General features: G+C 45.6%; 59 protein-coding genes (2 of these 59 cut by a window edge). 2 read left to right on the top strand and 57 right to left on the bottom strand.

Annotated elements, in window-relative coordinates; all coding sequences use genetic code 11:
- The 35 genes from MHI38_RS27350 to MHI38_RS27180 all read right to left on the bottom strand — a co-directional run.
- Positions 1–976 carry the 5' portion of a protein-glutamate methylesterase/protein-glutamine glutaminase gene (locus MHI38_RS27350; protein ID WP_154886358.1) on the bottom strand. Its footprint begins 476 nt before the window's first position, so 976 of the gene's 1452 nt are visible here — the first part of the coding sequence; its start codon is at positions 974–976; its stop codon lies beyond the left edge, outside the window.
- A gap of 32 nt (positions 977–1008) precedes the next feature.
- Positions 1009–1896 (bottom strand): MinD/ParA family protein, encoded by an 888-nt coding sequence (locus MHI38_RS27345; RefSeq protein ID WP_090923855.1) that lies wholly within the window; start codon positions 1894–1896, stop codon positions 1009–1011.
- Positions 1893–3257 carry a flagellar biosynthesis protein FlhF gene (gene flhF / locus MHI38_RS27340; RefSeq protein WP_253495435.1) on the bottom strand — a complete coding sequence of 455 codons (1365 nt, stop codon included), beginning with the start codon at positions 3255–3257 and terminating at the stop codon, positions 1893–1895. The genes MHI38_RS27345 and flhF overlap by 4 nt, the downstream gene beginning before the upstream one ends.
- Complete coding sequence (gene flhA / locus MHI38_RS27335; protein WP_253495437.1) at positions 3254–5287, bottom strand: flagellar biosynthesis protein FlhA; 2034 nt, start codon at positions 5285–5287, stop codon at positions 3254–3256. Before flhA ends, flhF begins: the two co-directional genes overlap by 4 nt.
- Before the next feature lie 24 nt (positions 5288–5311).
- Positions 5312–6394: a flagellar biosynthesis protein FlhB gene (flhB, locus tag MHI38_RS27330; protein ID WP_154886360.1), complete on the bottom strand. Its 1083-nt coding sequence runs from the start codon at positions 6392–6394 to the stop codon at positions 5312–5314.
- Positions 6395–6416: 22 nt separating this feature from the next.
- A complete protein-coding gene (fliR, locus tag MHI38_RS27325) occupies positions 6417–7205 on the bottom strand; it encodes a flagellar biosynthetic protein FliR (RefSeq protein WP_154886361.1) in 789 nt (262 codons plus the stop codon).
- A 10-nt stretch (positions 7206–7215) separates the two neighbouring features.
- Positions 7216–7485: a flagellar biosynthesis protein FliQ gene (fliQ, locus tag MHI38_RS27320; RefSeq protein ID WP_154886362.1), complete on the bottom strand. Its 270-nt coding sequence runs from the start codon at positions 7483–7485 to the stop codon at positions 7216–7218.
- 25 nt (positions 7486–7510) lie between these two features.
- Positions 7511–8266 carry a flagellar type III secretion system pore protein FliP gene (fliP, locus tag MHI38_RS27315; protein ID WP_090923861.1) on the bottom strand — a complete coding sequence of 252 codons (756 nt, stop codon included), beginning with the start codon at positions 8264–8266 and terminating at the stop codon, positions 7511–7513.
- On the bottom strand, positions 8263–8799 hold the full coding sequence (locus tag MHI38_RS27310; RefSeq protein WP_090923949.1) for a flagellar biosynthetic protein FliO: 537 nt from the start codon (positions 8797–8799) through the stop codon (positions 8263–8265). Before MHI38_RS27310 ends, fliP begins: the two co-directional genes overlap by 4 nt.
- Positions 8800–8810: 11 nt before the next feature.
- Positions 8811–9176 (bottom strand): response regulator, encoded by a 366-nt coding sequence (locus tag MHI38_RS27305; protein ID WP_090923862.1) that lies wholly within the window; start codon positions 9174–9176, stop codon positions 8811–8813.
- Positions 9177–9204: 28 nt separating this feature from the next.
- Complete coding sequence (gene fliY, locus MHI38_RS27300) at positions 9205–10506, bottom strand: flagellar motor switch phosphatase FliY (RefSeq protein ID WP_154886364.1); 1302 nt, start codon at positions 10504–10506, stop codon at positions 9205–9207.
- The gene (fliM, locus tag MHI38_RS27295; protein WP_090923864.1) at positions 10496–11494 is read right to left on the bottom strand and encodes a flagellar motor switch protein FliM; all 999 of its coding nucleotides are present in this window, start codon (positions 11492–11494) and stop codon (positions 10496–10498) included. Before fliM ends, fliY begins: the two co-directional genes overlap by 11 nt.
- Positions 11495–11533: 39 nt before the next feature.
- Positions 11534–11992 (bottom strand): flagellar basal body-associated FliL family protein, encoded by a 459-nt coding sequence (locus tag MHI38_RS27290; protein ID WP_090923865.1) that lies wholly within the window; start codon positions 11990–11992, stop codon positions 11534–11536.
- On the bottom strand, positions 11992–12213 hold the full coding sequence (locus MHI38_RS27285; RefSeq protein ID WP_056700597.1) for a flagellar FlbD family protein: 222 nt from the start codon (positions 12211–12213) through the stop codon (positions 11992–11994). The genes MHI38_RS27290 and MHI38_RS27285 overlap by 1 nt, the downstream gene beginning before the upstream one ends.
- A gap of 66 nt (positions 12214–12279) precedes the next feature.
- The gene (gene flgG, locus MHI38_RS27280) at positions 12280–13098 is read right to left on the bottom strand and encodes a flagellar basal body rod protein FlgG (protein ID WP_090923866.1); all 819 of its coding nucleotides are present in this window, start codon (positions 13096–13098) and stop codon (positions 12280–12282) included.
- A gap of 81 nt (positions 13099–13179) precedes the next feature.
- The gene (locus MHI38_RS27275; protein ID WP_373323208.1) at positions 13180–13509 is read right to left on the bottom strand and encodes a TIGR02530 family flagellar biosynthesis protein; all 330 of its coding nucleotides are present in this window, start codon (positions 13507–13509) and stop codon (positions 13180–13182) included.
- 50 nt (positions 13510–13559) lie between these two features.
- Positions 13560–14117 carry a flagellar hook capping FlgD N-terminal domain-containing protein gene (locus tag MHI38_RS27270; RefSeq protein WP_154886368.1) on the bottom strand — a complete coding sequence of 186 codons (558 nt, stop codon included), beginning with the start codon at positions 14115–14117 and terminating at the stop codon, positions 13560–13562.
- A gap of 19 nt (positions 14118–14136) precedes the next feature.
- Positions 14137–15600 (bottom strand): flagellar hook-length control protein FliK, encoded by a 1464-nt coding sequence (locus MHI38_RS27265; protein ID WP_154886370.1) that lies wholly within the window; start codon positions 15598–15600, stop codon positions 14137–14139.
- A gap of 37 nt (positions 15601–15637) precedes the next feature.
- On the bottom strand, positions 15638–16576 hold the full coding sequence (locus MHI38_RS27260; RefSeq protein WP_154886372.1) for a MotE family protein: 939 nt from the start codon (positions 16574–16576) through the stop codon (positions 15638–15640).
- Positions 16577–16619: 43 nt separating this feature from the next.
- Entirely contained in the window at positions 16620–17069 is a 450-nt protein-coding gene (gene fliJ / locus MHI38_RS27255; protein WP_154886374.1) for a flagellar export protein FliJ, read from the bottom strand.
- A 10-nt stretch (positions 17070–17079) separates the two neighbouring features.
- Positions 17080–18399, bottom strand: a complete 1320-nt coding sequence (gene fliI / locus MHI38_RS27250; RefSeq protein ID WP_145329755.1) for a flagellar protein export ATPase FliI — start codon at positions 18397–18399, stop codon at positions 17080–17082.
- Positions 18386–19243, bottom strand: a complete 858-nt coding sequence (locus MHI38_RS27245) for a FliH/SctL family protein (protein WP_154886376.1) — start codon at positions 19241–19243, stop codon at positions 18386–18388. Before MHI38_RS27245 ends, fliI begins: the two co-directional genes overlap by 14 nt.
- Positions 19236–20252: a flagellar motor switch protein FliG gene (gene fliG / locus MHI38_RS27240; RefSeq protein WP_090923874.1), complete on the bottom strand. Its 1017-nt coding sequence runs from the start codon at positions 20250–20252 to the stop codon at positions 19236–19238. The genes MHI38_RS27245 and fliG overlap by 8 nt, the downstream gene beginning before the upstream one ends.
- Positions 20253–20263: 11 nt before the next feature.
- A complete protein-coding gene (fliF, locus tag MHI38_RS27235) occupies positions 20264–21850 on the bottom strand; it encodes a flagellar basal-body MS-ring/collar protein FliF (RefSeq protein WP_154886378.1) in 1587 nt (528 codons plus the stop codon).
- A gap of 131 nt (positions 21851–21981) precedes the next feature.
- Complete coding sequence (gene fliE, locus MHI38_RS27230) at positions 21982–22296, bottom strand: flagellar hook-basal body complex protein FliE (protein WP_090923875.1); 315 nt, start codon at positions 22294–22296, stop codon at positions 21982–21984.
- 55 nt (positions 22297–22351) lie between these two features.
- Positions 22352–22804, bottom strand: a complete 453-nt coding sequence (flgC, locus tag MHI38_RS27225; RefSeq protein WP_090923876.1) for a flagellar basal body rod protein FlgC — start codon at positions 22802–22804, stop codon at positions 22352–22354.
- Positions 22805–22809: 5 nt separating this feature from the next.
- Positions 22810–23217, bottom strand: a complete 408-nt coding sequence (gene flgB / locus MHI38_RS27220) for a flagellar basal body rod protein FlgB (protein ID WP_090923877.1) — start codon at positions 23215–23217, stop codon at positions 22810–22812.
- Between the two features lie 1001 nt (positions 23218–24218).
- Positions 24219–25625, bottom strand: a complete 1407-nt coding sequence (gene hslU, locus MHI38_RS27215) for an ATP-dependent protease ATPase subunit HslU (RefSeq protein WP_090923878.1) — start codon at positions 25623–25625, stop codon at positions 24219–24221.
- 116 nt (positions 25626–25741) lie between these two features.
- Positions 25742–26284, bottom strand: a complete 543-nt coding sequence (gene hslV / locus MHI38_RS27210) for an ATP-dependent protease subunit HslV (protein ID WP_090923879.1) — start codon at positions 26282–26284, stop codon at positions 25742–25744.
- 24 nt (positions 26285–26308) lie between these two features.
- Positions 26309–27652 (bottom strand): FADH(2)-oxidizing methylenetetrahydrofolate--tRNA-(uracil(54)-C(5))-methyltransferase TrmFO, encoded by a 1344-nt coding sequence (trmFO, locus tag MHI38_RS27205; RefSeq protein ID WP_373323193.1) that lies wholly within the window; start codon positions 27650–27652, stop codon positions 26309–26311.
- Positions 27653–27668: 16 nt separating this feature from the next.
- Entirely contained in the window at positions 27669–29768 is a 2100-nt protein-coding gene (gene topA / locus MHI38_RS27200) for a type I DNA topoisomerase (RefSeq protein ID WP_154886380.1), read from the bottom strand.
- A 94-nt stretch (positions 29769–29862) separates the two neighbouring features.
- The gene (gene dprA, locus MHI38_RS27195) at positions 29863–30993 is read right to left on the bottom strand and encodes a DNA-processing protein DprA (RefSeq protein ID WP_154886382.1); all 1131 of its coding nucleotides are present in this window, start codon (positions 30991–30993) and stop codon (positions 29863–29865) included.
- A gap of 241 nt (positions 30994–31234) precedes the next feature.
- Positions 31235–32164 (bottom strand): succinate--CoA ligase subunit alpha, encoded by a 930-nt coding sequence (gene sucD, locus MHI38_RS27190; RefSeq protein WP_090923883.1) that lies wholly within the window; start codon positions 32162–32164, stop codon positions 31235–31237.
- Positions 32165–32227: 63 nt separating this feature from the next.
- Positions 32228–33388, bottom strand: a complete 1161-nt coding sequence (gene sucC / locus MHI38_RS27185) for an ADP-forming succinate--CoA ligase subunit beta (RefSeq protein ID WP_090923884.1) — start codon at positions 33386–33388, stop codon at positions 32228–32230.
- 249 nt (positions 33389–33637) lie between these two features.
- Positions 33638–34093 (bottom strand): MarR family winged helix-turn-helix transcriptional regulator, encoded by a 456-nt coding sequence (locus MHI38_RS27180; RefSeq protein WP_154886384.1) that lies wholly within the window; start codon positions 34091–34093, stop codon positions 33638–33640.
- 419 nt (positions 34094–34512) lie between these two features.
- Between MHI38_RS27180 and MHI38_RS27175 the strand changes: the two genes are divergently transcribed.
- The gene (locus MHI38_RS27175; protein ID WP_154886386.1) at positions 34513–36123 is read left to right on the top strand and encodes a YifB family Mg chelatase-like AAA ATPase; all 1611 of its coding nucleotides are present in this window, start codon (positions 34513–34515) and stop codon (positions 36121–36123) included.
- A 283-nt stretch (positions 36124–36406) separates the two neighbouring features.
- Here MHI38_RS27175 and MHI38_RS27170 read toward each other — a convergent pair whose 3' ends face one another.
- The 9 genes from MHI38_RS27170 to rplS all read right to left on the bottom strand — a co-directional run bounded on the left by MHI38_RS27170 (position 36407) and on the right by rplS (position 43228).
- On the bottom strand, positions 36407–36958 hold the full coding sequence (locus MHI38_RS27170) for a nitroreductase family protein (protein WP_154958967.1): 552 nt from the start codon (positions 36956–36958) through the stop codon (positions 36407–36409).
- 175 nt (positions 36959–37133) lie between these two features.
- Complete coding sequence (locus tag MHI38_RS27165; RefSeq protein WP_154886390.1) at positions 37134–37532, bottom strand: YraN family protein; 399 nt, start codon at positions 37530–37532, stop codon at positions 37134–37136.
- Complete coding sequence (locus tag MHI38_RS27160; RefSeq protein ID WP_090923889.1) at positions 37526–37837, bottom strand: EscU/YscU/HrcU family type III secretion system export apparatus switch protein; 312 nt, start codon at positions 37835–37837, stop codon at positions 37526–37528. Before MHI38_RS27160 ends, MHI38_RS27165 begins: the two co-directional genes overlap by 7 nt.
- Positions 37834–38475, bottom strand: coding sequence for a hypothetical protein (locus MHI38_RS27155; RefSeq protein ID WP_341181882.1), 642 nt, complete (start codon positions 38473–38475; stop codon positions 37834–37836). The genes MHI38_RS27160 and MHI38_RS27155 overlap by 4 nt, the downstream gene beginning before the upstream one ends.
- Positions 38460–39911 carry a hypothetical protein gene (locus MHI38_RS27150; RefSeq protein WP_341181881.1) on the bottom strand — a complete coding sequence of 484 codons (1452 nt, stop codon included), beginning with the start codon at positions 39909–39911 and terminating at the stop codon, positions 38460–38462. The genes MHI38_RS27155 and MHI38_RS27150 overlap by 16 nt, the downstream gene beginning before the upstream one ends.
- Positions 39912–39942: 31 nt before the next feature.
- Positions 39943–40647 (bottom strand): ribonuclease HII, encoded by a 705-nt coding sequence (locus MHI38_RS27145; RefSeq protein ID WP_308722042.1) that lies wholly within the window; start codon positions 40645–40647, stop codon positions 39943–39945.
- A gap of 413 nt (positions 40648–41060) precedes the next feature.
- A complete protein-coding gene (gene ylqF, locus MHI38_RS27140) occupies positions 41061–41924 on the bottom strand; it encodes a ribosome biogenesis GTPase YlqF (protein ID WP_090923891.1) in 864 nt (287 codons plus the stop codon).
- Between the two features lie 37 nt (positions 41925–41961).
- Positions 41962–42582: a signal peptidase I gene (gene lepB, locus MHI38_RS27135; protein ID WP_090923892.1), complete on the bottom strand. Its 621-nt coding sequence runs from the start codon at positions 42580–42582 to the stop codon at positions 41962–41964.
- A gap of 304 nt (positions 42583–42886) precedes the next feature.
- On the bottom strand, positions 42887–43228 hold the full coding sequence (rplS, locus tag MHI38_RS27130) for a 50S ribosomal protein L19 (protein ID WP_024630190.1): 342 nt from the start codon (positions 43226–43228) through the stop codon (positions 42887–42889).
- Positions 43229–43633: 405 nt separating this feature from the next.
- Here rplS and MHI38_RS27125 point away from each other — a divergent pair, with 405 nt between their 5' ends.
- The gene (locus MHI38_RS27125) at positions 43634–44581 is read left to right on the top strand and encodes a polysaccharide deacetylase family protein (protein ID WP_186809551.1); all 948 of its coding nucleotides are present in this window, start codon (positions 43634–43636) and stop codon (positions 44579–44581) included.
- A 98-nt stretch (positions 44582–44679) separates the two neighbouring features.
- Here the strand turns inward: MHI38_RS27125 and trmD are convergent, their stop codons facing one another.
- The 13 genes from trmD to fabG all read right to left on the bottom strand — a co-directional run.
- Positions 44680–45441 carry a tRNA (guanosine(37)-N1)-methyltransferase TrmD gene (gene trmD, locus MHI38_RS27120; protein WP_154886394.1) on the bottom strand — a complete coding sequence of 254 codons (762 nt, stop codon included), beginning with the start codon at positions 45439–45441 and terminating at the stop codon, positions 44680–44682.
- A gap of 1 nt (position 45442) precedes the next feature.
- Positions 45443–45955, bottom strand: a complete 513-nt coding sequence (rimM, locus tag MHI38_RS27115; RefSeq protein WP_154886396.1) for a ribosome maturation factor RimM — start codon at positions 45953–45955, stop codon at positions 45443–45445.
- Between the two features lie 291 nt (positions 45956–46246).
- The gene (locus MHI38_RS27110) at positions 46247–46477 is read right to left on the bottom strand and encodes a KH domain-containing protein (RefSeq protein ID WP_090923895.1); all 231 of its coding nucleotides are present in this window, start codon (positions 46475–46477) and stop codon (positions 46247–46249) included.
- Positions 46478–46500: 23 nt separating this feature from the next.
- Positions 46501–46773: a 30S ribosomal protein S16 gene (rpsP, locus tag MHI38_RS27105; RefSeq protein WP_056700527.1), complete on the bottom strand. Its 273-nt coding sequence runs from the start codon at positions 46771–46773 to the stop codon at positions 46501–46503.
- Between the two features lie 53 nt (positions 46774–46826).
- Complete coding sequence (gene ffh / locus MHI38_RS27100) at positions 46827–48203, bottom strand: signal recognition particle protein (protein ID WP_090923896.1); 1377 nt, start codon at positions 48201–48203, stop codon at positions 46827–46829.
- A gap of 67 nt (positions 48204–48270) precedes the next feature.
- Positions 48271–48621 carry a putative DNA-binding protein gene (locus MHI38_RS27095; RefSeq protein WP_123064424.1) on the bottom strand — a complete coding sequence of 117 codons (351 nt, stop codon included), beginning with the start codon at positions 48619–48621 and terminating at the stop codon, positions 48271–48273.
- Positions 48622–48890: 269 nt separating this feature from the next.
- Complete coding sequence (gene trhA / locus MHI38_RS27090) at positions 48891–49538, bottom strand: PAQR family membrane homeostasis protein TrhA (RefSeq protein WP_090923898.1); 648 nt, start codon at positions 49536–49538, stop codon at positions 48891–48893.
- A 135-nt stretch (positions 49539–49673) separates the two neighbouring features.
- The gene (gene ftsY, locus MHI38_RS27085) at positions 49674–50687 is read right to left on the bottom strand and encodes a signal recognition particle-docking protein FtsY (RefSeq protein WP_154886398.1); all 1014 of its coding nucleotides are present in this window, start codon (positions 50685–50687) and stop codon (positions 49674–49676) included.
- Positions 50688–50783: 96 nt separating this feature from the next.
- Positions 50784–54353 (bottom strand): chromosome segregation protein SMC, encoded by a 3570-nt coding sequence (smc, locus tag MHI38_RS27080; RefSeq protein ID WP_154886400.1) that lies wholly within the window; start codon positions 54351–54353, stop codon positions 50784–50786.
- A gap of 189 nt (positions 54354–54542) precedes the next feature.
- Positions 54543–55241 carry a ribonuclease III gene (gene rnc / locus MHI38_RS27075; protein ID WP_090923901.1) on the bottom strand — a complete coding sequence of 233 codons (699 nt, stop codon included), beginning with the start codon at positions 55239–55241 and terminating at the stop codon, positions 54543–54545.
- Positions 55242–55254: 13 nt separating this feature from the next.
- Complete coding sequence (gene fabF / locus MHI38_RS27070) at positions 55255–56493, bottom strand: beta-ketoacyl-ACP synthase II (RefSeq protein WP_090923902.1); 1239 nt, start codon at positions 56491–56493, stop codon at positions 55255–55257.
- 174 nt (positions 56494–56667) lie between these two features.
- Positions 56668–56901, bottom strand: a complete 234-nt coding sequence (gene acpP / locus MHI38_RS27065; protein ID WP_024630176.1) for an acyl carrier protein — start codon at positions 56899–56901, stop codon at positions 56668–56670.
- Between the two features lie 151 nt (positions 56902–57052).
- Positions 57053–57671, bottom strand: the 3' portion of a protein-coding gene (fabG, locus tag MHI38_RS27060) for a 3-oxoacyl-[acyl-carrier-protein] reductase (protein WP_090923903.1). The gene runs 131 nt beyond the window's last position; 619 of the gene's 750 nt are visible here — the last part of the coding sequence; its start codon lies beyond the right edge, outside the window — the gene reads right to left on this strand; the stop codon is at positions 57053–57055.

The raw sequence follows: 57671 nt of genomic DNA, 5'->3' as shown, positions 1-57671 counted from the left end.
TAATAACTGGCGCCGGCAAATCCGATGGCAACTGCTCCAATAAAGTCTTGAGAGCTCTTGGTCCACCGGTTGAAGAACCGATCGCAACAAGTTTGTTGAACGATCCTTCCGATCCCGCTGAAGTTTTAAAAGCCGTATTAAGTTTAGTTGGCTCCTTCGCAGGAACAGGTGCAGACGCAGAACTGGTTGCTGGCTGTTTCGTCTGGAGTCGAGGAACCTCTGGCGATCTAACCTCTTTACGAGCTTGCAGTGAACTCACAGGCGGCTTACTTGGTATATCCGTTTTCGTACGAGGAGATTGATCAGGCTTACCTAAGCCATCCTTTTTCGTGATCGTACGCTCCGATTTCGGAGGAGAAAGCGGGACACTCGGTTGCTTTTTAGCCTGTAAGACTCCAGTACGCTCTTCAAATGAATTCTCTCTTTTTGGAAGTATCGGCGGAACTGTTTTTTGAAGCGGTTCAACAACTTCCTTCGACGTTTCTTCCTTCTTTACCGGTTGTGCTGGAGGAATTACAGTATTGCGGGAAGCCTCCATTTTTTTGATCGATTCTTTACGCTCAGCTTTTCGCTTCACTTCATGCATGGCAGCACGCATTCGTTCAACCAATGCTTTACCAACCTGAGCAATATCCTGATCATGCACAACAGACGGCTTACGAATAAAGTCAAATGCACCAGCTTCGAGAGCCATAATTGTCTCTTTCATACCTTGTTCATTAATACCAGAGAGCATAATCACAGGAATGAAGGAATCCTCCATTATGGATTTAAGCGCATCCAGCCCATTCATTTCCGGCATTTCAACATCCATTGTGATCATATCAGGTTTCAACTCTAATGCTTTTTGTATGGCTTCTTTGCCGTTTGACGCTGTGGCCGTAACCTTGAACTCTGAGTCCGCTTCAATTAAATCCGTCACAATTTTGCGCATAAAAGCGGAATCATCGACAACCAATACTTGATAGACCGCCATATTGTGTCACCTCTGTTTCCTTTTTTCAGAAATCATGTTGTTCGTTTAAGCCACTTTTTCATAAATCCTCTGATTCCTGACAAGGTTCCGGATTCCGGAGCTGCAGGTACAGCCAGATATCGAAGAGCAAGTTTTTGTATATCTTTAGAAGCCTTGCAATGAGGATAGGCTAATCGATAAGGCATCTGTTTCTTTACTGCTGTCACAACCTGAGCATCCTCTGAAATATACCCTAGAAGCGGGATATCTGTTTGCAAAAACCTTCTCGCCACTCCAGCTATTTTATCTGCTACACGCTCCGCCTCCCTTTCATCTTCAACCCGATTTACGATCATTCGAAAAGGAGTTGCGTGCTCCTCGCCGTGCATGACTTTAACTAAGGCATAAGCATCTGTTATTGAAGTCGGTTCAGGAGTAGTTACAATCAGGCATTCATCAGCAGCGCCGATGAATCTCATATTTTCCCTGGAAAGGCCAGCCCCGGTATCGAAAATGACGTAATCCATCTCTTGCGCAATGTCCTCTACCTCACTGGCAAAAAACTCCAGATCCCGATCAGACAAGGAGAATAATTCCTTCATCCCCGACCCCCCCGCAATATATGGCAGGCCATCAGCACCAAGTTGTATGATTTCCCTTATAGTTTTATGTCGGTATAAAAGATGATACAGATTATAGGAAGAAGAAGTTCCCATTAAAACATCGATATTTGCCATACCGATATCTGCATCAAACACCAGCACTTTTTTACCCATAGAATGAAGAGTCAGTGCAAAGTTTAATGTGAAATTGGACTTGCCTACCCCACCTTTACCACTAGCTACCGTAATAATTTTGGAGGAACGGCTACTCACTTTGCTTGTATCGCTCTCGAGTGGCGTGGAGACCAAACTTCGGAGTGATGCTGCCTGATCCTTCATTGTGTCCCGTCTCCCAATAACGCATGGGACAACCATTCCACATTGGGCTTCAGCAGATCATCAGGAACATTCTGACCATTTGCCACATAAGCAAGTTTGAGCGGGAAACGATGTAGAAGATTAAAGAGCGGACCGCAAGTTCCTGTTTCATCCATTTTGGTAAAGATCACTTTATCCAATCCATATTTACTGAAATGCTCAGTAATCTGTACCATATCCATGCTTTTCGCAGTCATACTCATCACCAGAAAGGTTTCACTGTTCTCAACTGGAGCAAGTAAACTCTGCAGTTCGGAGACAAGCAATTCATTTCTATAGTTTCTGCCTGCCGTATCCATAAAGATCAGATCGCAGTTTTCTAGCCGTGATATGGCACGTTGCGTATCTCCTGGCGACTGCACAACTTCAAGCGGCACGTTCAGAATCGATGCATACGTTCTTAGCTGTTCAACTGCAGAGATACGGTACGTATCTGACGTAATAAAACCAACTTTACGCTGTTTTTTAAACATCTGCTCCGCAGCCAGTTTGGCAATCGTTGTTGTTTTTCCTACTCCTGTAGGTCCAGCCACATATACAATTCGAGTGCTAGGCATGATGCCCTCTTGAATACGGTCTTTCAGAAAAGTCGCTATCTCCAACCGAAGTGCCTCTTCAACATCCGATTCTTGCAATTTACCATCAGCTAACCCCTGCTCAATAGGTTCAAACCAGGATTCCCATACTTCTGGCCAAATTTCTTGATCCGCAAGCCGCTCCTGGCTCTTCATTAATTCTTCAGGAATTGTTGTCGCAACTGTTCCTTGCTTGGAAAGCTTGGTCATCATCTGCTTCAAGTCCTGTAGCTCGTTCAACAGCATATCCTGCTGCTGATCCATACCACGATCTTGGATACTAGGCGTTGAACCCGAAAAATCCGCCCCTTGCGGTCGCGGTTTATGCTCACTGCTCAGAAAATCTGAGCCGTAATCCATTTTTTCATCTATTCCACTTGATTTGGATACAGATGGAACAGCCGCCGTTTTCTCCTGCCCTTTTTGGTCCACCGCCGCTACAGTTTCCCTTGCATCGGAACCCCCCACAAACGAACGAGCGGTCTGAGCATAAGCTTCAGGTACAAAAGAACGAGGCACAGGCGTAAATGAATTTTGCGCCTTCTTGACAGAAGAACCATTCTCCTGATTAGGCTGCTCTTTATCTACTGCTGCAACCACTTCGATACGTTTTTTGCGGAACATCCCGAGCACTCCGCCCACCTTGATTTCTTTGGTGGACAGAATGACGGCGTCACTTCCCAGGTCTTTGCGAATTTGAAGCATAGCTTCGGGCATGGTCTCAACAACGTATTGTTTTACTCTCATAAGTTCACCACCCCGATACTTTGAATTTCAACATTCGGCTCCAACTCGCTATAGGAAAGCACCGGAATATCCTGCATCGTTCTTTCAATCACCTGACGCAGATACATTCGAATGGTTGGAGAAGTTAGCACGATGGGTTGTTGACCCGATTGAATTAATCGATTTACTTGTTCACTCAGCTTTTGGTACACACTTTGAGTAGAGACTGGATCCAGTGCAAGATAGCTACCTTGCTCTGATTGTTGCACACTTTCAGCAATTTTCTTCTCAAGTCCTGGTCCAACCGTGATCACTTGAAGGGTTTCACCTTTTTGCGAGAATTGCTGTGTAATCTGACGAGATAACGATTGTCTAACGTACTCCGTTAACACATCTGGATCCTTCGTATAAGTTCCATAGTCTGCAAGCGTTTCAAAAATGGTAACCATATCTCGAATCGATACTTTTTCACGTAGCAGCTTCGCTAGTACCTTTTGTACATCACCAATCGAGAGAACGGAAGGAATTAACTCATCCACCAGTGCAGCATAATTCTCTCTAAGGTTGTCCACAAGTGCCTTCGTCTCTTGTCTTCCAAGCAATTCGTGCGCATGTTTCTTGATTAGTTCTGTTAGATGAGTCGCAACGACAGAAGGCGGGTCAACTACCGTATATCCAGCGAGCTCTGCCCGATCTTTAGTCACTTCATCAATCCATAGCGCAGGCAAACCAAATGCCGGCTCTGTTGTTTCGATTCCTGTTACGGATTCTTCATCATATCCAGGACTCATCGCGAGATAATGGTTCAGAAGCAGTTCCCCGCCACCAACCGCATTACCCTTAATTTTGATCACATACTCATTAGGTCTTAATTGAATATTGTCACGAATACGGATCACTGGTACCACCAAACCCAATTCAAGCGCACATTGTCTTCGGATCATAATGATCCGATCCAGCAAGTCTCCGCCTTGTTGATTGTCAGCCAGAGGAATCAAACCGTAACCAAACTCAAATTCAATCGGGTCCACCTGAAGCAAGTTAATAACACTTTCAGGACTTCTGACTTCTTCAATCTGTTGTTCTTCTTCCAATTGCTCTTCTGCTTCCTGTTTCAAATTCAGATTATTCTGCATTCTCCAGGCGGCAAAAGCAAGAACACCTGCGAGCGGCAATGTTGTAATTACATGAATTGGCGTAAAGAATCCCAGCATCGCGATGACAAAAGCTACGATATAGATGAGTATCGGATATGTAAACAACTGGCCAGTAATATCATCTGCCAAGTTTCCTTCCGATGAGGCTCTGGTAACAATCAATCCCGCTGCAGTTGAAATAAGCAGTGCGGGAATCTGGCTAACCAATCCGTCCCCGATAGTCAGCACCGAGTACGTGGAAAGTGAAGTTGCAAAATCGTAACCATGCACCGTCATACCGATAATAAATCCACCGATCAGGTTGATTAGGAGGATGATAATACTTGCAATGGCATCCCCTTTTACGAATTTGCTGGCACCATCCATCGCTCCATAAAAGTCGGCTTCGCGTTCAATTTTGGAACGGCGCTCACGCGCCTGCTGTTCATTAATTAAACCAGCATTCAAGTCGGCATCAATACTCATTTGTTTACCAGGCATAGCATCAAGCGTGAACCTTGCTGCTACTTCAGCTACACGTTCGGAACCTTTGGTAATAACGATAAACTGTACGACCACCAGGATCAAAAATACGATAAATCCAATGGCTATTTGCCCGCCAGCTATCCAGCTCCCAAATGTTGCAACTACCGCTCCTGCATCCCCTTTACCAAGGATCAGCTTCGTTGTTGAGATGTTGAGTGCCAATCGGAACAACGTAGTAATGAGCAACAACGCCGGAAATATGGAAAACTGCAGCGCTTCTTTGCTGTTCATGGCAACAAGCAGAATCATCAAGGCAATTGAGATGTTGACAACAAGCAACAAATCGAGCAGCCAGGCCGGGATCGGGAGAATCATCATCAACACAATGCCGATAATACCCGCAAGGATAGCTAAATCTTTTGTTTTCAATGAATGTACGGCCTCCGATCCCTGTTATTTCGTTCTGCCCTTAAGTTTATATACATAAGCCAGCACTTCGGCTACAGCTTGAAACAAATCGGCCGGTATAGCGTCACCAATCTCAGCTCTCTGGAACAATGCCCGTGCCAGTGGTTTGTTTTCCATCGTAATCACACCGTGTTCTTTGGCAATTTCTTTAATGCGCAGAGCGACATAATCCTGCCCTTTAGCAATAATTTGCGGAGCTTCCATCTCAGATCCCTCATACTTCAGTGCTACTGCAAAGTGTGTCGGGTTCGTGATGATGACATCAGCGTTCGGTACTTCCTGCATCATACGCTGCATAGCCATACGACGCTGACGCTCCCGGATTTTGCCTTTGATCAGCGGATCGCCTTCCATTTTCTTATACTCATCCTTGATATCTTGCTTCGACATCCTCAGTTTCTTTTCGTTATCATACTTTTGATAAATGTAATCAAATATGGCCAAAACCATCAGAGCGGCAGCAATCTTAACCCCGAGGCTCAAAGTAATCGAGGCCGCAAAGTGTAAAATTGCGTCAAGCGAGAAATGAGAAAGTGCAGCTATATCTGACTTATATTGAATAATAGTGCTGTATACCAAATACCCGATAATTGTCATTTTTAAGATTGACTTAGCGAATTCAACCAATGATCGTAATGAGAATATATTTTTGAAGCCTTTAATCGGATCTAACTTCTCAAGCTTTGGCTTCAATCCCTCACCGATCAGCAGAAATCCAACCTGCATATAATTCACAAGCAAGGCTACAAGATAAGCTACAATCAATACAGGCGCGAGTAACAACATAACTTCTATTCCATAACGCATCATCAAAGCCATAACATTTTCACTATTCACTTCCATGCTCAGCCTGTTCATGAAGATATCTGTGAACAATCGAACAATTCGCTCTTTGTAAAAATTACTAAAAGTCATGAGGATTAAAAACGTAAACAAGAGGATGGAAGCTCCAGAAATTTCTGCGCTCTTGACAACCTGCCCCTTTTTACGGGCATCACTTCTCTTCTTGGGAGTAGCTTTTTCCGTCTTCTCTCCGGAAAATAACTGGAGGTCGAGTTGAAGTTTCATGCGAGTCTTACCCTCCAATCCCTCATCCAGGTCTTTGCCCAATCGTACCCAGTAATTTCTCCATGGATCTAAATATGGCTTCAAATAATTGACTAAATATAAATCCAAAGCTAGGAACGAGCAAAAGCAAAATGGCCAATCCAACAAGTACTTTAAGCGGCATTCCGACAGCAAAAACGTTAAATTGTGGAGCTGTTTTGGCTAGAAACCCTAAGCCTACATCTGTCAAAAACAATGCTACAACAATTGGTGCTGCCATTTGGAAAGCCAACATAAATGATTGTCCTAAGGTGTTCACCAAAAACTCTGCTATACTTCCATCGGCTAGTCTGATATAAAATTGATTGGATAATGGAATCCAGCGGTAACTATAAACAATTCCATCTAGCAGGTAATGATGACCATTCATTGTCAGGAAGAGTAGCATGGCGAAAGCATATTTCAGGTTACCTGTGAGCGGTGCAGATGCACCAGTCATAGGGTCGTAAACATTAGCCATACCAAAACCAACCTGAAGATCAATAAACGTGCCCGCCGTCTGGACTGCCGTCATGAGAAGATAGGCTGTAAATCCCAGAAGCAGACCGATAAGGATTTCTCTGATAACCAGCAGAATGTAACTTACGTCGGTTGGAACAGTCTGATGAATACCAAAGCTCATGTACACTGTCAGCGTAACAAATGCAGATATTCCCACTTTAAACGAAGTGGGCACATTTCGAGCTGAAAATACAGGTGCAGTTACAAAAAATGAGGCAATTCGACAAAACATAAGCAGAGCGACAGGGAAACTTTGCAGCAATGTCTCCATCGGCTAAAGCCTACCCTATGTATCTGTATAAATTATCGAGTATGTTGAATGTGAAATCCATTAATATATTCAAGATCCAGGGCCCAAACAAAAGTACCGCCAGTAGTACTGCGACAATTTTAGGTACAAAAGCGAGCGTCTGCTCTTGAATCTGAGTCGTTGCTTGGAAAATACTAATCATAAGTCCTACAACCAGAGCTAGTATGAGCATAGGTGCACTGGCCAGCAATGACGTGTATACTGCTTTTCCGGCCAGACCGATAATAAACTCCGAAGTCATGACCGTCCTCCTTTAACTCTCCGGTTCAAGTATTAAAACTCAGCAACAGTGACTTGACTACCAGATACCACCCGTCCACCAGAACAAAGAGCAGTATTTTGAAAGGTAATGAGATCATGACCGGGGGAAGCATCATCATACCCATGGCCATGAGTGTACTCGCCACAACGATGTCGATCACCAGGAAAGGAATAAATATCATAAATCCCATCTGGAAAGCTGTTTTGAGCTCACTGATTGCATATGCCGGTACCATTACCGTGATTGGAATATCCTGATACGATTTCGGCTGTTCCGCCTGATTATATTTCATGAACAGCAAGATATCCTTCTCACGCGTATGAGTAAACATAAATTTCTTAATCGGATCTGCTGCCTTTTCCAGCGCCTCCGTTTGTGTCAAATCTCCTTTAAGATAAGGCTGTAATGCAACCTGATTAATAGAAGATAAAGTAGGAGACATGATGAAAAGTGTAAGAAAAAGGGCCAGACCGACCAATACCTGATTCGGAGGCATCTGCTGGGTTCCGAGTGAAGTTCGGACAAACCCAAGCACAATCACAATCCGAGTAAAACTGGTCATCAGTACCAGCAATGCCGGGGCTATGCTAAGCACCGTAATTAATAGAATAATAGATAATGAACTAGTACTTGGCGTGCTGCCATCACCGTTCCCAATCTGTATATCAATATTAGGAATCGGCTCGGCAAAAGCCACCGTAACGGATGCCAGGCTGATAAGTCCTACGAAACAACACGCTAACCAAATCTTTTTCTTCATGAATCCCTCGACCGATCTGTAGTATTGTCTTGATCCAGGAGCTTCTCCATCTTCTCTTTACGGTTTGGCATCTGCCGAAGTTTGGATTCAAACATCTCATGAAAAGAAGCAGTGTCCTCAATTTCCATTTCCCGAGGCGGTTCTTCTTTACGAAGACGTTTAGCGAGCTTGGCTATGATGGGTGGGAGGTTTCCTTGCTGTGAAACAGCATCCCGTTCAAAGGAATCCACAATTCTCTGTGCTTCTTCCAAATCCGAAACCTTATCCAGCAGCTGTATATTCTCGCCCACACCGATCAAATAAACGTTTCCGCCAATCTCTAAAATTTGCAGTGACTTGTTTTGTCCTAGTCCGACCCCGCCCAAAATGCGAATGGTTCCGCTTCGAAACCATTGCTGATTTCGTTTGTTCAAGAATCGAATCAGGTAGACAATAAGAACCAGGATGACGGCCAGGACAACAATCACCCATACTAGCTGTAGATAATAATTGATTCCTGCGCCAGCTGGTTCTGGAGTACCCCCCTGAGCCATCAACATGCTTCTTAAGCTCCCAGTGTTTTGCTGATTGCTTCGATAACCCGATCAGATTGGAAAGGTTTAACGATAAAATCTTTGGCTCCAGCTTGAATGGCATCAATAACCATCGCTTGTTGGCCCATTGCAGAACACATAATTACTTTTGCATTTGCATCAATTTTTTTAATTTCTTTCAGAGCAGCAATACCATCCATCTCAGGCATTGTAATATCCATTGTAATCAGATCCGGACGAAGTTCCTTGAACTTCTCAACGGCTTGTGCACCATCTGGTGCTTCTCCTACGACTTCGTACCCATTTTTGGACAAAATGTCCCGGATCATCATTCTCATAAATGCAGCGTCGTCTACGACTAAAATTCGATTTGCCATGTTGGTTCAAATCCTCCCTGAATTGTGCTTATTGTAATTTCTGAATACGGTCCCATTGGCTTAGAATATCTATAACACGAACACCAAAGTTTTCGTCAATGACAACAACTTCACCCTTGGCGATCAGTTTGTTATTGACCAAAATATCGACAGGTTCACCAGCCAACTTATCTAGTTCGACAATCGAACCTTGTGATAATTCCAATATATCTTTAATTTGCTTTTGGGTCCTTCCTAATTCTACGGTGACCTTAAGGGGAATGTCCATCAATAAATTCAAATTGTTCTCGTCTACATTAGCAAAAGCGCCATTTTGCAAATTGGCGAATTGAACAGGCTGTACATTCACATTCCTATTTGGCGCAGCACCATAGTGTTGAGGCTCACCATAAGCTGGCTGTGGTGGCATATGATGTGGTTGTTGCGGTGGCATACCATATGGTTGCTGCGGTGGCATACCTTGAGGCATTCCCATCGGAGCTTGGCCATATCCACTATAGTCCTGAACAGGCTGCTGTGGAACCTGTGGAGGCATCTGTTGCTGAGCCGGCGGCTGTTCCATAACCGGTGGTGGCGTTGGTGGTGCCACTGGCGTCGGAGCAGGCTCGGGTGTTGAAGCTACAGGAGCACTGGAGGTCGACTCTTGAGCACCTCCAATTAACATATCCACCATGTTTTTCGCAAAATGTACAGGAAGCAACTGCATCAAATTCGAATCAATCAGATCCCCTACTAACAGACGGAACGAAACTTGAATGAGTGTTTCATCGGGTGGTAGATTGGTCACACCCTCGCCGCTTTCCAAGTTGAGAATATCAATCCCTGGAGGAGAAATATTAACAAACCGGTTGAAGATGGTCGACATAGATGTGGCAGAAGACCCCATCATTTGGTTCATCGCTTCCTGTACCGCGCTAATGTGAATTTCGTTCAATTCTTCGTCGGCCGGATTTCCCTCACCGCCCAGCATTAAATCAGCGATAATTTGCGCATCTCTCTTTTTGATAACCAGTGAGTTAATGCCCTCGAATCCATCCACATAGTTCACATGAACGGCAACATGTGGTTTAGGAAATGCTTCTTCGAACTGTGTTCGGCTAATAATTGATACTTTAGGTGTTGTAATATCCACTTTAAGGCCTAATAGTGTGGACAACGCAGTCGCAGCACTGCCAAAAGTGATGTTACCAATCTCCCCCAAGGCATCCTGTTCCAGCTCCGTCAGAAAATCATCAACCGTTTTCTCAGCGGGTTCAGAACTCGAGATGGATTCCGATTGCCGAAGCAAAGCGTCGATCTCTTCCTGGGATAAATAATCCTTACTCGTCAAATTCTTCAACTCCTTCGGTGACAATTTGATCTATTTGCACAGCCACACGGTCCTTAATCGTTCCCGGACTGCCAATATACTTCAGTCTGTCACCAACTTTAATGGAAAGCCCCTCTTCCACCGGTTTATTCAGCGTAATGACATCGCCAACCGATAATCCTAAAAACTCGGCTATCGAAATTCTGGATTCACCAAGTTCGGCTACAACAGGTAATTTGGCTTTGTTTACACGTGATCTCAGCGCTTCGTATTCTTCCGGAGCTCTCGTTTTCTTCTCTGAAACAAACCACTGATGTGTTGATAACCGGGACATAATAGGCTCAAGAACGACATGCGGTATACACAAATTGATCATGCCTGTGGTATCGCCGATTTTGGTACTTAGCGAGATCAAGGCAATGGTCTCATTGGGAGATACAATCTGCATAAACTGAGGATTCGTCTCCAGCGCTTCCATTCTAGGCGAGATATCCAGTACCGTCTTCCAGGCTTCCTGCAAACTTTCGAAGGCTCGGCTGAATATCCGTTCCATAATCGTCGTTTCAATTTCTGTCATGCTTGCAATTTTGGTCGGAGCACTGCCTGTACCACCTAGCAGACGATCCAGCATCGCATATCCCACATTCGGGTGAACCTCCATGACCATTCGTCCCTGTAATGGCTCTGCTTCGAAAATGTTCAAAATTGTCATCTTGGGAATAGAACGGATAAACTCGTCATAAGGCAACTGTTCTACCTGCACAACATTGATCTGAACGAACGTCCGCAGCTGAGCCGAAAAATAAGTGGTGAGAAAACGAGCAAAGTTTTCATGAATACGCGTCAGACTTCGAATGTGATCCTTGGAGAAACGCACTGCCCGTTTAAAATCGTAAGACCTGATTTTCTTCTGAGTTTCTTCCTTTTTCAATTCCTCGGCGTCCATTTCGCCTGAAGAAAGGGCTGCTAATAGGGCGTCAATCTCGTTTTGTGATAATACATCCACCATGTTCTCACCCCCTTACAGGTCTACAGCTTGTTCTATTCATTACATTGGCGCTATAACAATGTCTGAAACACTTGTGCTTTTCAAGTTCGGCTCAGGCAATGCCTCATTAATTAGCCCCGTTAGTTTCTCATTGAATTGTTTCATACCTTTTGCCGAACTCAGTGCCTCAGCCTTGGTATCCGCAAGCGTCTCAATAATGATTGGCTTAACCGTAATACTTTTAATTTTCTCAAAGTCTTCTTTAGCTTTCTTATCCGACAACTTGAAAGAGAAACTAACCATAATAATACGATCTGCATCAGCCAAATTGGTCTTAATCTGTCCCAGCTCGGATGAAACCTCTACAATTTCATCTGCTGTCAGCTTTTTTTCTTCAGCAGCTGCCGCTGTATGTGTATTGTCGTTCTTGTTTTGACTTTGCATAAATACAAAAACTACGACCACAATGAGTGTGATTGCAAGCAACGTTGTTGCAATCCAGGGCATCATCTTTTTCATCAGGACTCCTCCGTTTGCTGCACTTTAATCGTGGCTGCCTGAACTCCAATTTCACGGTTGTATTCTTTGATTTTGGAAATCACTTCATCGGCCTTTTCAAGCACGATTAATCTTTTTCCCGTTACCAGAGTAATATACGTGTCCGGCGTCTCTTCCACGATTTCGACCATCAGCGCATTTAACCACATGGGAGAACCATTTAACCGCGTAACTGAAATCATGTCAAGCCCCCTCAATCATAGTGGAGGAGCAAGCTCCCCCACCATTTCAAAATCACTAATCAGTTATTATCGTTTCAGGTTAACGACCTCTTGAAGAATTTCGTCTGATGTTGTAATGATCCGGGAGTTCGCTTGGAAGCCACGCTGTGACACAATCATCTCGGTAAACTCATTCGTCAAATCAACATTGGACATTTCGAGCTGACCAGCAATGATAGCCCCTGTACCGTCTTCTGCACTATTTGCTGTAACTGGATCAAGTACCCCATCCGGATTGGCATTCGCCGTCATACGATACAAGTTGCCCCCAATTTTCTCTAGACCTGAAGGGTTAACAACTTTACCAATCCCCAGCTGCGCTCCGGCTTGAACCGTTCCATCAGCCATCGTCTGATTGATGAAACCATCCTGACCGATTGTGAATGAAACTACATCATCCTCAAGAGTAATGTTGGCACCACCATTATCCAATACGAACAAGCCATCAGAAGTTACCAGGTTCCGGGCAGCATCAACATGGAAATCACCCGCACGAGTCAAGTAAGGTACCGTTTGCGCATCACTCAAGCGTACCAGAAAAAATCCATCTCCATTAATTCGAAGGTCAGTAGGATTATTGGTGGTCATCGGGCTACCAGCCAAATGCATTGTGTCAATCGACCCTACTGAAACACCTAGACCTATTTGCTGTGCATTGACACCACCAGAAGGTGCATCCGTTGGAGCCGTTACCCCTTTAGTCGTTTGGCTCATAATGTCTTTGAACATCACTCGGCTTCCTTTAAATCCAACCGTGTTTACGTTCGCGATATTGTTACCAATGACATCGAGTTTGGTTTGAAAACCCCTCATCCCGGAAACGCCTGAGTACATCGATTTCAACATTTTACAAAATCCTCCCAGCCTTAAATTGGTTGCCGCATCAGTCGGTCAGCGGCATTCCGGCTCCCGAGAAGGGCCAGCCGGCTATGAAATAATTACAGCACTATCGATTTGAGTAAAGACATTGTCTTTCATACTTTCACTATCCATTGCTGTAACGACAGTACGATTTTTGACATTGACGATAAAAGCCATATCCTGCATCAAAATGAGTGACTCTTTTGCCCCTTTGGCAGCAGCCTTGTCCAGTGCAGAACCAATTTGTTTCATTTGTTCGGTTTTCAACTCGATACCACGTTGTTCTAATCGTTTAGCTGCATGATTGCTGAGTTTTAAAAGGTTATCTTCCAGTACTTGAGCAAAGGGTTTAGACGGTGCACCAGATGCGTCTCCCGTTTGAGGTTTGCGAAGCATATTTGGAGTAACAGGACCCGTATATAACTGTCCAACGGTTATACGGTCACTCATATGCTCTGCTCTCGATCTTCAGGTTCACTCGTCCCGGCATTCACATCAGACGGGTTACTACCATTAGTATTTGTAGCATCACTTTGAACGTTCTGGGAAGCTGACTTCGTTTCCTCAGCTTGCTTGGCACGATTCACCTGAATGATTTCATCCAGTTTAATTTCGTCGTTGCCCACCTTCGCATACTGAACGCCGTCTCGCACAATGATTGAATCTACAGTACCCTGACGAAGCGTACCACTGTCTGTTTTATCAGAAGAAAGCCAACTGATTTCCATACCGATCATACCCGATACCGCTCCAAGTGACTGATTTAACGTTTTAAGCTGCGTAGAGATGTTAACCAGTTGCTCCACTGAGCTAAATTGCGCCATTTGAGCGATAAACTCTTTATCTTCCATCGGCTGCATCGGATCCTGATTCTGCAACTGCGTGATCAAAATTTTCAGAAATTGATCCTTACCAAGTTCTTTCGTTGCAGCACTTGTTGTGGCTCTATTTGCAGCCGCGTAATTAGGCCAAGTATTATTAGTAGAAACAATTTCATTTGCCATATATTCACCTCATCCCTGTTTAAGCCTCTGCAGTAAATGACTCTCTCTGAATTTCGCTACCTTCCACCTGCTCGCTACGCCAGTTGCGCAACTCTTCCTGCAGCCCCGCGGCTGTCACAGCTTCATCGGTATGCTCCCCACGCTCACGGGAACGTTTTTGTTGCTGAGATTGATTTCCTTGTTGACGTCCGCCATCCTGATACATTTCAGATCCGAGCGAACTGTTCTGAGTGACCTCGAGCCGTTCCACCTGAATGCCCTGAGACTGTAACGAGGAACGTAACTGCATCATCTGTTGTTCAAGCATGTCTTTCGCCATGACATGTTCAGTCATGAACCTGGCAACCAATTGTCCGTTTTGCAACGTAATCTGTACATCCAATTTTCCCAAATGTTCAGGGCGGAGAGAGATTGTGGCTTCAGAAAATCCTTTTTGATTCACGATATCCAGCTTGCTAACCACGAATTGCGTCATTTCTTTGGCAAAATTCGTTGCTTGCATGACAGGCTCAGCGGGTTTGCTCACGACTGTACCTGAGCTTCGCAAGGATAACTCGCCAGCTGTTACAATGTTTGAATGATGGATTGCAGGTTGCGCATCGGCAACGGGTGTTGAGTCATTTTTAACCGTCACTGTTGTTGCTTTAGATTCTGTTTGAACTGTTGCTGATGCAGTCGTCTGAGGTGTTATCCCATCTGTTTTGGATGCTGTAGTCGGAGCACCGTTAGGTGTTTGAACAGCTGCATCCTTTATTGCTGAGAATGTATTCAGTATCGATTTGAGTTCAGACCAACCCTTTTTCCCATCCGTTTCGACTCCAGCTTCCTTCAACTGACTCTGCAACTGCTGAAGTAAGTGTTGGAATTCGGGAGCACTCTTGACTACATTAGGACCTGGTTTAAGAACTTCCGTTGCCAATTGTGTCAGCACATCCTGTAATACAAAACGGACTGCAGCTGGATGCTGAGACAGTTCAACAGCAGATGCAGATGTAGGAGCTTGATCTAAATTAGAACCAACCTCACTTAGTGAAGCTTGCTGATTTCCATCTGAATTTTTATTTAATAATGCGTACAATTGCTGGATCAACGATTGAAGACCTGCAAGCAAGGCCGGATCATTTTCCAGAGCTTTGTCTAACGTATCCAGATCACCAAATAATTTTTCAAGCATTTCCATCAAACCTGACGAATCCGTACCAACTAATAGTGAACTTAACGCGTCCGTTACAGATGTGTTATTTTCTTCATTTTCTGAGGCAAAAGTAAACATCAACGGAGCAGACGTCTTTGTTGTTACTGCACCATTCGTTCCATCAGTACCCTCACCAGTTCCGCTTCCCCCAGCCAATGACTGTGCCAGCGTCTGCAAGAACTCAGCTCCAGTTCCTGTAACCGAACCTTTAGACTGCGCTGTTGATGACTGTGTTGAACCAGAAGTTTTGGAAGAAGCCCCAGCGTTCATTTGATATACGAGTGACATTTTTTCACCTCCCCTCCATGCATTAAGAATAGAGTTGTTACTTATTGCCCATTAGCCGATTCAACACTTTGGCTGTCTCAACCGAATCTTCTTTAGACATGTTCTCAAGCAACTGGGATCGTGTTGCATCATTAACTGAATTGAGTATGGTCAGTGTTTTATCCGGACTAATTTTATAGGTTTCGAGCAATAGTTTGGCTCCGCTTGACGCAGACATCGAAGCAAAGGTCTGGCTTAACTGATTTTTATCCAAATTTTTACTATTAGTTCCTGTTGTCGTGGTCGTTGCTGCTGTTTCCTTTTTCAATCGGGACTGCAGGGCATCCAAGGCAAGATCGCCTGAAGGCTTCGCATCCTTCATCAGCATGGTCACATCCGCTGCAGTCTTCGGATCCATCTTTTCCAGCACCTTCGTCCGGGCAGTCGACTGCATCGCGCTCAACATAAGCACCATTTCTTCATTCGTCATATTTTGCAAAATCGGAGCGGCTTTACTTGGGCTCATATCAGCGTACATTTTAGCCAGACTTTTAATCTGCTTCTGATAATCACTTTCGGTTTCCGGTTCAGAAGCTGCAGCTGTTTCAGTAGCCTTATTTGCATCATCCAATTTCTTTTGCAAATCAGCTGTTTTCTGCGTCTCCGCAGTAGCCGCATCTTTGGCCGCTTTCAGTTCTGCTTCTTTCGCTGTGACCTGAGATTTTAGCTTTTCAATCGTTGCTTCCGCACTTTCAACCTGCTTTTCGCTCTTTTCCAACTTCTCCTTCTCCGGATCAAGCACCGGATCAGGTACCCAATTCTTGACTACAGGAATTTTTTTGGCAAGTTCGAGCGCGTTATTTCGAATATCTACATTAAATAGAGTAAGTAGTACACCTAAGAGTACAACCGTGAATACAATCGGGATCGAAATCATGAGAAACTTTTCCCATCCACTCCCGGACTCTTTTTCGATATCAGTGTCTTTTACAGCCACCGTTCATTCCTCCTTCACGAGACAACTTCGCATCCGGCTCACATCAGTTCGCGCGGGCTTTGGCGGCGAAGCGTACAGTAGCCATCTCGTCCAGATCGTTCTGTTCCCGGAGGAGCATCTCCTGCTGAAATCTGCCTTTAGCCTTATCTCTCGCTCCAAGCCACACTTTTTCGTCAACTACTTTACCATTCAGAAAGCTCTGATTCCGCTGCACATTGACCTGAGCATTCTCCACATCACTGTTCTTACGCGATATACATTCGTCAAGGTGATATGCATATCGCTGCATTTCCTGCAAACTGGATACGGAAGCACAATTTTCAGTTGCCGCTTGAATAATGTTCATCAGATTATTTCGATCATTAATCAATTGCAACAAATGCTCTTCTTCCGTCTGAAGTTTACCGATCGCTGTGGATAACATCCATTCTGCCTGTGTCTTCTCATTGCTTTTCAGGTCAACAACCTTCTGGAAATGATATCGAAATTTCATCGTTTACCCTTCATCTCCTTGCGAATTCAAGAATCAAACGCTCCTGTACTTCACTTAACGTTACCTTTTCATCAACTTTTTGCTTCGTAAAATCCCAGATATGATCAATCTGATCCATCGCTTCATCTATAGCTGCATTTGATCCCCGTTGATACGCACCGATGTTAATCAAATCTTCGGACTCTTTGTACACTGCCATCAGACGTTTCATATTGTTAACCGCATCAATCTGCTCTTCAGGAGCGATGTCCTTCATGACACGGCTGATACTTGCAAGCACATCAATCGCGGGAAAATGACCTTTATTCGCTATCGCACGGTTCAACACGATGTGACCATCCAATATTCCTCGGACTGCGTCTGCAATTGGTTCATTCATGTCATCCCCATCGACGAGAACTGTATAGAAGGCTGTTATCGAGCCAGTGGGACCTGTTCCTGCACGTTCCAACAGTTTCGGTAGACTTGCAAAAACGGAAGGTGTATAACCTCTCATCGCCGGCGGTTCTCCTACTGCCAAACCGACTTCCCTTTGCGCCATGGCGTAACGGGTCACCGAATCCATCATTAACATCACGTTCATGCCTCGATCTCTGAAATACTCCGCAATCGTCGTTGCTATGACAGCACCCTTGATTCGGATCAGAGCAGGTTGATCTGATGTTGCCACGATGACGACAGACCGTTCCAGGCCTTCCGGACCAAGATCCCGTTCGATAAAGTCACGAACCTCCCGTCCACGCTCACCTACCAGTGCAATCACGTTCACATCCGCAGCGGTATTCCTAGCGATCATGCCCATCAATGTACTTTTTCCGACACCTGAACCGGCAAATATACCCACACGCTGTCCTTTGCCTACAGTGAGCAAGCCATCAATTGCCCTCACGCCTACACTCATCGTTTCAAGAACACGCGGTCTATCCATAGGGTTAACAGGGGTATTGGAAGTAGAGTACATCGGCATTCGGGATGGTAACAATGAACCGTCAAGCGGCTGTCCCAGTCCGTCCAACACTTTACCAAGCAATTCAGAGCCTACTTGTACTCCTAAAGGTTTACCGGTTCCGACCACGTCACAACCCGGACCAATGGATTGAAGTTCTCCAAGCGGCATAAGCAACACCTTGTTATCCCGAAACCCCACAACTTCAGCCTGTAGCGGCTTAGCTGATTTACCAGGATAGATGTAACATACGTCGCCAATGCTGGCATCCGGTCCTTCTGATTCCACCATAAGCCCAATGACCTGGGTTACTTTTCCATTTATACGCACAGGATCAAACTGCCGCAGATGCTCCATATAACGCTGTGAACTAAGAACCTTCATGTTGATTTCTTCGCTCCTCATCCTCAAGTGCTATGCGGATCAGTTCCTTTTTGATCTCGGCAAGCTGTGTATCAATTCTTGCATCAACACTTCCAAATGAAGAACGGATAACACAGCCCTTATCTTTAACCGTAGCATCAGGCAAAATCTGTAACTCTGCCTGCGAATCAATGGAAAGAGCAAGTTCCTCCCTTGAAGCTTGTACAAAAGAAAACTGCTCAGGCGCCACGCAGAGCGCGATCTGTCCTTGCTCCCTTTTTCTGGACAAACTCTGACGTATCAGCTCAATTGTTTGTTCAGGCTCTACCGTAAGTTGCTTATCTATCACTTTCTCCGCAATGCCACAAGCAAGTTCAACAAGAAACGGCTCGGCTTCCTGAATAATCTGTTCTTTGGCAACATACGCTTCCTGAAGCACCCCTTGTGCTTCTTTCATCATCTCTTCGATCTTCACCTGGAGATCCAGTTCAGCTTGTGCTCGTCCCTCTTCAAACCCTTGCTGAAAACCTTGAGCGCGGAGAGCTTCTGTCAGATGTTCATCCTGCTCTCGTTGCTCCTGCCACCAGCGTTCAATCTGTTCCTGGGCTTCCTGAAGCATTCGCTCCGCCTCTTCCGAAGCATCACGCACCTGCTTTTCCGCAAACTCCTTGGCATCTTCCAGCATCTCAGCAGTAAGACGTTCTGTCTCTTCATCGACTCGTGCCTGAAGCACTTCCGATTCAGAAACTGCTGCACCGTCCTCTTCCAATCCAGTCTCATCTTCACCGCCATAATAGTGATGATTTTCGAGCCTTTTATGGTCTTCTAACGGTACATACTGGAAAGATTTAATCAAATTAGACAATGATATCATCTCCTCCACCACGTGCGATAATGATCTCGCCAGCTTCTTCCAGTCTGCGGATCGTACCTACGATACGTGTCTGAGCTTCCTCCACATCACGTAGCCGCACAGGGCCCATGAACTCCATCTCTTCCTTGAATGTTTCGGACATCCGTTTCGACATATTACGGAATACAGCTTCACGCACTTCTTCGCTTGCGACTTTGAGTGCAAGTTGCAGGTCGGCATTGTCGATATCCCGAATAATACGTTGAATGGAGCGATCGTCCACATTGACAATGTCTTCGAAAACAAACATCCGTTTTTTGATCTCTTCTGCAAGTTCCGGATCCTGAATCTCAAGGGAGTCCAAAATCGTACGTTCCGTCCCCCGATCGACACCATTCAAAATCTGAACGATGGATTCGATACCGCCTGCATTTGTGTAATCCTGCGTCACTGTAGAAGACAACTTTTGTTCCAGCACACGTTCCACCTGTGAAATAACTTCTGGTGAAGTGCTGTCCATCACAGCTACTCGACGAGCAACATCTGCTTGCTTCTCCTGAGGGAGAGAGGACAGAATGGCCGCCGCTTGCTCAAATTGCAGATAAGAAAGTACAAGCGCAATCGTTTGCGGACTTTCATTCTGAATAAAGTTCAGAATCTGATTCGGATCAGCTTTACGTGCGAAGTCAAAAGGTCTGACTTGTAGCGTAGCTGTCAAACGATTAATAACTTCAAGCGCTTTGGAGGAGCCGAGTGCTTTCTCCAAAATTTCCTTTGCATAGGTAATACCGCCCTGAGAGATATACTCCTGTGCCAAACAAATCTGATGAAACTCGGACATAATCATGTCCTTTTCGGATGCATCAACCTTACGTACGTTGGCAATTTCCAACGTAAGCTGCTCAATCTCCTCATCACGGAGATGTTTAAAAATCTGAGCAGACACTTCCGGACCTAATGTAATTAATAATATTGCTGCTTTTTGTCTGCCAGTTAATCCGGCATTGCCTGCCTTTGCCAATGCGTTCACCTCTATTCGTCAGCCAGCCACGTACGCAGCAGATTGACGAATTCGTCCGGCTTTTTCTTGGCCAAACTCTCCAATTGTTTGCGCACCTGACTTTCGTTCGTCACACTGTCCAATGTTATGGACGGGAACTCTGTTGCTACTGGAAGCGGGATTTCTTCCTCTTCTTGGATCTCATTTTGTTTACGACGACGACGTACTAACAAGATCACTACCGCAGCGATCAGGACCGCAATAAGTGCTCCGCCACCCCACATCATTGCAGGTGTCAACTGGAAGCCCGTATTGGCATCTGCAGCTGTTGCAAAGCCCTGTGACATGACTGATACTTTTTTCGTCAGGTCTGCGTCAGTTATTGTTGTGCCTGAGTCTGCCAATGACGCGCGAACGATATTAACTAGAATATTTTCGATCGCATCTCGAACAGGCTGTTGCAATTCGTTTTGCCCTGCGGGTGGTTCAACCGCCACGTTGATGGTTAAATCTTTTACAGTATATGGGCTTGAAATGATATCTTTGGCAATTCGATTCACTTCATAATTTATCGTGCTTGATGATTCTTCCGAATTCGCATTGCTATTGGAATCAGAAGAAGGATACCCTGGAACGTCCTGTTGGCCGGTTCCTGCTACACCACCTGTCGGAGTTCCCCCACCAGTGTAGCTCTTCTGAATTTGCTGTACACTGATCTCGATCCCCTTCATGTTCTCTTGATCAACAGGTGTAACGAGATTTTCTTTGCTTGTCACTTTATCGAAATTCAGTTTGGAGGCCACCAAAACGTTGACCTTATCCTCACCTACAATTTGAGAGAGGAATTGCTTCACGTTGTTTCGCACGTCACTCTCAAACTTTTTCTGTAACGCCATGTTCTCCTGCACTTCAGATGACAAGCCACCACTGCCACCGCGAGCGGTTGGAACGAGTTCAGCCTCATCCGTGTTCGTGATGGTGATGTTCTCGATGGGCAGGTTCGGAACAGCTGTTTTAACCAAATTAAAGTATCCATCTACAGCTGCCTGATTCGGGTGATACCCCGGTTTAAATTGCAATGCTACGGAAGCCGAAGCTTTGTCCTGTTCTTCCAAACCTGCAAAGATATTATCTTTTGGCATGTTAACAAGGACTTTGGCATCCTGAATGCCCTGCATACGCTGGAGTAGCTTTTCAACTTCTCCGTTTAATGCATTGTTGTATTTCACATCAAACTCTTTATCTGTCATACCGATTGGTGATGATGAGCTTTCAAACGCTTTATAACCAAGGGAACCATTTTGTATGATGCCTTGAGATCCGATATTCACTTTGGTCAGCGCTACATCTGTACTGGGTACAGAAATACTTTTTCCGTCCGCGCTAAGTTTATATGGGATATTAGATGAGTTCAGATAATTGATGACACCAGCTGAATCACTTGCATTTAAATCTGTGAACGCCACTTCATATTCTGTCTTGGATAACTGCATCGTGAGAACCACTGCTGCCAAAATCAGAAATAAGAAGGTTGAAATAAATAATGTTTTCTGCTTTTTGCTAAAGCTATTCCAGTACTGTGATGCCTTGTCCCTGTACTGGGCAATTCTCTCATTCACTCTGTCACCCCATCCGAAACTTTGCTTAGTCTGTCCTGACAAAAGCTTGAGCGTTCTCCTAGCTTTGATCAGGAGCAGTATCGCAGCTGCTTGTCGTAATGATCAGCGCTACTGTTTGCGCAAATGAACTCTTATAGTTGTGTGCGCATAACCTCTTGATATGCCTCAACCACTTTGTTACGTACTTGAGTGGTAAGTTGCAGACTAAGCAGGGCTTGTTCGGAAGCAATCAACACCTGATCTACATTCGCTTTACCTACCAAAAATTGATTTGACATTTCATGAGCCTGGGTTTCCTGTGCGGCTACAGAGCCCAGTGCATTTTGTAAGTATGTACCGAAGCTCTGAATGCTTTCGGCCGGTGTAGAAGATTTATTTTCAGTTCCTACACTTTTCATTTGCAACGGCTGAACTCCCTGAGCGTTAAACATATTGTTCTGAATCATAAATGTCCCTCCCTTTTATCTCTTCTTTTCAGTTCGTTGTCGAAGAATGCAACAGTTAACCTTTTCCAATTTCTAACGCTTTAGAAATCATCGCTTTGGTTGAATTCAGTGCAGTAACGTTAGCCTCATAAGAACGTGAAGCCGAGATCATATCGACCATTTCTTTTGCAATATCCACATTAGGCATGAACACATACCCTTCTGCGTTTGCATCTGGATGAGTCGGGTCATAAACCGGTTTGAATGGCGACTGATCTTCCCGAATCTCGGTTACCCTTACACCATCACCTGAACCTCCACCACGCATCTGGTTTTGTAACATCGTGCTGAAGGATGTTTTATTCGGTTCAAGCACTACCATTTTCCGCTTATATGGAACTGCGACCCCATTCGACATGCTCGCGCGCGTGGTTTCAGCATTTGCTATATTGGAAGAAATGACGTCCATACGCAAACGTTGAGCTGTAAGAGCCGAAGCACTGATTCCAAAACTGTTGCTAATGTTCAACGCGGTTATCTCCCTTCTACGCCTACTCGCATCATTTTAATTTGTTCGTTCACTTGCTGGATATAAGCGTTGTAACGCAATTGATTATCCGCCAGAAGACTCATCTCTCGATCAATATCCACATTATTCTGGTTGTTATTCATGGAAGTGGACTGGTCCATATTAACTACTGGTGTTGGTACTAAAGAGGAAGGACCTATGACAAAATGCCTTGGATCCGTTACTTTCCCTTTAAGAACAGGTAAATCACCGCTCATCTGATCCTGTAACATTTCTTCAAAAGAAACGTCTGATCGCTTGAAATACGGGGTATCGGCGTTCGCTACGTTATCAGCTATCGTTCGTTGTCGCATGTTCGACGCATCGAGCGCACCTTGTAATCTTTTAAAGCTAATATCGTTTAAAAGATTCACAACATCCCTCCTCTCATTAGTATATATGGAAAAAGATTGAATCTTTTCACGCGAAACTGCTGTTGTTTTTTCGACAAAAACATTCGTGTTTACACGGTTTTCTAGGACTTAAGTAGAATTAACTCTGATGTTGTCGTATAACATAAGTTTCTTCGAGTTTGGGATATATTACAATAAGAAAAAAGCCCTATCTTTTCTTAAAGAGAGGGCTTTTTGTGTATTTTCTGCAAAATATGATTTTTTTCGTAAATATTCAGTCCCAAATCAAAAATGTGTTAACAATCTTGAGGCATGCCCTTAAACATTCTTAAAATAAAACTCATTCTTTCAGCCTGTATTTCAGTCTGAGCACCTTTAAATGTACCTTTCCACAAAAGGATTTCAATTTGTTAAGTTTAGCATTTTTTACCGTCATATTAGGGTTTTAAGCTTATATTACACTGTATTTTTATGTAGCCAACTCTACTTTATTTCACATTTTATGTATGAAAATTCATTGGAACTATCATTTCTGACGCAACACTTTCTTAACAATTGTATAGGTCACTACTATTTTATATTTAGAAAACAATTGATGCCTTCTCCATTTTCCACAAAACGACGTTTTGCACATTTGCGCAAAATATTCCGGTTTATTCGCTTAGCACCAGATAACATTTAAATAATTAAAATTCTTTTAATGGAAATACATGGTTGCATAAAAATAGGAATACCAACTAATCCGCTACCCTTTATACAGTTATCCATGCGGCCCAAGTCCTAGTTTCTAACATAAATGATCGCCACCTCTCTATTATCGGTCCAATCATCAGAAAAGGTTAGACCATAATATAAATAAGGATATGTATCCATAAACACGACATCTAACACAGCATGCTCTGTATAAAAGCACAGAACATCTTGATTAATGTTCACTGTTTATGGTACATACCCCATGTTTTATTCCATACAACCATCTTATCATGTGATACTAGAAGCTACATTCATTACCCTGCTCTTACTTAAAGGATGTATTGACTTAAATCCCGATCCGTCGCAATATCATGTAATTTCTCACGTACATACTCTGGTGTAATCACCATACGTTCCAACGTAAGCTCAGGAGCCTCGAAGGACAAGTCTTCCAGAAGTTTTTCCAATATAGTATGCAGACGGCGAGCCCCAATGTTTTCTGTGTTTTGGTTAACAGCTTCCGCGAGCTTGGCAATCTCGCGTATTGCATCCTCCGAGAACTCAATCTCAATATTCTCTGTGCGGAGCAAATCGACATATTGCTTCGTTAGCGCATTCTGAGGTTCCGTTAGGATAGAAACAAACTCCTCCAGGGTAAGACTGTTTAACTCCACACGAATAGGGAAGCGTCCCTGAAGCTCCGGAATCAGATCTGAAGGTTTAGCCACATGGAAGGCACCAGCCGCCATAAACAGAATATAATCCGTTTTGACAGGCCCATACTTGGTCATGACCGTTGATCCTTCAACAATTGGTAGAATGTCACGCTGAACGCCTTCACGGGAAACATCTGGACCACTTCCACGACCTTGACTGGCTACTTTATCAATCTCATCGATGAAAATAATGCCTGTCTGCTCTGCACGTCTTATGGACTCTTGAGTCACATCATCCATATCAATTAATTTGCCCGCTTCTTCTTGAATAAGCACTTTACGTGCTTCCTTAATAGCCAACTTACGTTTTTTCGTACGGCGCGGCAACAAACTTCCAAACATCTCCTGCATGTTCATGCCCATCTGATCATTACCCTGGCCAGCAAACATATCCATCATGTTCGGCGTATTGTCCTCTACATCGATCTCAATGATGTCATCTTCCAGTTTACCAGACAATAGATCGAATTTGATTTTACGACGACGCTCAGCAACGTTTGCGTCAGGTTCAGGTTCATCCTGATCCTGAGGGGCATTTCCATTCCCGTTGTTCCCAAAGATCATTTCAAACGGATTACGCTGATTTTTAGACTTGGACTGAGAAGGAGCCAAAATATGTACAATGCGCTCGTTAGCCGCTTCTTCCGCTTTGTCCTTCACTTGTTCAGTTCGTTCAAGCTTGACCATACGCAGGGATGTTTCAATCAAATCACGAACCATGGATTCCACATCACGTCCAACATATCCCACTTCGGTAAACTTGGTTGCCTCGACTTTGACAAAAGGTGCCCCTACTAGTTTTGCAAGACGACGCGCAATTTCCGTTTTACCGACGCCTGTAGGCCCAATCATCAGTATATTTTTAGGTACAATATCATCCTGTGTGTGTTCTGGCAAAAGACTACGTCGATAGCGATTACGAAGGGCTACTGCCACTGATTTCTTCGCCTGTTTTTGACCTACGATATATTTATCCAGTTCTGTAACAATCTGTCTTGGCGTTAAAGCTTGAGAATTCATAAGCTTCCCTCCTACAAGTATGTTGACGTCAATTCAGCCACAAGAGCAAAGAATCTCCTTAACGTAAACCGGAGCAGATGTAGCATCTTGTTCCTGTACGGGAGATTTCTTTGTTCCTACAATTCTTCGACGATAATGTTACTATTCGTGTATACACACAGCTCGGAAGCCACCTGAAGAGACTCACGTGCGATATCTTTCGCTTCCATCTGTCCAGCGTGACGTTTCAGCGCCCGCGCAGCGGATAAAGCAAAATTACCACCTGAACCGATCGCAATGATATCATCATCCGGTTCGATTATCTCGCCGCCACCTGAAATAAGCAACATTCCTGTTTTGTCCATCACAATCAACAAAGCTTCGAGCTTCCGCAGTATGCGATCCTGCCGCCAATCTTTTGCAAGTTCAACCGCCGCCCGTTGCAGATTGCCATGGTGCTCTTCCAGTTTACCTTCGAATTTTTCAAACAGTGTAATTGCATCAGCTACAGAACCGGCAAAGCCAGCAACAACCTGTCCACGATATAAACGTCTTACTTTTTTGGCTGTATTCTTCATCACAACGCTCTGGCCCATAGTTACCTGACCATCGCCCGCAATCGCTGCCTTGCCATTATGACGGACAGCACAGATCGTCGTCGCATGAAATGACATATCCATGATATCAGCTCCCCCACGAATAATTTATACGCGTTCCGGAACGGTTAGACCTTCTGAAGCAATAAACTTGGCGATACCATCCAGGGCACGATTTGCAAGTGCTTCATTTTTTTCTTTTTTGTTACGGATTCTAGTTTCCAATTTCGGTAACAAACCGAAGTTAGCATTCATTGGCTGGAAATGCTTGAAATCCGCCGTTGTAATATATTGGGCCATGCTACCTAGTGTCGTTTCTACCGGCAGTACAACAAGTTCTTGTCCTAACGCTGCTTTAGCTGCATTCATGCCGGCAATAAGACCCGATGCGGCAGATTCAACATATCCTTCTACCCCTGTCATCTGACCAGCAAAGAACAAATTAGGGCGCTCTTTGAATTGGTATGTTGGACGAAGCAACTTCGGTGAGTTAATAAATGTATTCCGGTGCATGACACCGTAGCGCACAAACTCAGCATTCTCAAGACCCGGAATCAGAGAGAAGACACGTTTCTGTTCTCCCCACTTCAAGTGCGTTTGGAAACCTACCAAGTTATACAACGTTCCCGCCGCATTGTCCTGTCTAAGCTGTACTACAGCATGAGGCAATTCACCCGTATGCGGATTAACCAAACCTACCGGCTTCATCGGTCCAAACAATGCTGTTTGTTTGCCCCGTTTCATCATGACTTCAATCGGCATGCAACCTTCGAAATAGATTTCTTTTTCGAATTCTTTTAACTGAGCAACCTCTGCAGTAATCAGAGCCTCATAAAAGAGTTCAAACTCTTCTTCTGTCATTGGACAGTTGAGATAAGCCGCTTCTCCTTTATCATAACGAGAGGCAAGGTATACCTTGTTCATATCTATGGAATCTTTTTCAATAATCGGCGCTGCAGCATCATAGAAATAGAAGTACTCCTCACCCATCAATGCTTTAATCTGCTCGGACAATGCTGGCGAAGTCAGTGGTCCGGTCGCTACAACAACAATGCCGTCCTCTGGAAGTGAAGTAAGTTCTTCATTCACCACTTCAATCAGCGGATGCTGATGCAAAGTCGATGTAATCTCACCCGAGAAGCCATCCCGATCCACAGCCAGGGCTCCTCCTGCCGGAACAGCATGTCGATCAGCTGCTCCGAGTACGAGCGAATTCAACATTCTCATTTCTTCTTTCAACACGCCAACTGCATTAGCCAGTCCATTGGCACGAAGAGAGTTACTGCAGACGAGTTCTGCAAATTTATCCGTATGATGAGCCGGCGTTTTGACAACCGGTCTCATCTCATATAACTTCACTCGCACACCGCGACTGGCGATCTGCCACGCTGCTTCTGATCCAGCCAATCCCGCACCGATAACTGTTACTTGTTGTTCACTTGTCAAAATCATTTACCCCCATCATATGCTAATCCGTTGATTCATCATCCAATTCTTCCACCGGCTCCTGATGATCACATGAAGTACACTGCAATCTTGTTCCCTTTTTGTTTCGCTTCTCAATCATTAACGATCCACAGCTCGGACAAGGTTTAGCGGAAGGTTTATCCCAAGATACAAAATCACATTCCGGATATTTGTCACAGCCATAGAAAATACGTCCTTTTTTACTGCGGCGTTCCACCACATGTCCTTCCTTACACTTCGGACAAGTTACACCGATGTCTTTAATAATCGGTTTCGTATTACGGCAGTCAGGGAATCCTGAGCATGCGAGGAACTTTCCGAAACGACCCAGTTTATATACGAGCGGCTTTCCACATTTCTCACAGATCTCGTCCGACACCTCGTCTTCGATCTCGATCTCTTTCATTTCTTCCTCAGCAAACTCTAACCGTTTCTCGAAAGATTCATAGAATTCAGCCAACACTTTAACCCAATCTTCAGAGCCTTCCTCCACATGGTCGAGATCGCCTTCCATATTCGCGGTAAACTCCACATTCAGGATTTCCGGGAAAAACTCTTCCATCTGCTCAATGACCAGCTCTCCCAGCTCAGTCGGCATAAATTTCTTCTCTTCGATCGCAACATATCCACGTTTCTGAATGGTCTCCAGTGTTGGCGCATAAGTACTTGGTCTACCTATGCCGAGCTCTTCCAAGGTTTTAACCAACCGTGCTTCGGTATAACGTGGCGGCGGCTGCGTAAAGTGCTGCTTAGGCTCAATCTCCTGCTTTTTCAGCACATCTCCACTCTTGAGCGGAGGCAACAAACGATCTTCCTCGGTTGTACCATCGTCATTGCCTTCTACATACACTTTCATGAATCCCTGAAAGCGCACCTTGGAACCCGCAGCACGGAAGATCGTATCTCCTGCAGCGATGTCAACCGAAAGTGTATCCAGAATAGCCGAAGACATCTGACTTGCTACAAAACGTTCCCATATCAACTTATATAAACGGAACTGATCACGACTCATAAACGATTTTATCGAATCTGGATCACGCAAAATGGAAGTCGGACGGATCGCTTCGTGCGCGTCCTGAGCGTTGGAAGCCTTTTTGGAATAGTTCCGCGGGCTCTCTGGTGCAAATGTCTCACCATACTTTCCAACGATATATTCTTTGGCTTCTTCCTGTGCGGAAGCAGCGATACGAGTCGAGTCTGTACGCATATACGTAATGAGACCGACTGTGCCTTCTTTTCCAAGGTCTACACCTTCATAAAGCTGTTGCGCAACCGACATCGTCTTGGAAGCCCTGAAATTAAGTTTACGTGCCGCTTCCTGTTGCAGTGAACTTGTCGTAAATGGCGCCGAAGGATTTCGAGTTCTCTCTTTCTCCTTCACTTCCTTGATTGTAAAATCAGCACCTTCGATCTGTTTCAAAATCGCTTGTACTTCAGCTTCACTGCCAAGCTCTGTTTTCGTTCCGTTCAACTTATGAAACTTCGCCTCGAATGGATTACCATCTGCACTCAGTTTGGCTGTAATGCTCCAGTACTCTTCCGGTTCAAATTCGTCAATTTCATTTTCACGATCCAAAATAATTTTGACGGCAACAGACTGAACTCGTCCTGCTGATAATCCTTTTTTTACTTTCTTCCATAATAGTGGACTGATCTTGTAACCCACGAGCCGATCCAGAATGCGTCTAGCTTGCTGTGCATTGACCAGATCCATATTTATTTTACGCGGCGTTTTGAATGCGTCCTTAACCGCTTGTTTGGTGATTTCATTAAATACAACTCGGCAATCAGCCGTGTCATCCAGTTCAAGTGCATGTGCCAAATGCCAGGCAATGGCTTCACCCTCACGATCCGGGTCGGCCGCGAGATACACTTTTTTCACTTTCTTTCGTGCATCCTTAAGTTCCTTTAATACTGAACCTTTGCCGCGGATCGTAATATATTTCGGATTAAAATCATTCTCTACCTCAACGCCGATCTGACTCTTTGGCAAATCGCGTACATGTCCCATCGAAGCTTTCACGATGAACTTGCTGCCTAAATATTTGCCGATCGTCTTCGCCTTTGAGGGCGACTCCACGATTACGAGTGCATCCGCCATAGGTCCATCCTCCTCTCAGTCATGAAACTGTTTCTTGTACTTCACTTCATACTTCGTATTATATACTCCACATACTGCACAGGTTGCAGCATCGTCATACCCTAGCATATTTGGTTCCTGGTAATTGGCTAATCTGCTTTTTTATGATTAAAGATAACAGAACTGAATGTAAATGTCCAAAATCCCAACCCAACCGATCTATCAATTGATCTAAAGACTGCTCTTCCTGCTCAAGTAAAATGATGATACGTCGTTCATCTGTAGAAAGTTCCACCTTTGGAAATAAACCTTGCTCCGCATGTCCTGACATTTCTGCCGAACGTCCTCTATTGTAAGGAAGTTGTTCTGCATTTGGCAAGTCCAAACGATACTCTTCTAATAAATCAGTAGCACAAGTGACCAATTTGGCCCCCTGTCGTATTAAATTATGTGCCCCTCGGCTCTTCGGCGAAGTAATCGGCCCTGGAACTGCAAATACATCTCTGCCTGCCTCGAGTGCTGCATCTGCGGTGATGAGAGAACCACTTCGTACATCCGCTTCTACAACGAGCGTTCCTAATGTTAATCCTGCGATAATCCGGTTTCGCTCGGGAAAAAGGCCCTGACGAGCCCTGGTTCCCAGAGGGTACTCTGACAAGAGTAGACCCGTTTCAGCAATTTGTTCTGCAAGGCTCGTATTTTCAGGTGGGTAAACCATATCTACCCCTGTACCAAAAACAGCAATCGTTTTACCATTTGCTCGTAATACAGCTTCATGACACACACGATCAATACCTCTGGCAAGTCCACTGACAATAGTTAACCCCGCAAGAGATAATTGTTCTGCAAGCTTTTCCCCAACTTTACGCCCATAAACTGTAGGCATCCTTGTTCCTACCATCGCAATCGAAGGTTGATGTAATAACCGAGTGTCTCCTCGAGTGTACATCACCCAGGGAGGCTGAGCGGTTTCCTTCATTAATATAGGATAATTTGAATCCAGATAAGTAATAACCTCGATCCCGCGATCATAAACCTGCTCTCTTCTACTCTCAATCCAGCCGGCATTAAATTCTCTAGCCAAACGAGTCGCCTGATCCTTCCTCAGTCCAGCTTCAATCCAGTCTCCTTCCTCGTAATAAAGCAACTCCCGCAACGAGTGCTGACCTGTCATCAATTTTGCAACACTTTTCTTACCGATGCCTTCCATTTCATAGAGTCCAAGCAAAATCCAACGTTCTTCCATGTTTCTACCTCCTGTGAGAGGGCAAATTGCCCTCTATTTGTGTGATAAACAACGATAAATTGCCACACGTTAACATATTCTGCACACTAAAGTTCGTCCTCATTTTTCTAAAAAAACGCAAAAAAGCAACCCTTCGCCCTGTTTAAAGGACAAAAGGTTGCTTACCTTTACCGTCTCCTGAATCAACGGCTCCGAAAATGAATCATTTCCGTGCCGTTTCTTCTATTATAACGGAATAGGATTAATGTGTCGTGCACAAATTCAAAATACCGCGTTCTTCGAGCACACTTACCAAAGTGGAGCCCATTTCCGCTGGTGTCGGAGCAACTTTAATACCGCATGATTCCAGCTTCGCAATTTTCTCTTTGGCTGTACCCTTACCGCCAGAGATAATCGCACCCGCATGCCCCATACGTTTGCCTGGAGGCGCTGTAACACCACCGATGAATCCTACCACCGGTTTAGTCATGTTAGCCGCTACCCATTCTGCTGCATCCTCTTCCGCAGTGCCACCGATCTCACCAATCATGATGACAGCATGTGTCTGTGGATCTTCATTGAAACGTTTCAAGATATCGATGAACTCGGAACCCTTAACCGGGTCTCCTCCGATACCTACCGCAGAAGATTGGCCAATACCACGAGTTGTGAGCTGATGAACAGCCTCATACGTCAGTGTTCCACTACGTGAAACGACACCAACATGTCCTGGCATATGAATGTATCCAGGCATAATGCCGATCTTACACTCGCCCGGTGTGATCACACCTGGACAGTTAGGCCCAATCAATACTGTATTTTTTCCGTCCATGAAACGGTCTACTTTGACCATATCCAGTACCGGAATACCTTCAGTAATACAGATGACCAAATCCAGTTCCGCATCAACAGCTTCCATAATGGAATCCGCTGCAAATGCTGGAGGAACATAGATGACGCTCGCTGTTGCGCCAGTAGCCTCCTTCGCTTCCTGCACCGTGTTGAATACCGGCAAGCTGACTACTGAACCGTCTTCCAGCGTGATGTCAACATTGGTTCCGCCTTTACCTGGCGTAACACCGCCTACCATTTGGGTTCCGTAGTCCAATGCGCCCTTCGTGTGGAACATTCCCGTTGAACCCGTAATGCCTTGCGTAATGACTTTTGTATTTTTATCGATCAAAATACTCACGTTGCTTCACATCCTTACGGTTATTTTTCAATTCCCGGACAGCTCCGGTACGAAGGAATGAACCTATTTTACGAGGGCAACAATTTTCTGTGCTCCATCGGCCATGGAATCAGCAGGAACGATATTCAGGCCGGATTCACCCAAAATACGTTTGCCCAGTTCCACGTTAGTTCCTTCAAGACGAACAACCAGCGGTTTGGTCAGGCCAAGCTGCTTCGCTGCTTCAACAACACCGTTGGCAATGACATCACAACGCATGATACCACCAAAGATGTTAACAAAGATACCGGCTACTTTGGCATCAGACAGAATGATCTTGAATGCTTCCGTAACTTTCTCTGTTGTTGCACCGCCCCCAACATCAAGGAAGTTGGCCGGGTCTCCACCGTAATATTTGATGATGTCCATCGTAGCCATCGCAAGTCCCGCACCGTTAACCATACAGCCAATGTTGCCGTCAAGCGCTATGTAGCTGAGGTCGTATTTGGAAGCTTCGATTTCTTTTTCATCTTCCTCATCCAAGTCACGAAGTTCTTGAATATCCTTGTGACGGAAGAGAGCGTTGGAGTCAAAGTTCAGCTTTGCATCCAGCGCGATAACGTTTCCATCTCCGGTAACAACCAGCGGGTTGATCTCGGCAATAGAGCAATCTTTTTCGACAAATGCCTTGTACAACGCAAGCATGAACTTCACAGCTTTATTCACGAGTTCATTCGGAATGTTAATGCTGTAAGCCAGTTTACGTGCTTGGAACACTTGCAACCCGATCGCAGGGTCAACTACCTCTTTGAAAATTTTCTCAGGTGTAGCTTCAGCTACTTCTTCGATCTCTGTTCCGCCTTCTTCGGAAGCCATCATGACTACACGTCCTGTAGCACGATCGACAACAACACCCACATAATACTCTTTGCGGATATCGCATCCTTCTTCAATCAAAAGACGTTTTACTTCTTTACCTTCTGGTCCTGTCTGATGGGTTACTAATACTTTGCCCAAAATTTCGGATGCATAGGCACGAACTTCCTCTGTGCTTTTTGCTACTTTCACGCCGCCGGCTTTACCCCGACCCCCTGCGTGAATTTGCGCTTTAACTACAGTCACCGGACTGCCCAGTGCCTCTGCGGCCGCAACCGCTTCATCGACTGTATAAGCAACCTTTCCGTTTGGAACGGTAACTCCATACTGTTTCAGTACTTCTTTTCCTTGATATTCATGGATATTCATTCTCGAATCCTCCTATCAACATGACTGCAACAAGGCGGGCTGGTAGACGAACAAAAGACATATGTTGACTATTTTCACTTAAACCCAATTCATTGTAACATGTTTTTAAAACGCTTTCCTTAAAAAAGTAATGGTTAATAGACAGCATTTTGATATGGATATGATCCCTTTTTGTGAATGCTTGGATATATATGGAAAAAAACCTCAACCGATTAGGCTAAGGTTTTCATCACATCGAGACTTTTATTATTATTTTTTAGCAGCATTTATATTCGATTCATGAACTTTCTCGAGCAAGCCTTTAAATTGCCCAAGCAGTGCTTCAAACTCTGTGCTGTTCAAGCAAGCATCTCCCTGAATGGCTTCAGGTATGGATAATGCCTTATTCTTAAGTTCACGTCCCGCATCGGTTAGTGTAATCAACACTTTACGCTCGTCTTGTGCAGAGCGCTCACGATGGATGAACCCGGCTGACTGTAATCGTTTGAGAAGAGGCGTCAGCGTACCTGAATCGAGGTACAGAGCTTCACCAATTTCCTTAACGGTACATTCCTGCCGCTCCCACAATACCATTAATACCAAATATTGAGAGTACGTCACACCAAGCACTTCCAGATAGGGCTGGTACAATTTTGTAATTTCACGTGAACAAGCGTATATGGCGAAGCATAATTGATTATCCAGCTTTAAACGGTCTGTCTGCATGTTAGCTATCTCACCTGCCTAATGTACTTTAAATTGCATATCTCATGGGTTAATCATCCTGCTTCACCTTTATTAGCGGCGAAATTGAGTTCCCCATTACTATCTTATCACAAAATAGATTAAAAAAAGAATAATTGAGCACAAATTATTTTACATCGTTATTTAATCATGTTAAATTTAGTTGTATAAAATATAATTACAGATGATCAATAGGACGGATAATCTACTTCAGGGAGGATCATCAGAACAATCACCAGAACAATTCAGGATTCAGACAAACTCATTGCAGTTCAATTCACACCGGGTTGACGCTCTGATTCCTTTTATATAAAATGCTAGTAGAAGCTGAGGAAGCACCTTAATTCGAGACTGGCTCGCCCTGCGCGTAGCCCAACATTCGAGTGAGGTGTTTCTTTGTTATGTATGGAAAGTTGTATAGCTCGTGTCTCTATGGAATTGACGGTGTATTAATTGAAGTTGAAACGGATTTATCTAATGGGTTGCCTCTGACTTCAATTATCGGACTACCGGATTCGGCGGTTAGAGAAGCTGTGGAACGCGTTCGGGCGGCGATTAAAAACTGTGGATATCAGTATCCTTTGCAACGAATTACGATTAATCTGGCCCCAGCTGATCTGCGTAAGGAAGGTTCCTCCTTTGATCTTGCTATTGCCATTGCTTTACTTACAACCAGCGGTCAACTTGTTCTTCCCCCGCAGGAACGCACTTTAGTTCTCGGGGAACTGGCACTGGATGGTTCAATCCGGCCCGTTCCCGGAATATTGTCGATGGTTGATCTAGCCAAAAGGCAAGGCTTTACTTCGGTTCTGCTCCCTTATGAGAACGTGGAGGAGGCGCGTTTGATTCGTGGAATCGGGATCTATGGGCTTCAACATCTGAAGGACCTTGCTCCTGGTCATACCCTTACATCCCAAGATTTAAATGGCAACACTTCAGGGGGAACAACGAGTGCGGGGCCAATCATTTTAAAAGACTACAGTCACCTTCATATCTCTGGACCTTCCAGTGCACGGTCCAATCAAGGTAGAGAACTTCTCTCTTATCCACATGAAGACTATAGTGATGTACTTGGACAGCATCATGTCAAGCGTGCACTTATGATTGCCGCTGCGGGGATGCATAATATCATGCTGGTTGGCCCACCTGGTACAGGCAAAACGATGCTGATTAAACGATTACCGACGATTTTACCCCCTTTATCGGAAGAAGAAGCACTCGAAGTAACTAAAGTGTTAAGTGCAGCGGGAACTCTAAAAGAAGCTCCTCAAGGACTGATTGCAGACAGACCCTTCCGGTCACCTCATCATACGATATCCACCTCCGGCTTGATTGGGGGTGGCGGCATTCCAAAGCCAGGCGAGGTCAGTCTAGCCCATCGCGGAATTCTGTTTCTGGATGAATTACCAGAGTTTCAGCGTCAGGTTCTTGAAGTACTAAGACAGCCGCTTGAAGATCAGACGGTTACAATCAGTAGGGCAAGAGCTGCGTTCACATTTCCTGCACAATTCATGCTGGCCTGTTCGATGAATCCCTGTCCCTGCGGATATCTGTCGGCTCAGGCGGAGGATCAGCGTTGCATCTGCAGTCCGGCTCGCGTTGCAGCATACAGGGCAAAAATTTCGGGCCCACTGCTGGATCGTATTGATCTCCAAGTCGAAGTTCCCCCACCAGGAGATTGGCGTATGGCTGGCACTTCTCCTTCATCTGTCGAGATGCAGTCCAAAGTGATGGCTGCCCATGCCATTCAGGCCAAACGGTACACGAACCGTTCAGTGCGCTGGAACAGTCAGCTCTCTGGCACATTTTTACGGAAGACAATCCATCTACCTCGTGAAGCAGAGCATTTATTGGATCAAACGATACAGACGTTGAACCTGAGTATGCGTGCCCATGACCGAATTATGAAAATGGCACAAACTATTGCTGACTTGGATCATGAAGGTGAGATTGTGACTGCCCATGTCGCGGAAGCAATACAATATCGGCAGTTAGACTTGAGTTTATTTTAATACGGATATTCAGTTGCTAAACAAAAGCCGTATTTGAACTCTGCTTACATGTTAATGAAGAGTACCTATACGGCTTGGTTGGCATCATAAGCACATCCAAAAATTGAATTGGCAGTTACACGTAAATCATAAGATAAATGAATGTCTCTTTTCAAAAAAAGCTTATCGGAGGAGATATCGTGGGAACATCAAACAGTGACAGGAATTTGGTTTATGACAAAACACTATTTGAAAATGATCATATAAAAAAGACCACATGTATGTGGTCTCGAATGAAGTTCTTTTATTCAAATAACGTTAGCTTCTCCTTGGCAGGTGTACGCTCTTTCGATGATGGAATGACCTCGGGGTATCCCATATAGATCATTCCAATAATTTTTTCTCCTGCCTTGATACCTAGTGGCTTCCGAAATTTAGGTGCATATAAAAATGGTTTGGTCACCCAAAACGTGCCTATATTTTCGCTCCATGCTGCAAGCATAAAGTTCTGAACCATGGCGCTGACTGCGGCGAAATCCTCATCCCAAATCGCTTGTCTCGGGTCTTCCTCCAGCACAACAAGCAAAATGGCAGGCACCTGTTGCACACTCCCCGAAAACTTGTTATCCTCACCCATCTCGGCTTCAATGGCCTCTGCGAGCTTTTTACGTCCTTTGCCATTGAACAACACAAATCTCCACGGCTCACGCAATTTATGGTTAGGTGCCCAAACGGCTGTATCCAGCAAATCGATGATTTGCTCCGTTGGAACAGGATCTTTCTTGAATTTTTTGACGGTGCGGCGATTCTCGATCGCATGGCGGACTTCGTTGATTGTCTTCGTCGTTTTACTCATGGGTCATGCCTCCCTCTCCAAATGGTACACACCAGGTTGCAATTTCATTATACACCTCTCTGTTAGCCAGATTCAAAGGACAGCAGATAAGAGAGTTCCGGATCAAATAGAAAAAGATGAACTATAGACATTATACTCGTCTAAATGCTCATCCTTTTTATCAACTAACTCCAAGCTAAAATGCATTTTCTAGATGATTTATGGACATGATCTTGCCAAAATGGTTCATCATCACCGCAATAACATCAAATCGAATCTGACGAGTATGTTCTCCGCTCATTTGGATGTAGACTCCAGCCGTTGAACGAACCTGTTGCATTTTGCGCTGATCGACAGACTCTTGTGGAGTTCCGAATCCTGAGTTGGAACTTCGGCTTCGCACCTCAACAAATATTAACAAATCTTCACGTACTGCGATAATATCGACTTCTCCGCTACGACAACGCCAGTTTCGCTGGAGGATAGAATAACCCTGTTTCACTAACCAGCGGCAAGCTTCCTCTTCGCCAATCTTTCCCTTCTGCTGACGGGTCAACTTGCCACTAGGTTTCTGGCCAGATCCCTGTTCTACCATGATTCGTTATCACTTCGGCCTGAGGCAAGCCGATCGGCTCGATAAACATAGGTAAGCACTTCTGCTACCAACTGATACAATTCTGTCGGGATCTGTTCATCCAGATCCAGCTTGGAGAGCACTTCAACTAAAGCTGCGTCTTCCTGTACGGGTACGCCGTTTTCCTTAGCTTTGTCCAGTATGGCTTCAGCCACTTTGCCGCGGCCTTTGGCTACGACAACAGGTGCTTCACTTTCTCCCGGGACATATTTTAATGCAACTGCTTTTTTGGATAAAAGCTCCGGCTGTGGTAATTCCTCTTTCATACCTTGAAATCCACCCCTTTGTATCGCTCAGGGCTATAATCTGCAGCAGTCATCTTCCGCTCCATCCCGAGCTCCTGCCCTGCCGGCCAAGGTTCTGCCCGGAAGGTCAATAACTGATATCCAAGCTTGTCGAGCGATTGATGAATGATTTCACGTCCACTCTCCAACAAAGCTCCCATTTCTTCCCGATCATTAAGTACACGCAAACTGACAATGTTATTGACCACATGTACATCGACAAGGGTATGTCCCAAACTTCTCATATCCAAGTCAAACAGCAGACGGCAATTCGAGGCATCCAATTCCCCGCGCTGACCGCGGCGTGATTGAATCTGCACAGAGGCCGTCTGTTCACCGTCCGGACCTGTGATGGGGATAAACCAATGCATTTGCGCAAACGCTGCACCGCGATCGGTTGTGAGCAATAGTTGCTGACCTGTCAGGTATTGTATGGCTTGATTGGCGGCATCTTTCAGCGCCGCCGGAGCACTGTCGCTGCTGGCCAACTGCAGCAGCAAACCCTTGAGCGAGTCCGTGTTCGCCGGACTCGCTCCCTCGCCCACGCGCGGCTGCATCGCCGCGCCGTGAACGGCCTGCTGCTCGTGCTCTGCACCGAGCAGCTTCAGCACGCGCCCCACCCACGGGTCTCCCCCGTGGGTGACGGGAGCGTGCACTGCCGCCGCACCTGCGGGAGCGGCGGCAACACCGCCAGCCGGCTGCGCATCAGCGCCGGCTGGCAAGGGCTGCGGCGAGCCTGCGGCGCCTGCGCCACTTGGCCGCCCTGCTGCGCAGCAGGGGCGGCTTGTGCTGCCGCACCCGGCTGTGCCGGTGCGGCAGTGGACGCGCCGCGCAGCGCGTCCAGCAGCGCCAGCAGCTTTGGCGCCAGCTGTGCTGGCGTAGGCGCTGATGGCGCGGCCTGCCCTGCTGCGGCAGGTGTCGCCGCAGCAGCAGGCGTGTCTGTGCGGCCGTCTGCACGCACGGCCGCACCTTCCGCCGCCCCAGGTGTACCCGGGCGGCTCGCAACTTGGCCCGCATCCGCAACACGCGGCGGGCCTTCCCCAGGTATTCCGGTACCTGCCGGAATACCTGCATTCCCTTTGCCAGCCGTTTCCTCTTGGCTGGAAACACTCTTCGCAGCAGTCTCAGCTCCTGCTGTCTGTCCACCATTCGCCTGGCCTGCATTCAGCGGCACGTTACCTTTGGCTTGTTGCCCCTGATCTGATGCCGCACCTTCAGCAGCATCTGTAGTCACTCCTGCACCCGCCGCTGGAGTGGTCTGAACCTGATTCGGCTGTGACGCTACAGGAGAGGCTACGGGTATTCCGACTCCTGGCCTGCTCACATTTACCGCTGGCGCTCCCTCTTCTGGCTGAACAGCAACATTAGTAAAAGTTCCAGAAGCTCCCGCCTGTCCTGTGGACGCCCCCGCTTTTAAGCCTGCTGCTGCTTCGCCGCCAGGAAACGGCTTACCTGCCACCGTTTGAGACAAAAACGACTCCAGTTGATCCGCAAGACCACTTAACAACTGATGCAAAGGAGGCCCAAATACGGTCTGATGTAAACCTTTCACCGTTTCGGCCGTAATAGGCAGGCCCCTCTGAAAAGCAATACCCACCGCCTGTACCCATTCCTCCACAGGCACCTGTGCAGGTTTGGCTACCATCATGTTTTGCACCATGGCTACGTTATCCTTGGTCAGCGGAAGCCCACTGCGTTGCATAGCAAGTAACAATTCACGGTTGTCTTTGGTATCCGCCAAACCTACCTCTTGCAACAAATTATTCAGTGAAGCCTGCGGCAGCTCCGCAAGCGAGCCAGCAACAGGTTTCATTACCGTTATGCCGTTTTCACCCGGAGGTTGAACCTGCAGAAGCGTCGTCTCACCCGGACGGAGCGGTGTCTCCAGTTTGGCACGCACCTGCACCCCTTGAATCTGGAGCACTGCCTCTCCACCATCATCCGATACACTGACGACAGATCCACGAACGACCTGACCTTCTTTTAATTCGAGCGGCTTGGCGTTTCCGGGCTTACTGTCTCCCATTAAACCACGAATCATAGAGCTGATATTCAACTCGTTCTCCCTCCTTTCCGTTCCCTTTCAATTAAAACAACGTATGCTGCTCACCTAATAAATTACCGAGAAAGCTCCGCCGATGCATCGGTGTTGCGCCGAGTGCCATAATCTGTTCCCGATGAAATTGAGTTGCATAGCCTTTATGTACGGGCAGACCATATTCCGGGTATAACGTATCCCATTCTTCCTTGCATAGCCGATCTCTCGTTACCTTGGCCACAATAGAAGCCGCTGCGATCGATTGGCTATTTGCATCCCCTTTAATAATAGATAACTGCGGTATATTCAAATCCACCTTTTCCGCGTCCACCAGCATGTAATGAGGTGTTACATCAAGTGCCTCTACCGCACGTTTCATGGCCAGTCTGGCGGCCTGTTTAATATTCAGACGATCAATCGTTTCCGCATCTGCATATCCTACACCTACAGCCAGCGCGTTCTCCATAATGATGTCATATAACGTATCACGTTTCTTTTCTGACAATTTTTTAGAATCATTGACCCCTTCCAAAATAAGCCCTTGAGGCAAGATCACGGCCGCCGCAACCACATCCCCAAACAAACATCCTCGTCCCACTTCATCAATTCCTGCGATATATTCAAACCCGCTACCCCAATACTCCCGCTCATACACCAAAAGATCCCGAGGTTCGCTAGTTTCTTTTTTCTTTTTCTTCGGTTTGCGTTGCAGTTCTGGCAATTCAAGCTCCGGCATTTCATGGTTTGCTGTCATTCTGTTCATCTCCTCACCCATGTTTCATGTAGCTGTGTAATCCCATGTAATGTATATAATTAATTAGACGTAGGCTATCGCATATTTGTTCTGATTAATCGTATTCCTGCACCATGTTTCGTGTTAAAAGTATGATTTAAAAGAATATCCTGATGTCTTCATTTATCGGTTGTTCTAGCGTTAAATTGAATACATACAAACTGATGTTCTGCAAATTTTCAACATCATTTATCATAGCATGATTTCAGGACACCTCCTATACAGAACAAACAATTCCACCAAGCACACTGAAATTCATTTTTTTACCATATTTATGCTAGGTTTATATCCCCTTAGCCTTCAAAACACAAAAAGGCCGTTCCCGGTAATCCGGTAACGGCCGCTTCTTTCGGCTCTTGTAAGGATATTTTCGATCAGTAAGGAGCTTCCATAGAGAAACGCCCCATCTTGCCTGCTCGTAATTCGCGCAGAAACGCTCGTGATGCTTTCTCCAGATCAATCCGTCCACCACTGATGACACAACCGCGAATTCGGCCAACCTGCTCCATAATGGCAATAACACTGTCCGAATCGTCCGCATCTTTGGAGAACTCCTGAAGACCATATCTCTCTTCCAGCGCATCCCAATAATAACGCATCAGATAACTGATTCCGAAAAATGCGATATCTTCTGCATTCAGTATTTCCTCTTTGATCGCACCCGTCACAGCAAGCCGGTAACCCACATTCTGATCTTCAAATTTCGGCCACAGAATACCTGGGGTGTCCAGCAGTTCCATTTCCTTGCCTACTTTAATCCATTGCTGGCCTTTGGTTACACCTGGGCGATCTCCAGTTGCAGCAATGCTCCGTCCAGCCAAACGATTGATCAATGTGGATTTTCCTACGTTAGGAATACCGACAATCAAACCCCGAACAGCTCGGGGATTAATGCCTTTTGCCAGTTGACGATCAATCTTCTCCTTTAGAAGAAGTCTTGCCTGAGCAGGAATATCTTTGACATTGGTACCTGTTGAAGCATCCACAGGGAACGCTGTAATGCCTTCTTTTTTAAAATACTCTATCCACTCTTGCGTCACTTTGGCATCCGCCAAATCCGACTTATTGAGCAAAATCATGCGGGGTTTATCCATCAAAATCTCGTCAATCATCGGATTACGGCTGGAGACAGGCAGACGGGCATCCAATAGTTCGATGACCACGTCAATGAGCTTCAACTTGTCCTGAATCTGGCGTCTGGCTCGGGTCATATGACCTGGAAACCATTGTATCGTCACCTTGTCTTCACCTCATTTAATACATACTTTAAGTTTTTTAGTGGTTAATCCACTTAATTTCTCCAATAGGCCAGAAAATAACATCAGCACGGCCAATAATATCTTTCAGCGATACATAACCGATCATTCGGCTATCTGTACTGTTTGGTCGATTATCCCCCATAACAAACACATGACCCGCTGGCACCTTGCCGTCTGGGAACTGTTCGTTCGGGAAATCCTTCACGTTATACGTTCCACCACTCGCTTCAGCCGCATCAATAGCACCCTGGATGTAGGTCTCATTCACCTTTTGTCCATTTACCGTTACGGTGTCTCCCTGAACCTGAACCGTATCTCCCGCAACTGCGATAACACGTTTGATGAAATCCCGTCCTTCGGAAGGTACATGGAAGACGATCACTTCACCACGTTTTGGCTCGCGGATATCGTACAGTATCTCATTGACAATGACACGTTCTCCTGTCGAGAAATTCGGTTGCATGGATGGCCCGTCCACCACAAACGGTTTAAAAAGTAACCAGCGAATCAGAATAACCAACACGAGTGCAATGACAATGGCCTTCAGCCACTCGACTATTTCATTTTTCGCTTTTTTGGATCGATTATTTTTTTCTTCCGCAGGTAAGCTCTGGTCCTGTTGAACTTCTTGTTCCATTCAAGATCTTCCTCTCTTCACAGTACATGATTATAGCAGTATACATTCAGCTTTTTGCTTCCTCCCTATATAAAACTAGAGAAAACAAATTATTCAACTCAGTTATGTAATTCTTGCAGCCAAGCATTACAACCGTACATTGAACCACAATTCAAATGCCTTGGATAACTGATGTCACAATCCTCCCGGACTTTACGCCGCATATCCGCCATACCATTTTACTCGGAAGTGTACCTCCGGTTCAACTTTTCCCGGACAAAAACGAAAAGGGCTTGTCTCCAAGCCCTTCCCGGTATCCGTTATATTAACGAATTTCTTTAATTCTCGCTGCTTTACCGCGTAGTTCACGAAGATAATAAAGCTTCGCACGACGCACTTTACCACGGCGAGCCACTTCGATTCTATCGATTTTAGGGGAATGAAGCGGGAAAGCTCTTTCCACACCTACACCGTAAGAAATTTTACGAACTGTAAAAGTCTCACTGATTCCACCACCACGGCGTTTAATCACAACACCTTCGAACAATTGGATACGCTCACGAGTTCCCTCGATTACCTTAACGTGCACTTTCAAAGTGTCACCAGGACGAAAACTCGGAATATCTTTGCGAAGTTGTTCTTGTGTAATCGCTTGAACGATATTCATCTATGACTCCCTCCTTCCGTACAGGCGTTCATACTTCTTCCAGAGATCACCTTGTCTCTTTCATTATCCATAGAGGACCGCCGTATTCCACATAACAGAACTATTGTATCACGTGGCACATTAAAACACAAGCTAAATAACCAAATTTATAATAGATCGTCTTACATCCATCTGTGTTTTTTATTAACAATCCATAATTCGCAATTCTCGTATCCATTTCTTCTCTTAATTAGTAAATAGGTGAAAAGTTTTGGTCCGTTTTTAAAAAGTCAACCACTCTCGTGGATAAAATAATGTAACTTTCCGACATAGAAGATCGTCTATCATATACTTAAAAGCTCATTACACGAGCAGCGTAACGAATTTTAAGAAATAGATGAATCCTAAAGGAGAACCAGGAGAGACATGAAACACATCAAAAAATTATTGCTAGCCTCACTTGCCTTGCTCACATGCACCGTTACATTATACGCTTATGCTGTTAATCATCCTACCAACGCGTTATCCCACAAGGCCTGCTCGTCTTGGAATATCGTACAACGTAAATTCTTCACATTAACTCACTCGGACTTTTCGCTGCATTCCAAGCTGGATCGCTCTAACTTTGTTATCAAACAAGGCACGGCTACAAAAGTTCCTGTTCTCATGTATCATTATGTTACACCAAAAGTTGACAATCACGAGCCAAAGAATAAATCCATCATTGACCTGGATGTGTTCGAGCAGAATATGAAATATTTACACGAAAATGGGTACCGAACCGTTACTCTGGCTCAGCTTGAACAATACGTTAACGGTGAAATCTCGCTACCTGAGAAATCATTTGTCATTACCTTTGATGACGGATATCAAAACAATTATACGCTGGCTTATCCCATACTCAAAAAATATCATTTCCATGCTTCCCTTTTTGTCATAGGTAGCCGGATTCAGTCCACACCAGTCGCTTTTAACCCTAGTAAAAAAAGCGATATCTCCAAGCAAGAGATGGCCGCAGGAAGCGATGTATTTGAGTATAATAGCCACACCTTTAACCTGCATCACAAAGGATATATGGTATGTGGAGACGATCTGCCCGTTACGCTGGATACCAGCCTGCTGGATCACGATATTGAGCAGATCAAACATATCGGTATCAATACGCCATATATCGCCTACCCTTATGGATATTTCAGTGAACAAATGATTTACAAACTCCATCAGCATGGATATCGCATGGGATTCACGGTTAGACCCGGATTTGTTCACCCTGGGGATTCACCCATGGTTTTACCTCGCTTAACCGTTACAAATGATACCGATCTCCCTACCCTGCTACAAACGGGTTCCAATATACTCAGTGAGCGGTTCTAGATTAGTAATACTTTCAAACGAATAATTCAATTCTGCCTTGATTAAATCAAAAAAGCCGATGGATGCAGTCTAAGCTGTCCACTCGGCTTTATCTTTACCTATTTCTTATCTTGTTCAGCCCGGTATTGCTCCAGCCATCTCCGTTCCTTTTCCGTCAGATCTGCCGACTCCAACAGTTCAGGTCTGCGCTCCAACGTACGAATCAGCGATTGTTCTCTACGCCAAGCCTCGATATTCAGATGGTGTCCAGACAAGAGCATATCCGGCACTTTCATGCCTCTAAATTCAGGCGGGCGAGTATAGTGAGGATACTCCAGCAACCCCGTACTGAATGAATCCGTCACTGCACTTGTCTCGTTACCGAGCACCCCCGGAATCAGCCGTACAATGCTATCAATGGCCACCATAGCAGGTAGTTCTCCGCCAGTCAGAACATAGTCACCAATAGATAGTTCATCGGTCACCAGAAATTCGCGGATTCGTTCATCATATCCCTCATAATGACCGCAGATAAAGATCAGATGATCTTCTTGAACCAGTTCTTCTGCCTTTTTCTGTGTAAATGTCTCACCTTGCGGACACATCAGAATAATCCGGGGCGCTTTCATTGTGGCGGCAGCTTCTCCGCGCTGTTGCAAAACATCCTCTACGGCAGCAAAAATCGGATCAGGTTTGAGCACCATACCTCCACCGCCGCCATATGGTGCGTCATCCACAGTGTTATGTTTATTCGTTGCGTAATTTCGGAAATTGGTCGCCCCAAGCGAGACAAGCCCCTTGGCCTGCGCTTTACCCAGAATGCTTGTGCCAAACACACCATCGAACATTTCCGGGAATAACGTTAATACATCCACCTTCATGTTACAGCAGTCCTTCCATCAGGTGAATCTTGACCTGCTTCTGCTCTACATCCACATCCAGAACAACATCGTCAATCACCGGAATTAGCACTTCTTTTCCCGCCGGTGTTTTGACTACCCACACATCATTCGCACCTGGGGTCAGAATCTCCGAAATCGTCCCGAGTGACTCTCCCTCTTCCGTAATGACAGCGCATCCTACGATTTGATGGAAGTAATACTCCCCTTCTTCAAGTTCAGCAAGGTTTTCTTTGGATACTTTGGCTATCCCCCCCTTGAACTTCTCCACTTCGTTAATGTTGCCGTATTCTTTCAGACGAACGATATACATATTTTTATGCAGACGCGCAGATTCCACTGTAACTGGCACCGGATGATTATCCGGAGTAAACAAAAACAATTCAGCATTTTTGGCGAAACGTACTTCTGGAAAATCAGTCAAAGGCATGATCTTTAACTCGCCGCGAATTCCATGCGTATTCACAACTTTCCCTACATTCATAAACTCTGCCATACAATCCTCCTACGAAATTCAATCAAAATGATAAGCGATTACCCGCACACTCCACGGTCAGAAACATCTTCCGATCGCTGTTATCCCCGGATATTTTGAATAAGTTATCAAAAGGTTGATATCCGGTGCTAAAGGCGAACACTTCGTTTCTTCAGATTTTTTCTGCCCGCTCTGTTAAAGTGTAATCTCCAAATTAATTTTAATCCTAAATTCCCTTAAACAATTAAATGATAAGTTCAGCATGCACGAAAAGGGGCTAGGACATGCATCCTAACCCCCTTTCGTATATCTTTAAGATATGATATCAACGGTAACCCGTTTATCCATCTTAACTGCTGCTGATGTGACGACCGTACGAAGAGATTTTGCGATTCGTCCCTGTTTTCCGATCACCTTTCCGACATCGTCGGGATGCACCGTCAACTCATAAACGACAAGCCGGTCTTTCTCAATCGTCCGAACCGCCACATCATCCGGATGATCGACCAAAGCCTTAGCAATTATGCTTACTAATTCTTCCATAGATGACCCTCCGAATCAGCACCTTATTTAGATAATTTGGACTCGTGGAATTTCTTCATCACGCCCGCTTTGCTCAGCAAGTTGCGGACAGTGTCGGATGCTTGCGCACCGTTTTGAAGCCATTGCAATGCTTTATCCTCATCGATCTTAACAACAGCCGGTTGTTCAACCGGGTTGTAGTAACCGATCTCCTCGATAAAACGACCGTCACGTGGGGAACGGGAATCCGATACCACTACGCGGTAGAAAGGAGCTTTGTGAGCACCCATACGTTTCAGACGAATACGAACTGCCATTTGAAAATTCACCTCCTTCAATGAAATCTGGTTCTCATATAAACGCTGTTCAATCAACGGAAAGGAAACTTCATTCCTTTACCGAGACCTTTCAACTGTTTCATTGCTTTATTCTTTCCACCCTTAGGACCCATCATATCCGAGAATTGCTTCATCATACGGCGCATCTCATCAAACTGCTTGATCAGACGATTCACCTCTGCGAGTGACGTTCCACTTCCGGTAGCAATCCGCTTCCGGCGGCTATGGTTAATCATATCCGGGTTACGCTTCTCTTCCGTTGTCATTGAATAGACAATCGCTTCGATTCGGCCCATCTGTTTATCATCGACCTTCAGGTCCTTCGCTTGTTTCATCTTGCCCATACCCGGAATCATATCCATGATCTGGTCAATTGGTCCAAGCTTTTTCACCTGATCCATCTGCTCCAGGAAATCCTCGAACGTGAATTCTGCATTCCGCATCTTGCGTTCCATTTCCTTCGCTTTCTCGGTATCGATATTGGACTGTGCCTTTTCAATCAAGGACAACATGTCACCCATACCAAGAATACGTGAAGCCATACGTTCCGGATGGAATGGCTCCAGTGCATCAAGCTTCTCCCCCAGAGAGGCAAACTTGATCGGGCAACCTGTAACTGCTTTAACAGACAGTGCCGCACCACCACGTGTATCGCCATCCAGTTTGGTCAGTACAACCCCGGTCAGAGCAAGTTGCTGATTAAAGTGTTCCGCCACATTAACGGCATCCTGACCTGTCATACTGTCGACAACGAGTAATACTTCATCCGGGTTCACTACACTGTGAATCTGACGCAACTCTTCCATCAGTTCTTCATCAACATGCAAACGTCCGGCTGTATCCACGATCACATAATCATGTCCGTTATCTTTTGCGTGTTGCAAACCTTGGCGAGCAATCTCCACCGGGCTTGTCTGATCACCAAGGGTGAACACTGGCGCCTTCAACTGCTCTCCCAGTACTTGTAACTGCTTGATCGCAGCCGGACGGTAAATGTCGCCCGCAACCAGCAAAGGTCTGCTATTTTGCTTTTGCAACATTTTTGCCAGTTTACCGGAAGTCGTCGTTTTACCCGCACCCTGTAAACCAACCATCATGATCACTGTAGGTGGTTTATTCGACTTCGCCAGCTTAGCTTGACTTCCACCCATTAACTCTGTTAATTCTTTGTTAACAATGTCAATGATGACCATTCCGGGTGTAAAGCTGTCCATTACTTCTTTGCCAACAGCCTTCTCTTTCACTTTGGCGATGAATTCCTTGACCACTTTGAAGTTTACATCCGCTTCAAGCAATGCCAGACGTACTTCGCGCATCGCTTCGGCTACGTCTTCGTCAGACACCTTGCCTTTGCCGCGCAGCTTGCTGAACACATTCTGCAATCGGGTCGTTAATCCTTCAAATGCCATGATCCCACCTCCTTCATGCTTCATTCCATTTTAAGACCGATTCGTCTCACTTCACTGCAGACAATGGTTATTCTCCCAGTAAAGCAACGAGATCGTGTATTGGTTTGTTGTTATCCACGGTAACGCCAGCGCGTTCCAGTGCTTGTTGTAAATCTTCAAGGCAGCGGCTGCGTCTTTCATACTTCTCAAGCAAGCCAAGCTTGCTTTCATAGTTCTCAAGCACTTGTTCAGCACGCTTGATATGTTCGTATACCGCCTGGCGGCTGATCTCAAACTCGGCTGCAATTTCACCAAGTGAAAAATCATCATGAAAGTAATATTTCAGAAATGTTTGCTGCTTCTCTGTCAACAATGATTCGTAAAAGGCAAACAGCAAGTTAATCCGGTTTGTTTTCTCAAGCCGATTTTCTTGACTCATATCGGGGCACTCCCTTCGTCAAGGAAAAACACTTTACACTCTTGCAACGTTCCTAATAATACCTAAAACAAATCAGGATGTCAAGCAAAAATACTTGTCACAATAAAAAGAGACGCTACGCCTGCCATGTACAGTTTAAAACTGCCATCTCTAGGCGTTATAAAGCCTCATTTTCTGTCCATTCAATAAAGCAAACTAGAAGTCTTTCAAGTCAGAACCAAAAAGAAAAACGAAACATCCCTAAAGAAGAGACGATTCGTTTAACGCTTCTAACGAAGTGGTGTCAGATAGATTAAGACCGCGAAGAAATGCAGAATACTGCCTGCCAGTACAAACAGATGCCAGATCGCGTGGTGAAACGGGAAACCTCTCCATACATAGAACAAGGTCCCCAGCGTATACATCAGGCCTCCTGCAACCAATAGTACAATCCCACCTGTGGGAATTGCTGACACAAGCGGTTGCCAAGCAATTACGATCAGCCACCCCATCGCAATATAGAAGATCGTCGACATAAACAGAAACTTCTTGGTGAAAAAGGCTTTGAAGATCACTCCGGCCAGTGCAATGCCCCAGATGACACCGAATAGCGTCCACCCCAGCGTTCCGCGAACTGCGACGAATAAAAACGGCGTATATGTGCCTGCAATAAACAGATAGATGGAAGAGTGGTCAAAAAACTCAAACAAGTCTTTGGCCTTCCCCTCTTTGAGCGCGTGCACCAACGTTGAATTCGTATAGAGCATCAGCATGGTAATACCATAGATTGTAAAACTAACAACATGCCAGGCCGTACCTTTCATACTGGAAAATACAATTAACAACACTAACGCAGCTACACTAAGCGCAGCACCGATTCCATGTGTCACGGCATTGGCGACCTCTTCACGACGGGAATAGGTATAGGTATTGGCCATATCAACCTTCCTTTCTAACCCATTACAATATCAGTTACCTTTCATTATACACGTATTGCCGATGACATTACACGTGAGCTCTCACATGATGCAGCGGCAATACGGTGAACATGATTATTCATTTACGACCCAAGATCAGGATTGTGTATTCTCTTCTTCGGCATTCTCTGCCGGTTGCTCCTGAATTAATCCTGCGAACAACGCGTGAACAAACTGCTCAGAATCAAATTCCTGCAGATCATCAATTTTCTCCCCAAGACCAACGAGCTTCACAGGCAGGTCCAGCTCCTGACGGATTGCCACTACAATACCACCTTTAGCTGTTCCATCAAGCTTGGTCAACACAAGACCCGTTACTCCACTTTTCTCTCCGAAAAGTTTGGCCTGATTCAGCGCATTTTGTCCCGTCGTCGCATCCAGCACCATCAACACTTCATGCGGCGCACTTGGAATCTCACGCTGAATGACACGATAGATTTTGTTCAGCTCGTCCATCAGGTTACTTTTATTTTGCAAGCGGCCTGCCGTATCACATAACAACACATCGGCTCCGCGCTGTTTCGCGGCCTGCACCGCATCGTACATCACAGCAGCTGGATCAGAACCGGATTGCTGTTTGATCACATCAACGCCTGCACGCTGTCCCCATACTTCAAGCTGCTCGATCGCTCCGGCGCGGAACGTATCTCCAGCGGCCATAATTACTTTTTTCCCTTGCTGCTTGAAACGGTGAGCCAGCTTGCCAATCGTCGTTGTTTTACCAACACCGTTCACACCAACAAATAAAATAACCGTAATGCCATCCGGATTCATTTTCAGTTCATTGTTTTGTTCCCCACGAAGCAAATCTGTCAGTTTCTCGGACAACACAGGCTGTAACTCAGCCGCATCCTCAATTTTGCGTTTCTTCACTTCTGCGCGCAGGTCTTCGATCAGATTCATGACCGTATTGACGCCTACGTCTGCCCCGATCAGAATTTCTTCAAGTTCCTCGTAAAATTCCTCATCAATTTTTTTGCGGCGAATGACCAAATCGGTTACTTTTTCCACAAGCCCTTTGCGTGTCTTTTCCAGGCCATCCTTAAACTGTTTAGTAACCGACTCCGTTTTACTTGCAATGCTGTCCCGTAGCTTTTTAAAGAAACTCATAAAGCCCCTCCATCGTGTAGATAATTAAATCGTAAATGGTATGATTTTGTAAAATTAAATGAATCCTATTTGAAGCACACAGCAATCTCCATGCAATTAGGCGATGTCTGCTTCCTCATCATCCAGTTTAACCGAAACGAGCTTGGATACTCCGCCCTCTTCCATCGTAACTCCGTATAGGACATCTGCCTCTTCCATCGTGCCTTTCCGGTGCGTAACCACAATAAATTGGGTTTGCTCAGAGAACTCACGCAAGTATTGGGCGAAACGAACGACGTTCGCCTCATCCAGGGCAGCCTCAACTTCGTCCAATACGCAGAATGGCACAGGTTTCACGTGCAGAATGGCAAAGAGCAACGCCATCGCCGTTAAGGCCCGTTCTCCCCCCGACAACAGTTGCAGATTTTGCAGTTTCTTACCCGGTGGCTGGGCTACGATATCAATGCCTGTTTCAAGGAGTCGCTCAGGGTCCATCAGAACCAGATCAGCACGTCCACCGCCAAACAGCTTCGTAAAGACGGTACCAAATTCACGACGGATCGCGTCAAATGTAAATTTGAAACGCTTCGCCATTTCATCTTCCATTTCCTTGATAACCTGATACAATGTCGTTTTGGCTTCCACCAGATCATTCTTCTGTTCGTTCAGGAACTCATACCGCTCATTCACCCGCTGGAACTCCTCGATTGCACCGAGATTCACATCGCCAAGAGCGGATATTGCACGTTTTAACTTCTGTACCTCAGCTTGTGTGCTCTCCACATCTTCAGGCACTGGATAACGTTCTTTGGCAAGCTCATAGCCTAACTCATATTCATCTGTCAGCTTACGCAAAATATTTTCCAGCTCAACATCCAGACGGTTCACGGAAATTTCAGTCTGACGCATCTGCTCTTCCACCGCTTTGAGCTGTGTGCGCTGCTCCTTCGTTTCACTCTCGGCCAGCTCCAGCTTTTTCGACAGTTCACTGCGCGCGGCACGTTTGAAGTCCAATTCTTGAGATGCCTGTGCCTTTTTAAGCTTGTACTCGTTTAAATCTTCAATCTGTTTTACACTTTCACTCTGTGTTTTCTTAAAATCAGCTTCCATCGAAGCGAGCAACGTACGATTCTGTCGCAGATCTTTGACTAGTGAATCAACCTCTCGCTCCAATCTCCGCAATTGCTCTTCATTTGAGAAGCGTTCCTGATCCAGCTTACCTTCCCGGACTTTCAGTTCGGTCAGCTGTGTTTGCAACTCTTCTTTTGCAGACTCATTGGCCTTCCGGGCAAACTCTGCTGCATGAATAGCGCGATGAGTTGCTTTCTCCTCTTCCTCAAGTTGCTCAAGTTTTTTCTCCGCTTCAACCCGGGATTTGTCCAGTTCCTTAATTTCTTCCGTAAAGCCGTTCTTTTCCTGACCTGCCACAGCGACCTGCTCCAATACATGGCGCAGTTCATGCTCAACCTGCTTCATCTCCATCGAGGCCTGTTGCTCTGCATTTCGGGTATCGTCACCAGACTGACGTAGCTGATCCAGCTTGTCCTGACACTGCTCCAGCTGAGCTTTGACATCTTCCACACTGCGATGCAGTTTCACAATCTGCTGCTCGGTATCCACAATATCTTGATCCAGCTGATCCAGTTGCCGCTTGCGGCTGAGCAGACTGCCATTTTTTTTGTGCTGACTGCCGCCAGTCATGGAACCGCCAGCGTTGACGACATCCCCTTCGAGGGTTACAACGCGGAAACGATACTGACAACGTGCCGCAATTTTATTCGCAAACTCCAACGTTTCTGCAATGATGACATTTCCGAGCAAGCTACCGATGATCGAGGCATATCTTGAATCATACTGTACAAGTTCAGCACCGATGCCAACAAAACCGTCCATACCCTCAACCATCGAGCGTTCACCTGCACCGATTGAACGAGGACGAATAACGTCCAGCGGAAGAAAGGTTGCACGTCCCAACTGACGTTGCTTCAAGAAAGCAATAGCCTGTCTGGATACGGCCTCGTTCTCCATGACGATATGCTGCAGCGCAGCCCCCATCGCTGTTTCTACCGCAAGCTCGATCTTTTCGGGAACTTTAACGAGTTCTGCCACAGCACCATGTACTCCGTTTAGCGTCCCCTTTCGAGAAGCTTTGAGCACTTCTTTTACGCCCAGCATGAAGCCGTCAAAATCATCTTGCATTTCTTTCATCGTATCCCGGCGGGACACTTGTGCTTCGCGCTTTTGCTCCCATTTACGTACAGTACCACGGCTCTCTTCCAGGAGTTTTTGCAAAGACTGCAGCCGTTCGCTTTCCGAAATATAACCCCCGCGCAGTTCACTGATTTCCTTACCTAACCGAACCACTTTTTTCTGAATCTCTGCTTTACGGCCTTCTAACGTCTCTTTCTGTTCTTCCCATTTGCCGGATTCTTCTGATGCACGGTTCATTCTGCGCTCCAGCGTTTCTTTTTGCTGGTCCACATACCGTATTTCGTTTCGTGCCTGCGCCATCTGATTCATCAGTTCCAGCAAGTTCCCTTTGAGGCTCTCCTCCTGCTGCTGACTGATTCCACCCGTAACACCGATAAGCTTAGCTTCTTCTTCAGACAAACGATTTTTTACATCAGCCAGTTCCAGTTCAAGCTTGCCAAACTTCTCTCGCAAGGCAATCAGCTCAGCTTCACGTTCCTGATGTCTCTGCTCGCTCACCGCCAGCGTTTCCCTCAGTTGCTCCTGATTCGCTTGCAGATTCCGCGAACGTTCCCGAAGAAGTTCTCCATGCCCTTCACTTTTCTCTGTTGCCTCACTAAATTGCAACAAAGCAGCCTGAAGTTCTTCTGTCTCCGTTTCCAGCAGACGCAGTGCATTGCGATCATTCTCCAGCTTCGCATCATGTGTGGATACAATCGCCGCCAATCCAACCTCTTCGTGTTTAAGTGATTCCAGACGTTCGCTCGCTTTGCTCCAGGAAGCATGAATCTGTTCAATCTGATACACATACATCGAAATTTCCTTTGATTTGAGTTCGGAACGAAGTTGCTTGTAATGCATGGCTTTCTCGGATTGTTCTTTCAGCGGGCCAATCTGATCTTCCAGTTCGGTTACAAGATCGTGAATACGTAGCAGATTTTGCTCTGTCTCATCCAGCTTGCGCGTTGCATCTCGTTTGCGGGATTTATATTTAACGATTCCTGAAGCCTCTTCAAAAATACCGCGACGATCCTCTGAACGAGTACTCAAGATCTCCTCAATACGTCCTTGTCCAATAATCGAGTAAGCCTCTTTACCGATCCCCGTATCCATGAACAGTTCTGTGATATCTTTCAAGCGACAGGATTGTTTATTGATAAAATACTCACTGTCCCCGCTGCGATGAACACGACGGGTCACGGTTACTTCACCGAAATCCAAAGCGAGTGCATGATCCTCATTGTCCAGTGTAAGGGAAACCTCTCCGTAGTTGACAGCTTTACGCGCATCACTGCCTGCAAAAATAATATCTTCCATTTTACCGCCACGCAGTGACTTGGCACTTTGCTCCCCCAATACCCAGCGGATACCATCGGATATATTACTTTTACCGCTTCCGTTCGGACCCACAACCGCTGTAATGCCACGAACAAATTCCATTTCCGTTTTGTCGGCGAATGACTTGAATCCACCCAATTCTATTCGTTTCAGAAACATAGGGCTTCTCGTCACCTCCTCTTGCGAATTTCAAATAATGCCTTCGACACCTAGTAAAAAATCCGATAATGCCTCCCGAGTCTCTTTACAAAAAAAAGAGCAAAAAGCAGTCCGGCCGATTACTTCCGCCGGGGCGGGCCCGCGGGCTGCTCTTTGCTCTTCGTTTGTCTAAGCGCTGCCTGGTACAATTCAGGCCTCCGGAAGCTTCAATCGTTCAAGCGCCGCAGATGCTGCCTGTTGTTCCGCCTCTTTTTTGGAGCGTCCTGTACCTCGGCCAAGTCGTTCTTGGCCCATATGGACTTCCGAGACAAACTCACGTTCATGGGCTGGTCCCCGCTCTTCGACGATCCGGTACTCCAGAGCCCCCATATTGTGATGCTGTGTGAGTTCCTGCAACTCTGTTTTGTAATCACTCATTTGCAGCTTGCTGCCAACAACGATTAACGGAAACACATGCTGATCCAGAAATGCTCGCACAGGTTCAAGACCCTGATCCAGGTATAATGCACCTATAAATGACTCGAACACATCCGCCAGAAGAGCTGGACGTGTACGTCCTCCAGTTAATTCCTCACCTTTTCCAAGAAGTACATATTGTCCAAAACTAAGCGCTTCAGCAAATTTGACCAGGGAAGGTTCACAGACAATGGATGCCCGCATCTTTGTTAGTTCTCCTTCCGGACGGTTAGGATACAGATGATACAAGTACTCCGATACAGTCAACTCCAATACAGCATCGCCCAGAAACTCCAGACGTTCGTTATCCTGATGTTGACTGAATCGGTGTTCGTTTACGTAAGAAGCATGGGTAAACGCTTGTTTTAGAAGCTGCCTGTTGTCAAATTTGATTTGAAGTTTTTGTTGTAACTGCTTCAGATCTTCACTCAAACGAACTAGCCCCTTATGCTTCAAATTTTTTGAGAATAATGGTAGCGTTGTGACCGCCAAATCCAAATGAATTGGACATTGCTACATTCACTTTGGTTTGACGTGGAACGTTAGGCACGTAATCCAGATCACATTCAGGGTCCTGATCTTCCAGGTTGATCGTTGGAGCCAGTGTCTGATGTGTCAGGGACAATCCGCAGATAACTGCCTCTACCCCGCCCGCAGCGCCAAGCATATGGCCTGTCATGGACTTGGTGGAACTTACGGCAAGCTTGTACGCATGATCGCCAAACGCCTTTTTGATGGCTAACGTTTCGGAACGGTCACCTACTGGTGTTGAAGTTCCGTGTGCATTGATGTAATCCACTTCTTCCGGCTGAATGCCTGCATTGCGAAGCGCCATCGTCATACAACGTGCTGCTCCATCTGGATCTGGTTCTGTCATATGGTGTGCATCACCTGTCAGACCGTAACCGATTACTTCACCGTAGATTCGTGCGCCACGAGCCTGAGCATGTTCCAGAGATTCCAGAATCAGAATTCCGGCACCTTCACCCATAACAAATCCGTCACGACCTGTATCAAAAGGACGGCTTGCCTTCGTAGGATCGTCATTACGTGTAGACATCGCACGCATCGCGCAGAAACCTGCAAGTCCAGTTGGCCTAATGGTTGCTTCAGCACCGCCGCAGATCATCGCATCTGCATCGCCATTGGCAATCAACTTGAACGAATCTCCAATGGAGTGTGTTCCTGTTGCACAAGCGGTAACAACGTTGATGTTCGGTCCTTTGGCACCAAGTGAAATGGACATCTGTCCAGATGCCATATTCGAAATCATCATCGGAATAAAGAACGGGCTCACACGTTTAGGGCCTTTTTGCAAAAGCGCATTGTGCTGATCTTCCCAAGTTCCCAATCCACCAATACCAGAACCAATCGATACACCAAAACGTTCTGCATCAATGTTTTCGTTGATTTTCAGACCACTATCTTCCACAGCTTTGAAACCAGCTGCCACAGCGAACTGTACAAAACGATCCATCTTCCGTGCATCTTTTCGATCCATATATTCTTCCGGGTTGAAATCTTTGATCTCGGCTGCAATCTGTGTCGTGTATTCACTAACATCAAATGCCTCAATCTGAGAAATTCCGGACTTTCCTGCCATTAAACTGCCCCAGAACGTCTCTATATCTTTTCCGAGCGATGTCATTACGCCCATTCCGGTAATTACAACTCTTTGTTTCAACCGACTCACCTCTATATCGACTGCATTACGCAAGTATTTTGTGGGAATATCCGCAGACTCGAATGCAAGACGCCTCTCCAAAGATCAGCAAGCACCTTGTCTGCGGGATGTGAAAAACCAATGAATGATGAGAAGTCCCGCCTGTTCGAAAACAGGAGCGGGACTGAATTGACTTTAGGTATGAGATTGTATGTAGTTTACAACTTCACCTACGGTCGTAATTTTTTCTGCATCTTCATCAGAGATTTCCAAATCGAATTCATCTTCCAATTCCATGACCAATTCCACTACATCCAAAGAATCAGCACCCAAATCTTCTTTGAAAGATGCTTCAAGTGTAACTTCAGCTTCGTCTGCGCCCAAGCGGTCGACGACGATGCGTTTTACACGCTCCAATACATCGGACATCCGGTTCACCTCCTCCTTGGTATTATACGAGAATCGCAGGCAAAATGCCATAGAAGACATATGCGGCTCCCGGCCGGGGAACCCGGCCTTTTTCCGGCATTTCGGATCGTCCAGCGCCTGTTCCCCGACTTTGATTCAAAGCCCAGGAAATTTACATGTACATGCCGCCATCGACATGCAGTGTTTGACCTGTCATATAAGATGAAGCTTCTGATGCAAGGAATGTAACCACACCAGCAATTTCATCCGGCTGTCCCAGACGGGACAACGGAATGCCACTAAGCATACCATCGACCAGCTCTTGAGACAATTCCTTGGTCATATCGGTTTCAATGAAGCCCGGTGCAACACAGTTCACCGTAATTCCGCGAGAAGCAAGTTCTCGAGCAGAAGCCTTCGTTAAACCGATAACTCCCGCTTTGGCAGCCACGTAGTTGGCTTGACCCGGATTACCCAGCACACCAACGACAGAAGAGATGTTAATAATTCTTCCTGAACGTTGTTTCATCATTGGACGTGTTACTGCCTTCAGACAGTTAAACACCCCTTTAAGATTCGTTTCGATAACTTGATCGAACTCTTCTTCTTTCATCCGCATAATGAGGTTGTCCCGTGTAATCCCCGCATTATTCACCAGAATATCGACATTGCCCCATGCTTCAAGCGTTGTTTTCACCATCTGTTCCGCTTCAACCATCTGACCTACATTCGCCTGAATCGTAATCGCCTGAACACCTTTTGCACGAATCTCTTCGGCCACTTCCTCTGCC

The organism is Paenibacillus sp. FSL K6-1558, assembly GCF_038002565.1.
Lineage (GTDB): Bacteria > Bacillota > Bacilli > Paenibacillales > Paenibacillaceae > Paenibacillus > Paenibacillus polysaccharolyticus.
The sequence above is the reverse complement of the archived record's forward strand: the minus strand, read 5'-3'. Positions and strand labels throughout refer to the sequence as shown.

Coding starts and splice junctions, on each gene's coding strand:
- hslV (WP_090923879.1), bottom strand. CDS start 26,284: ATGGATATGTCATTTCATGCGACGACGATCTGTGCTGTCCGTCATAAT.
- ftsY (WP_154886398.1), bottom strand. CDS start 50,687: ATGAGTTTCTTTAAAAAGCTACGGGACAGCATTGCAAGTAAAACGGAG.
- hslU (WP_090923878.1), bottom strand. CDS start 25,625: ATGAATTCTCAAGCTTTAACGCCAAGACAGATTGTTACAGAACTGGAT.
- fliJ (WP_154886374.1), bottom strand. CDS start 17,069: ATGAAATTTCGATATCATTTCCAGAAGGTTGTTGACCTGAAAAGCAAT.
- ffh (WP_090923896.1), bottom strand. CDS start 48,203: ATGGCATTTGAAGGATTAACGACCCGATTGCAGAATGTGTTCAGCAAG.
- MHI38_RS27180 (WP_154886384.1), bottom strand. CDS start 34,093: ATGCAGACAGACCGTTTAAAGCTGGATAATCAATTATGCTTCGCCATA.
- MHI38_RS27110 (WP_090923895.1), bottom strand. CDS start 46,477: ATGGAAGAATTAGTAAGCATAATTGCTAAGGCTTTGGTCGATCATCCG.
- fliP (WP_090923861.1), bottom strand. CDS start 8,266: ATGAAGAAAAAGATTTGGTTAGCGTGTTGTTTCGTAGGACTTATCAGC.
- trhA (WP_090923898.1), bottom strand. CDS start 49,538: ATGGCCAATACCTATACCTATTCCCGTCGTGAAGAGGTCGCCAATGCC.
- fliI (WP_145329755.1), bottom strand. CDS start 18,399: ATGAAGGTTCTTAGTTCACAGCGTTATATGGAGCATCTGCGGCAGTTT.
- MHI38_RS27270 (WP_154886368.1), bottom strand. CDS start 14,117: ATGGCAAATGAAATTGTTTCTACTAATAATACTTGGCCTAATTACGCG.
- trmD (WP_154886394.1), bottom strand. CDS start 45,441: ATGAAGGTGGATGTATTAACGTTATTCCCGGAAATGTTCGATGGTGTG.
- flhF (WP_253495435.1), bottom strand. CDS start 3,257: ATGAGAGTAAAACAATACGTTGTTGAGACCATGCCCGAAGCTATGCTT.
- topA (WP_154886380.1), bottom strand. CDS start 29,768: ATGGCGGATGCACTCGTAATCGTGGAGTCGCCCTCAAAGGCGAAGACG.
- MHI38_RS27275 (WP_373323208.1), bottom strand. CDS start 13,509: ATGCTTCGCAAACCTCAAACGGGAGACGCATCTGGTGCACCGTCTAAA.
- MHI38_RS27305 (WP_090923862.1), bottom strand. CDS start 9,176: ATGGCAAATCGAATTTTAGTCGTAGACGACGCTGCATTTATGAGAATG.
- sucC (WP_090923884.1), bottom strand. CDS start 33,388: ATGAATATCCATGAATATCAAGGAAAAGAAGTACTGAAACAGTATGGA.
- MHI38_RS27095 (WP_123064424.1), bottom strand. CDS start 48,621: ATGAGTCAAGAAAATCGGCTTGAGAAAACAAACCGGATTAACTTGCTG.
- MHI38_RS27285 (WP_056700597.1), bottom strand. CDS start 12,213: ATGATTTCAGTTACGCGGTTAAATGGTTCTCCCATGTGGTTAAATGCG.
- flhB (WP_154886360.1), bottom strand. CDS start 6,394: ATGAAACTTCAACTCGACCTCCAGTTATTTTCCGGAGAGAAGACGGAA.
- MHI38_RS27125 (WP_186809551.1), top strand. CDS start 43,634: ATGAAACACATCAAAAAATTATTGCTAGCCTCACTTGCCTTGCTCACA.
- rplS (WP_024630190.1), bottom strand. CDS start 43,228: ATGAATATCGTTCAAGCGATTACACAAGAACAACTTCGCAAAGATATT.
- MHI38_RS27290 (WP_090923865.1), bottom strand. CDS start 11,992: ATGAAAAAGATGATGCCCTGGATTGCAACAACGTTGCTTGCAATCACA.
- MHI38_RS27170 (WP_154958967.1), bottom strand. CDS start 36,958: ATGAGTAAAACGACGAAGACAATCAACGAAGTCCGCCATGCGATCGAG.
- MHI38_RS27265 (WP_154886370.1), bottom strand. CDS start 15,600: ATGTCACTCGTATATCAAATGAACGCTGGGGCTTCTTCCAAAACTTCT.
- MHI38_RS27345 (WP_090923855.1), bottom strand. CDS start 1,896: ATGAAGGATCAGGCAGCATCACTCCGAAGTTTGGTCTCCACGCCACTC.
- fliR (WP_154886361.1), bottom strand. CDS start 7,205: ATGGAGACATTGCTGCAAAGTTTCCCTGTCGCTCTGCTTATGTTTTGT.
- fliM (WP_090923864.1), bottom strand. CDS start 11,494: ATGGTGGATGTATTATCACAAAACGAGATTGACGCCCTATTAGCAGCC.
- acpP (WP_024630176.1), bottom strand. CDS start 56,901: ATGTCCGATGTATTGGAGCGTGTAAAACGCATCGTCGTCGACCGCTTG.
- MHI38_RS27310 (WP_090923949.1), bottom strand. CDS start 8,799: ATGGCTCAGGGGGGTACTCCAGAACCAGCTGGCGCAGGAATCAATTAT.
- smc (WP_154886400.1), bottom strand. CDS start 54,353: ATGTTTCTGAAACGAATAGAATTGGGTGGATTCAAGTCATTCGCCGAC.
- dprA (WP_154886382.1), bottom strand. CDS start 30,993: ATGGAAGAACGTTGGATTTTGCTTGGACTCTATGAAATGGAAGGCATC.
- flgG (WP_090923866.1), bottom strand. CDS start 13,098: ATGTTGAAATCGATGTACTCAGGCGTTTCCGGGATGAGGGGTTTTCAA.
- rpsP (WP_056700527.1), bottom strand. CDS start 46,773: ATGGCAGTTCGTATTCGTCTGAAACGTATGGGTGCTCACAAAGCTCCT.
- MHI38_RS27175 (WP_154886386.1), top strand. CDS start 34,513: ATGTATGGAAAGTTGTATAGCTCGTGTCTCTATGGAATTGACGGTGTA.
- MHI38_RS27160 (WP_090923889.1), bottom strand. CDS start 37,837: ATGAAAGAGGAATTACCACAGCCGGAGCTTTTATCCAAAAAAGCAGTT.
- rimM (WP_154886396.1), bottom strand. CDS start 45,955: ATGGCAGAGTTTATGAATGTAGGGAAAGTTGTGAATACGCATGGAATT.
- MHI38_RS27145 (WP_308722042.1), bottom strand. CDS start 40,647: ATGACAGCAAACCATGAAATGCCGGAGCTTGAATTGCCAGAACTGCAA.
- MHI38_RS27165 (WP_154886390.1), bottom strand. CDS start 37,532: ATGGTAGAACAGGGATCTGGCCAGAAACCTAGTGGCAAGTTGACCCGT.
- fliE (WP_090923875.1), bottom strand. CDS start 22,296: ATGATTCAGAACAATATGTTTAACGCTCAGGGAGTTCAGCCGTTGCAA.
- fliQ (WP_154886362.1), bottom strand. CDS start 7,485: ATGACTTCGGAGTTTATTATCGGTCTGGCCGGAAAAGCAGTATACACG.
- trmFO (WP_373323193.1), bottom strand. CDS start 27,652: ATGATTTTGACAAGTGAACAACAAGTAACAGTTATCGGTGCGGGATTG.
- lepB (WP_090923892.1), bottom strand. CDS start 42,582: ATGGAACAAGAAGTTCAACAGGACCAGAGCTTACCTGCGGAAGAAAAA.